Annotated in this window: 48 protein-coding genes and 4 tRNA genes; 13 read left to right on the top strand and 39 right to left on the bottom strand. The window is 49.1% G+C overall.

The genetic code is table 11. The features are described 5' to 3' along the window. From Q7S09_03430 to Q7S09_03415, 4 genes are all read right to left on the bottom strand, one after another. A partial coding sequence (locus tag Q7S09_03430; protein MDO8558212.1) for a hypothetical protein occupies positions 1-582 on the bottom strand: 582 nt, incomplete at its 3' end. Positions 583-596: 14 nt separating this feature from the next. Beyond that, positions 597-2,273, bottom strand: a complete 1,677-nt coding sequence (locus Q7S09_03425) for a hypothetical protein (GenBank protein ID MDO8558211.1) — start codon at positions 2,271-2,273, stop codon at positions 597-599. A gap of 70 nt (positions 2,274-2,343) precedes the next feature. Continuing rightward, on the bottom strand, positions 2,344-2,640 hold the full coding sequence (locus tag Q7S09_03420; protein MDO8558210.1) for a hypothetical protein: 297 nt from the start codon (positions 2,638-2,640) through the stop codon (positions 2,344-2,346). 153 nt (positions 2,641-2,793) lie between these two features. Then, positions 2,794-2,880, bottom strand: a tRNA-Ser gene (locus tag Q7S09_03415). Between the two features lie 140 nt (positions 2,881-3,020). On the opposite strand from Q7S09_03415, the gene Q7S09_03410 reads away from it, so the two are divergent. Continuing rightward, entirely contained in the window at positions 3,021-4,310 is a 1,290-nt protein-coding gene (locus Q7S09_03410; GenBank protein MDO8558209.1) for an HD domain-containing protein, read from the top strand. Between the two features lie 162 nt (positions 4,311-4,472). On the opposite strand, the gene Q7S09_03405 is transcribed toward Q7S09_03410, so the two are convergent. From Q7S09_03405 to Q7S09_03370, 8 genes are all read right to left on the bottom strand, one after another. Further along, positions 4,473-5,369, bottom strand: a complete 897-nt coding sequence (locus Q7S09_03405; protein ID MDO8558208.1) for a hypothetical protein — start codon at positions 5,367-5,369, stop codon at positions 4,473-4,475. Continuing rightward, on the bottom strand, positions 5,366-6,832 hold the full coding sequence (locus Q7S09_03400) for a PEP-utilizing enzyme (GenBank protein ID MDO8558207.1): 1,467 nt from the start codon (positions 6,830-6,832) through the stop codon (positions 5,366-5,368). Before Q7S09_03400 ends, Q7S09_03405 begins: the two co-directional genes overlap by 4 nt. Positions 6,833-6,944: 112 nt before the next feature. Continuing rightward, positions 6,945-7,190 (bottom strand): hypothetical protein, encoded by a 246-nt coding sequence (locus tag Q7S09_03395; GenBank protein ID MDO8558206.1) that lies wholly within the window; start codon positions 7,188-7,190, stop codon positions 6,945-6,947. Positions 7,191-7,213: 23 nt separating this feature from the next. Next, positions 7,214-7,287, bottom strand: a tRNA-Ala gene (locus Q7S09_03390). Further along, complete coding sequence (locus Q7S09_03385; protein MDO8558205.1) at positions 7,278-7,541, bottom strand: GIY-YIG nuclease family protein; 264 nt, start codon at positions 7,539-7,541, stop codon at positions 7,278-7,280. Before Q7S09_03385 ends, Q7S09_03390 begins: the two co-directional genes overlap by 10 nt. A gap of 64 nt (positions 7,542-7,605) precedes the next feature. After that, the gene (locus Q7S09_03380) at positions 7,606-7,875 is read right to left on the bottom strand and encodes a hypothetical protein (GenBank protein ID MDO8558204.1); all 270 of its coding nucleotides are present in this window, start codon (positions 7,873-7,875) and stop codon (positions 7,606-7,608) included. Between the two features lie 22 nt (positions 7,876-7,897). Beyond that, the gene (locus tag Q7S09_03375; protein MDO8558203.1) at positions 7,898-8,506 is read right to left on the bottom strand and encodes a hypothetical protein; all 609 of its coding nucleotides are present in this window, start codon (positions 8,504-8,506) and stop codon (positions 7,898-7,900) included. A 107-nt stretch (positions 8,507-8,613) separates the two neighbouring features. After that, positions 8,614-8,688, bottom strand: a tRNA-Arg gene (locus Q7S09_03370). A gap of 118 nt (positions 8,689-8,806) precedes the next feature. Here Q7S09_03370 and Q7S09_03365 point away from each other — a divergent pair. Next, positions 8,807-9,700: a class I SAM-dependent methyltransferase gene (locus Q7S09_03365; GenBank protein ID MDO8558202.1), complete on the top strand. Its 894-nt coding sequence runs from the start codon at positions 8,807-8,809 to the stop codon at positions 9,698-9,700. Positions 9,701-9,794: 94 nt separating this feature from the next. Here the strand turns inward: Q7S09_03365 and Q7S09_03360 are convergent, their stop codons facing one another. From Q7S09_03360 to Q7S09_03335, 6 genes are all read right to left on the bottom strand, one after another. Continuing rightward, positions 9,795-10,775, bottom strand: a complete 981-nt coding sequence (locus Q7S09_03360) for a DsbA family protein (protein MDO8558201.1) — start codon at positions 10,773-10,775, stop codon at positions 9,795-9,797. 344 nt (positions 10,776-11,119) lie between these two features. After that, the gene (gene ruvB, locus Q7S09_03355) at positions 11,120-12,139 is read right to left on the bottom strand and encodes a Holliday junction branch migration DNA helicase RuvB (GenBank protein MDO8558200.1); all 1,020 of its coding nucleotides are present in this window, start codon (positions 12,137-12,139) and stop codon (positions 11,120-11,122) included. Positions 12,140-12,760: 621 nt separating this feature from the next. Continuing rightward, positions 12,761-14,116, bottom strand: a complete 1,356-nt coding sequence (locus Q7S09_03350; protein MDO8558199.1) for an MBL fold metallo-hydrolase — start codon at positions 14,114-14,116, stop codon at positions 12,761-12,763. A 69-nt stretch (positions 14,117-14,185) separates the two neighbouring features. Next, a complete protein-coding gene (locus Q7S09_03345; protein MDO8558198.1) occupies positions 14,186-14,986 on the bottom strand; it encodes a hypothetical protein in 801 nt (266 codons plus the stop codon). Between the two features lie 80 nt (positions 14,987-15,066). Continuing rightward, positions 15,067-16,041, bottom strand: a complete 975-nt coding sequence (locus tag Q7S09_03340) for a YvcK family protein (GenBank protein MDO8558197.1) — start codon at positions 16,039-16,041, stop codon at positions 15,067-15,069. Beyond that, positions 16,016-16,690 carry an HAD hydrolase-like protein gene (locus tag Q7S09_03335; protein MDO8558196.1) on the bottom strand — a complete coding sequence of 225 codons (675 nt, stop codon included), beginning with the start codon at positions 16,688-16,690 and terminating at the stop codon, positions 16,016-16,018. Before Q7S09_03335 ends, Q7S09_03340 begins: the two co-directional genes overlap by 26 nt. 94 nt (positions 16,691-16,784) lie before the next feature. On the opposite strand from Q7S09_03335, the gene Q7S09_03330 reads away from it, so the two are divergent. Then, positions 16,785-18,095 (top strand): sugar phosphate nucleotidyltransferase, encoded by a 1,311-nt coding sequence (locus Q7S09_03330; protein MDO8558195.1) that lies wholly within the window; start codon positions 16,785-16,787, stop codon positions 18,093-18,095. 90 nt (positions 18,096-18,185) lie between these two features. On the opposite strand, the gene Q7S09_03325 is transcribed toward Q7S09_03330, so the two are convergent. The 4 genes from Q7S09_03325 to dprA all read right to left on the bottom strand — a co-directional run bounded on the left by Q7S09_03325 (position 18,186) and on the right by dprA (position 22,849). Then, on the bottom strand, positions 18,186-18,815 hold the full coding sequence (locus tag Q7S09_03325; protein MDO8558194.1) for a hypothetical protein: 630 nt from the start codon (positions 18,813-18,815) through the stop codon (positions 18,186-18,188). A gap of 330 nt (positions 18,816-19,145) precedes the next feature. Beyond that, positions 19,146-20,975, bottom strand: coding sequence for a glutamine--fructose-6-phosphate transaminase (isomerizing) (gene glmS, locus Q7S09_03320; protein MDO8558193.1), 1,830 nt, complete (start codon positions 20,973-20,975; stop codon positions 19,146-19,148). 118 nt (positions 20,976-21,093) lie between these two features. Further along, positions 21,094-21,876, bottom strand: coding sequence for a hypothetical protein (locus tag Q7S09_03315; protein MDO8558192.1), 783 nt, complete (start codon positions 21,874-21,876; stop codon positions 21,094-21,096). A 109-nt stretch (positions 21,877-21,985) separates the two neighbouring features. Further along, positions 21,986-22,849 carry a DNA-processing protein DprA gene (gene dprA / locus Q7S09_03310; GenBank protein ID MDO8558191.1) on the bottom strand — a complete coding sequence of 288 codons (864 nt, stop codon included), beginning with the start codon at positions 22,847-22,849 and terminating at the stop codon, positions 21,986-21,988. Between the two features lie 191 nt (positions 22,850-23,040). Here dprA and Q7S09_03305 point away from each other — a divergent pair, with 191 nt between their 5' ends. After that, positions 23,041-23,970 (top strand): M48 family metalloprotease, encoded by a 930-nt coding sequence (locus Q7S09_03305; GenBank protein ID MDO8558190.1) that lies wholly within the window; start codon positions 23,041-23,043, stop codon positions 23,968-23,970. 179 nt (positions 23,971-24,149) lie between these two features. Here the strand turns inward: Q7S09_03305 and Q7S09_03300 are convergent. The 5 genes from Q7S09_03300 to Q7S09_03280 all read right to left on the bottom strand — a co-directional run bounded on the left by Q7S09_03300 (position 24,150) and on the right by Q7S09_03280 (position 28,617). Next, positions 24,150-24,225 (bottom strand) — tRNA-Thr (locus tag Q7S09_03300). A 145-nt stretch (positions 24,226-24,370) separates the two neighbouring features. Then, entirely contained in the window at positions 24,371-26,023 is a 1,653-nt protein-coding gene (locus tag Q7S09_03295; GenBank protein MDO8558189.1) for a hypothetical protein, read from the bottom strand. A gap of 126 nt (positions 26,024-26,149) precedes the next feature. Next, positions 26,150-26,938, bottom strand: coding sequence for an ABC transporter ATP-binding protein (locus tag Q7S09_03290; protein ID MDO8558188.1), 789 nt, complete (start codon positions 26,936-26,938; stop codon positions 26,150-26,152). A gap of 6 nt (positions 26,939-26,944) precedes the next feature. Next, a complete protein-coding gene (locus Q7S09_03285) occupies positions 26,945-27,316 on the bottom strand; it encodes a response regulator (protein MDO8558187.1) in 372 nt (123 codons plus the stop codon). A 74-nt stretch (positions 27,317-27,390) separates the two neighbouring features. Next, entirely contained in the window at positions 27,391-28,617 is a 1,227-nt protein-coding gene (locus Q7S09_03280; GenBank protein ID MDO8558186.1) for a HAMP domain-containing sensor histidine kinase, read from the bottom strand. 28 nt (positions 28,618-28,645) lie between these two features. Between Q7S09_03280 and Q7S09_03275 the strand changes: the two genes are divergently transcribed. From Q7S09_03275 to Q7S09_03260, 4 genes are all read left to right on the top strand, one after another. Then, positions 28,646-29,791 (top strand): aromatic amino acid transport family protein, encoded by a 1,146-nt coding sequence (locus Q7S09_03275; protein MDO8558185.1) that lies wholly within the window; start codon positions 28,646-28,648, stop codon positions 29,789-29,791. 6 nt (positions 29,792-29,797) lie between these two features. Continuing rightward, positions 29,798-30,316, top strand: coding sequence for a BCAM0308 family protein (locus Q7S09_03270; protein MDO8558184.1), 519 nt, complete (start codon positions 29,798-29,800; stop codon positions 30,314-30,316). A 116-nt stretch (positions 30,317-30,432) separates the two neighbouring features. Next, a complete protein-coding gene (locus tag Q7S09_03265; protein MDO8558183.1) occupies positions 30,433-31,854 on the top strand; it encodes an O-antigen ligase family protein in 1,422 nt (473 codons plus the stop codon). After that, on the top strand, positions 31,823-32,491 hold the full coding sequence (locus Q7S09_03260) for a DedA family protein (protein MDO8558182.1): 669 nt from the start codon (positions 31,823-31,825) through the stop codon (positions 32,489-32,491). The genes Q7S09_03265 and Q7S09_03260 overlap by 32 nt, the downstream gene beginning before the upstream one ends. Positions 32,492-32,671: 180 nt before the next feature. Here the strand turns inward: Q7S09_03260 and Q7S09_03255 are convergent, their stop codons facing one another. The 9 genes from Q7S09_03255 to Q7S09_03215 form a co-directional block, all read right to left on the bottom strand. Beyond that, the gene (locus Q7S09_03255) at positions 32,672-33,043 is read right to left on the bottom strand and encodes a hypothetical protein (GenBank protein MDO8558181.1); all 372 of its coding nucleotides are present in this window, start codon (positions 33,041-33,043) and stop codon (positions 32,672-32,674) included. Between the two features lie 101 nt (positions 33,044-33,144). Beyond that, the gene (locus Q7S09_03250) at positions 33,145-33,471 is read right to left on the bottom strand and encodes a hypothetical protein (GenBank protein MDO8558180.1); all 327 of its coding nucleotides are present in this window, start codon (positions 33,469-33,471) and stop codon (positions 33,145-33,147) included. Positions 33,472-33,579: 108 nt separating this feature from the next. Then, positions 33,580-34,143, bottom strand: a complete 564-nt coding sequence (locus Q7S09_03245) for a hypothetical protein (GenBank protein MDO8558179.1) — start codon at positions 34,141-34,143, stop codon at positions 33,580-33,582. A gap of 52 nt (positions 34,144-34,195) precedes the next feature. Further along, complete coding sequence (locus Q7S09_03240) at positions 34,196-35,506, bottom strand: hypothetical protein (protein ID MDO8558178.1); 1,311 nt, start codon at positions 35,504-35,506, stop codon at positions 34,196-34,198. Positions 35,507-35,656: 150 nt separating this feature from the next. Beyond that, entirely contained in the window at positions 35,657-36,046 is a 390-nt protein-coding gene (locus Q7S09_03235) for an adenylyltransferase/cytidyltransferase family protein (protein MDO8558177.1), read from the bottom strand. Between the two features lie 120 nt (positions 36,047-36,166). Further along, on the bottom strand, positions 36,167-37,204 hold the full coding sequence (locus Q7S09_03230; GenBank protein MDO8558176.1) for a sigma factor-like helix-turn-helix DNA-binding protein: 1,038 nt from the start codon (positions 37,202-37,204) through the stop codon (positions 36,167-36,169). Positions 37,205-37,373: 169 nt separating this feature from the next. Continuing rightward, positions 37,374-38,267, bottom strand: a complete 894-nt coding sequence (gene secF, locus Q7S09_03225) for a protein translocase subunit SecF (GenBank protein MDO8558175.1) — start codon at positions 38,265-38,267, stop codon at positions 37,374-37,376. Between the two features lie 51 nt (positions 38,268-38,318). Continuing rightward, the gene (gene secD, locus Q7S09_03220; protein MDO8558174.1) at positions 38,319-39,794 is read right to left on the bottom strand and encodes a protein translocase subunit SecD; all 1,476 of its coding nucleotides are present in this window, start codon (positions 39,792-39,794) and stop codon (positions 38,319-38,321) included. Positions 39,795-39,868: 74 nt separating this feature from the next. Then, entirely contained in the window at positions 39,869-42,367 is a 2,499-nt protein-coding gene (locus Q7S09_03215; GenBank protein ID MDO8558173.1) for a PBP1A family penicillin-binding protein, read from the bottom strand. 96 nt (positions 42,368-42,463) lie between these two features. Here Q7S09_03215 and gpmI point away from each other — a divergent pair, with 96 nt between their 5' ends. After that, positions 42,464-44,131, top strand: a complete 1,668-nt coding sequence (gene gpmI / locus Q7S09_03210) for a 2,3-bisphosphoglycerate-independent phosphoglycerate mutase (protein ID MDO8558172.1) — start codon at positions 42,464-42,466, stop codon at positions 44,129-44,131. A 140-nt stretch (positions 44,132-44,271) separates the two neighbouring features. On the opposite strand, the gene Q7S09_03205 is transcribed toward gpmI, so the two are convergent. Next, positions 44,272-44,856 (bottom strand): ATP-dependent Clp protease proteolytic subunit, encoded by a 585-nt coding sequence (locus tag Q7S09_03205; protein MDO8558171.1) that lies wholly within the window; start codon positions 44,854-44,856, stop codon positions 44,272-44,274. A 93-nt stretch (positions 44,857-44,949) separates the two neighbouring features. Further along, positions 44,950-46,257 carry a trigger factor gene (gene tig / locus Q7S09_03200; protein MDO8558170.1) on the bottom strand — a complete coding sequence of 436 codons (1,308 nt, stop codon included), beginning with the start codon at positions 46,255-46,257 and terminating at the stop codon, positions 44,950-44,952. A gap of 85 nt (positions 46,258-46,342) precedes the next feature. On the opposite strand from tig, the gene Q7S09_03195 reads away from it, so the two are divergent. After that, a complete protein-coding gene (locus tag Q7S09_03195) occupies positions 46,343-46,699 on the top strand; it encodes a TraR/DksA C4-type zinc finger protein (GenBank protein MDO8558169.1) in 357 nt (118 codons plus the stop codon). 57 nt (positions 46,700-46,756) lie between these two features. Here the strand turns inward: Q7S09_03195 and Q7S09_03190 are convergent, their stop codons facing one another. Further along, positions 46,757-47,743 (bottom strand): hypothetical protein, encoded by a 987-nt coding sequence (locus Q7S09_03190; GenBank protein ID MDO8558168.1) that lies wholly within the window; start codon positions 47,741-47,743, stop codon positions 46,757-46,759. 156 nt (positions 47,744-47,899) lie between these two features. Between Q7S09_03190 and Q7S09_03185 the strand changes: the two genes are divergently transcribed. The 3 genes from Q7S09_03185 (at position 47,900) to rny (ending at position 51,754) form a co-directional block, all read left to right on the top strand. After that, a complete protein-coding gene (locus tag Q7S09_03185; protein MDO8558167.1) occupies positions 47,900-49,438 on the top strand; it encodes a YifB family Mg chelatase-like AAA ATPase in 1,539 nt (512 codons plus the stop codon). 64 nt (positions 49,439-49,502) lie between these two features. Beyond that, positions 49,503-49,874, top strand: coding sequence for a hypothetical protein (locus Q7S09_03180; protein MDO8558166.1), 372 nt, complete (start codon positions 49,503-49,505; stop codon positions 49,872-49,874). 347 nt (positions 49,875-50,221) lie between these two features. After that, the gene (gene rny / locus Q7S09_03175; GenBank protein ID MDO8558165.1) at positions 50,222-51,754 is read left to right on the top strand and encodes a ribonuclease Y; all 1,533 of its coding nucleotides are present in this window, start codon (positions 50,222-50,224) and stop codon (positions 51,752-51,754) included. Positions 51,755-51,863 lie beyond the last annotated feature (109 nt).

Genomic DNA, 51,863 nt, shown 5'->3' with positions numbered 1-51,863 from the left:
CGGCAACGGGTCGGGCTTTGGCTTTCCGCGGCCGATGCGGACCAAAAGCTTCCGGAATAAAGCGCGGACCCCGGCAAACCCCATGGCCAGCAACATGATAGTACCCGCGATACCGCCCCATATGCCGGCGTTGTACATAATCTGCACCCAGATGGGAACCGTTTCACGCAGACCATTCACCGCCAGAATAAGTATCTCGTCGTCTTTCTCAACAGTCCCTTTTACCGCAACAAAAGATTCGCCGTTTTGAAATCCCTCCAGACCCTGACAGTCGGAAGTATCCAGAGGAACGGAAAAGATGCCGTCGCGCAGATAGAAGATCCCCTGGCTTGGGGCATACGAAAGTTCCGCCGAGAGTTCTACCGGCCCGGAATTCAAGTCCGCGGCATCCAGAACGATGCGCTGAAGGTCCGAGCGTATCCCATCCTTGCTCTCTCCGCCGCACACCGCCTGCCGACCACTCCAAGGAGCAGAAGAATTCAGCCAATAAAGGTTCGGGCCGATGATAAGTAGGCTAACAACGGCAATGTATACAAGCCACCCAGCGATCCTTTTTAGAATTTGTTTTATTTTTTCCGACATAGCATCAACATGCGTTATGGACAGTTTTTTTCATATCTAACCTTTTTTGATACGTAATCCGGGGGAGCATAAATGCCTACCGTCTGATTGTCTCCACTGACCTGTCCTTTGTAAAAGCGCTGGGTCCACTGCGTTGCTTCGGGCTGGCCCGCCTCCCTTCTGCATTCTCCGCTATCGGTTGAGGACCAAACTCCGCAAATTGCGTCATCGCCATAACTGAAATCAAGACTCGCGCCGACCGGCCCGCTTGCCGTTCCCGAGACATCAATATGAAGGCCGTCGCCGACACAAACCGTTCCTGTTATGGCGATACTGGTATCAATTACTGGCTCCGGCGCGGGCACGGGTTCTGGTGCTGGTGCCAGTGGCGCGCCACTTACAACCATGACCACGATTTTGCAATCGCTTTTGCCGGCCGTATCAACCACGCACACGCCGAATCGTGAGGTGCCCGCAGTCTGCGGCGTGCCGGTAAGATGACCTTCCAAGTCAAGAATCATGCCCATAGGGGGGAAGCCAACCCCCGAATCAAGCTGAAAATGATATGGAGGCAATCCCCCATATCCACCGTAGTAAACGGCGCGATATTTACCCACCTCGGCATTCAGATTCGGATCGGCGTTGATGAGTTGGAGCGGCTTGGTTTTTACGGTCTCCGTGATGATGGGTTTTAATGTAGGTTTAGGCTCAACCGGCTTAGGCGCAAGCAATACGGGGGGCGGCAGTTGTTTCTTTGCCCTCTCGGCCATGCGGGCTTTATGCGCTACGCGCGTTGCCTCGGCTATGGCTTTTTGCAATTTTAGCGCCGCCTCATCAACCTTCTTGTTCAGTTCATTGTTGGCGCGGGCTTGCTCATCCTTCTGGGCCTTCTCCCAGTTTTCTATCGCTTCGTCGGCGCCTTTAAGAAGCTCGTCATCAATAATGGCTTTTATATCTTTCACCAGCTGTTCTTTTCGGGCTTTTTCCGAGATAGCAATAACCTCGTCTACTCCTTTCAGCATCTCATCGTCTATATAGTCTTTAAGAAATTCTCTTGCCCGCTCCAAAGCGATCTTGGCCCTGTCTTTTCCCTGCAAGTAGTTCTCAAAGCGCTCCGCTTCAAAAAGCCCCCCCGGAGCGAATAATTCGGACAATTCGTCGTACCATTCATTTTCATTCATCTTCTCCAGTTTTTCCAATTCCACCTGGTCAAAAAGAATGGCGAGATCATCTCCTTTGTCTTCGTCGATCTGTTTGCGCCAAGCGGCAATTTTTACCATTCTTGCCGCGCGGGCATAATCCATTCTTTCGTTCCGGATAGCATCACCGTGAGGATATATCGCTTCGCCGGCTTTTGCCTTGAGGTCGCCAAGCTCCAACTCAAAGTCGTACTTGTGATCCGCTACGCCGATATATTCGCCGCCCCAGTCCTTCTTCTTTTTTATTTCTTCCATTTCCGCCCTGCGTTCCTCGATGCGCTCTTCAAGATAGTTTCTTTCCTCTTTGCTCCCCCTGCCGTACCAAAGCTGGATAAATCCCTGCTGAAAATCTTCGGCAAATATCTTAAAATTATAAAAAAACGGACGGCTGTCCGGGGTAGCTATGCTATTGGCCGGGGAATTGTTTTCCGAGGCATAGAGAGATCCGCCCATAAAGAGCACAACCGCCAGGATGGCGGCCATGAACAGCCCTTTTATCGGTCCGTGCTTCATAAGCTAATTATAGCTCAATCCTTGGGAGGCGCCACGTATAGCCGGGCGGGAAAGAAAACGGCGGCAAAAGCTAGAGGTGGAGAAGAAACACGGGGGCACATGCCGCAAGCGCGGCGACAATTTGGATCGCGAGAACAAAAAGCGCTTCCTTTGGTCTCTGCGGCAACCATGTGATGGCGAAAAACCCAACCATAAACGGCTCAAGTACCAGCCACAGCTGGAAGAGATGCGCAAGCGTTCCCTCATCCGCATTCGGGTCGGGAGTGGGGATGCCGCGTATCGCAATGTATAAAAGAATATACGAAAAAAAGATGAGCGGAATTACTATGGGAATCCACGCGCTGGGTTTTTTTAGCAGTGAGTCCATATTGTCGGATGCGAGAGGATTCGATCCAAAGCGGAGACGGGAGTCCCGCCGAATCGGGATTGCTGTTTGTGGCTAATCGCTTCGCTCTTAGACAAACAGGGAAGATTCCTCCGATTCCTGGGCGAACACTATTTCAAAATTTTCTTTCCACGGCGGAGACGGGAGGATTCGAACCTCCGATACCCGTAAAGGTATACCGCATTTCGAGTGCGGCGCATTCGACCTCTCTGCCACGTCTCCGCCCTAGAAAGAAATTAATTTGGCATTATCCCGCCAAAGCAAAGACTTTTGCTTTGGCCCACTCAGCCAATCCTCCGCCATGTGCGGGACAGTTCTTAGGGAATCTAGCATAATTTCTTGAAAAATGCTATGGTGCAAATGTGGCGCACGCAATAAAAAATACGAAAATAATCTTTGACCCGTTGTGGGGGATCGTGAACATCACCGACTATTTACCTATGCTCGACGTTCCCCAATTCCAGGCTTTGGGTTTTAAGTACCAGCTGGGGGTTACCAATTTCCTTTTCCCCGCGGCAACCCATACGCGAAAACAGCATTCTCTGGGAGCCTTCCGACGCACACAGGATCTTGCCGATCGATGGTTGCACCGCGGCTTCATCAACAAAGATGAGGCACGACTCATCATTGCATTTGCTTTATGGCACGACATTGGCCACGGGCCGTTCTCGCACGTTGTTGAAGACGTGACCCGTGATCGTTTCGGCAGAGACCATGATCAGAATGGCGCCATCATTATTAATCAGCTGAAAGACGCAGTTGAGAAAACGGGTATAGACTTTTCGGAGTTCAAAAAAATGTTCACGCACGTAAATCCCTTGTATCGCGCGGTACACGACAAGAACCTGGGCACCGAGAAGCTCGACTACCTGACGCGCGACGCCTACTACACGCTTGGCGAAATACCGGGCGTGGAATATCTCGCGCACCATACATACTTTATTAATGGGAAGCTGATGATAGACGAAAAAGCTATAGATCAGGCAAAGGCCATTCAGGAATTCTACGTAAAAATGTACAAAAACGTGTACCTGCGCAAAAACTCCGCCATCGCCCAGCGCATGGTGCAGAAGATGACCGCGGAACTCATGAAGCATAAGCTTTTTACCGAAGAAGAATTCTGGGCGCTCACCGATTTTGGACTTCTGGGACATTTTGAGACATCGCAGAACACTGTTGTTCAAGAATATTACCGGCGCTTCATGTCTCGCGAGCTTCCCAAAACGGCAATCGCTTTGCGCCCGGATGAATTTGTCGCCATAGATAAGCGTGAGGATAAGGCGCAAACGTCGCTTGGCACTTCGGAAGAGGCCATGCAGGGTATTATTGCCTCTCAAAACTTTTCCACTCCGGCAAAACTGGACACGCTTGAAAAAGGCATTGAGGAGCTGACAGGCCTCCCCTCGCATTCCGTACTGGTGGTGCCGCCTTCGTCGCTTGAACGCTTCGTATCGCAAGACATCCTGATAAGCCTTCCCGGAGACAAGACCGCAAACCTTAGCGACTATTTTGCCGACCACTTCCGGGCGCTTGAAGAAGAGGGCAGGTCGTATCTGGTCATGCGCGTCTGCACTTTCGACGAGCACCGAGAAACCCTAAGCAGCCCCGGGACCGCCGAGGCTGTGAGAAGCTACATTCTGTCGCTTGTCTAAGTAATCCATTATTGATTCGGGAATAAGAAAGATGCCCGCCTTTTTATGGCGGGTTTTTAGAAAAATGCGCACAATCCTTATTAGTGTCTGCTGGAAAAGTCGTCCTGATTCACTATTTGAAAAGCGAAAGAAGAATCTTGAATGCAGATTCTTCCTTTATGTTCAGGCGATGGTATCAATTTTGGCCTCTTTGTTTCGAAATTTTCCAACAATGTCGTCTCCTTTAAGTTCAATATGAATTTTCTCGCAATTTTTTATTCCCTCCTCTTGAAAAGTCTTTTCCAGCATGTCCATTAGATAGTTCTCGTGACCAAAGGCAAGAATTTTTATCTGTTTCCCTATACCCGCAGACTCTGCTTTATTGATACCAAATTTCGCCAATCTAAGAAGATTCTGAAATTGTGTCCTGTGCAATTCTTCGGCCGTTGAAATTTCAGGCAACACTTTCTTGACCTCATCGCTATGCGCGACAAGATTGGCGCCAAACGACCCTTTATCATCAGCTTCGATTATCTTAGACGCTTCCTCAAATCTTGCCTTCGTCTCAAGTGGAACATTTGCCCAATTGATTGGAGACCGCTTCTTAGGAGAATTGAATACGCTGTCTAAAACCACATTGCTGGTTTTGTCTGGATATATGGAAAGATTCTGAAGCACCCGAATTTCACCTTCACCGATTTCTTCCGCATGCTTGTTCCGGACGTGTTCCGGCTTTATCACCCGGAATCCTTTCGCGTGCGCGGTCTGTCGGTAGATATTGGCGGTTTCAATGGCTCTAGCTTCGTTGCTTGAAGCGAAGAAAAGCACTATTTTATTCGGATCTAAATCACAAAAAAACTTTTCTGCTTCCTGTTTTGCGAGTTCAATCCCTTTTTCTGGCAGGTCGGGCAATGCTTGTTCGTCGGGGTTAAGTTGCTGCAAGGGATTTTCAGAAGCTGCAATTTTCCCATATGTTTTGTAAGACGAGACGCTGTGGCGGATAAAATCAATGTCGGCCGCTTTTTTCTTATCCGGAGTTTTTTCAAAGTTATCACCCTCTATATTTTCAAATTTATTCATATTATTTTTTTAATTAGTATTTTTACTATACCATTGTCCGCATCTACTTCAACCAAATCACCATCCTTAATAACGTGCGTGGCAATCCTGGTTCCTATTACGCACGGGATTCCTAATTCCCTGCTTACAATAGCCGCGTGAGAAGTAATGCCGCCTTCGTCCGTTACAATAGCCCTGCTTTTGCTAATAAGGGGCATGAGTTGCGGTCTGGTTTGGCCGGCGATAAGAATGGAATCTTCTCTCATTAATTTCATTTTCTCGGTCAAATCATCCGTCCATTTGAATACAACCGCTGTACCAATAACCTTGCCCTTCATTGCCACTTTTCCCCCAAACTCCTTAATTGCTGAATGATCCACTTGATCGACAAGTTCGTGGAATTTATTCTTGGCTTCATTGCCTCCGTACAAGTAAGTTTTTCTGTCCTTAATTAAATACAGAAACTGGCCGCTTCTCTCTTTTAGAACTTCTTTATCAAGTGGTTCTCCCCTGAATAGGCCCAAAACGTCTGACACTTGGGCGAACTTAATATGTTCAGGATTATATGAAAATCTTCGGGCCGCTTCTTTGGCCAAAAGTTCCAAATGGTACTGGATTGGCATCCAGCCGATCACTCTCATTTCGAAACGACAATGGCCGATTTCTGCCAGAACACCACAAATATAAACTATTTCTTTTGAAATTTTATTCTTGCGAATGGCTTTATTTTGGTCGGTCTTTATCTTTCCTAAGAAATTCTTAATAGTTTTCAAACTGGATAATAGCTCGTCTTTTGGTGTTTTTATATCTTCTTTAAACTTTGACAACAAATATTCAAAATCCCATAATTTCCATTGCTCCTCAACCCTTACGGCGTAATATTTTTTAAGATGCGACCTAATTTTATTTTCCGTATCGGCGTCTGCTTTGGGAGTTTTGACCTTGGCAGATAGTAACAACTCTAGCCAGTCAATTTCTTCTTTTTTTATACTAGTTGGAATTGTGGGGGTCGATAGTAGTGTAAAGGTCTCAACAACTTTATCAGTTGGCATAGTTTTTGAGAGCAGCCTTTGGACGTGATCTTCTATGCCGGCCACATATTGTGGTTGGCAAGCCAAATAATAGCCAAAAATGTCCGTATTTATTTTTGCTCCTCTCTCAATCAGGTTCGCCAAATCTTTGTCTTGTGACTTAGTTTTATCAGTACTTGCTAATTTTTTGAGAAAATCCGATGCGGTTTTTAGAACCTCCCTAATGCCGGAAAAATATTTTTTTTCGAAATTTGTATCTAGGAAATCTTTCAATCCTGACGCTTTGGCTTTTTCTATGCCTTCTTCTGTGTAATATGCGGCAGAATTACCGTTTTCAAAATAATATAGCCAATCTTTGTCGGCAAAAGAGGCAATCTTCGGTACGGTGTGCAAAATAGACTGGACGGATCCGGGATCAATATCAAAGACGTAGGTATTCTGACTTTCCCACATTCTGTGAAAATTGAGCCTCGTGGGCATAATTATGATGATTTCAGGTTAAACACCGACTCCGTAATTTTGTGGACTTCATTGGCGTAGATTGGAATCGGGCCTTAGCAGGGATTCAAAAATCTTCCTTAACCAATTCTCTTTCAAGTATTTCTTTAATATCTTGATAGCTCTTTATTTTATCACTTTCATTCAAACAAACCGCCCTTGCGCTATCAATGTCTCCTCTTCGTAAGTACACAATCAGTGTTCGTATGCAAGAAACTCCACGCCCTTCGTTCTTTTTAGCTTGTAATACATCGAGTCTATCGGCGAGCATTTCCATTGGGTTTTTCTCTGGTTTTGATTCTGGACTTTTCATAATGGTTCTAATGCGAACAACTTTGGTGGACCTACGGGGAATCGAACCCCGCCCTCCTCCATGCCATGGAGGCGTAATACCGATTTACTATAGGCCCAATATCAGCTTCTGTGTTTTAACAATGACTTCAAGAGCACTTCTGCTCTTTAACTGCTTCAGCGCCCGTTCCTTGCGTCTGGCCATAAGCAAAGAGGGGTATTCCAGTTTGAAAACTATTTCGAGAGGACGCAGATTCCGTAAAGATTTCGTTTTCCCCGAATTGTGCTCAGCGATTCTTCTGTCTAAATCATTCGTACTGCCTATGTAATACTTCCCACTTTTTTTACTTCGCAAGATATATAGAATTCCCATAAAAGCCGCCCTTCCCGTGCACGGGACGCAACACTTATTTACTATAGGCCCGCTTGAGAAGAGATCACACAAAACCTTGCCAGGAAAACTCACCGCGCGAAAACTCCGCCGCGTGCTTCTTTAAAATATCTACTGCCTTCTCCCCTCTTATAAATCCCAGGTGCTTGCCTGTCGCGGGATTCACAACTTCAAATCCCCTCACAGGAAAATGAGATTCGCTCTCAAGGCCATCTTTCCAGCGCACACTCACTATATAGTGATTGTCTTCTTCGCGGCTTCCTAAAACACCGATCTTGCTTTCTGTCTCACGACTTGTGTCTTCTTGTTCACTCATAAGTTTGATTTTATATTTCGACTTATTTTTTATCTATAACCTCGACTTCACCGGTTTTTCTTGAAATAACAACGGCAAGCATTGTAATGGCGCTCACCAGAAGCGGAAACCATACTTGCGAGAACCACGGAACCGGAATAAGGAATAGAACGTCGGGAGTAAGCAAGGAAGATGGCCATCGGACCGTTGCCCATAGACCAATATAGTAGAAGATGTCCCAAATAGCAAAGGCCCAAAGGAATATAGCCGAACGCTCACGCAGAGTTCTTGAGGCAAGTAGAGCCACACTTGCGAGCATTACCATCGTGGCCGCTTCCCGAAAAAGCTCTACAATCATAAGACTCCTTGGCAACTCACCCAGAATCTTAGTCTGCTGGTAGATGTCGGCAGAAAGCTTTGCGACGTCCGCGAGCGTTCCGCCGTATCCCGGCAAAAGCCCCACTGCGGCGCGCAAATATACCACTACCGAGGATTCAACAAATCCGAATGCTATGGCAAAAAGAGCGGTAAAGAGAAGCGTCTGTTTTGAGATGGGAATTCCCTTCTTGCGCCATATACCATATACAACGAATGGAATAGCGATAAGAAAATTCACCCACCACGGTTGTGCAAAAAGCTGGAATTCATTCATAAACTATATGGAACTTGCCCCTCGTAAATACGCCTTGGTGTTCCTGGGTGGTTTATTCATTTTTCAGAAACATTGTAACCGCCCGCACAAATCAAAGATCTTTGTTTTGGTGCCCTCGGAGGGAATCGGACCCCCATTTTGTCCTTAGGACGGACCTGTTCTATCCATTGAACTACGAGGGCAAAACGTCATTCCCAGTATAATCGGCAAACAGTGATTGGTAAACACTTGATTGACATTGAACTGGCGCCCTTATAGCATAAGGGGCAGCACTTTAATTCTGACAAAAAAGGAGCGCGTATGACATCTTTGGAACGCGTCGCATTGCAGTATCTGAGGCTCGATTCTCTTGAAGATATGAAGTGCATCCCCCGAAAAGAGCTTGAGTCCCGGCTGGATGAGGCTACGCCGAGCATTTTGGAGCGCCTTTCCGCCTCCGAAATCCTGCAACACAGCCGAGATGTGTACACCGAAACCGCCGACGAATACGCCGCAAACCCCCACACGCAATATGTGGTTGATGAGCTGATCGAGTTCATGGCGTTACTGCCGGAGGGAGCGTGCGTACTGGATGTCGGCTGTGGAACAGGCCGGGACGCTCTATTCATGTCCTGTCCCAACACACTATTCCGGGCTTCTCTCATGCAGAGAGAAAAGAACGGAAAAAAAACCATCGAAAAGTTTTCTCCGCCGCAGACCTCGCTTCGCATCATTGCGCTCGATGGATCGGACGGAATGTTAGAGAAAGCCCTAGAGTATCTTGCCCTGCACGAAGATCTCGTATTCGCCTATACGCCGCTTTTTATACTCGGCGACATGCACGATTTGCACGCGCAGGCGGAGATTCTCGGCGTGGGGTCGCTGGAAGGCATCTGGTCTTGCACGGCTCTTTTCACCCATACGCCACAGAAGCTGGCAAACGAGAGCTTGCGAGCTGTTGCCGAATTCCTCAAATCCGGCGGCGTGTTCTTTGCCAGTTACACCAATGGCAACGTTGCTGGCGCGCATGACAAACTTCTCGCATCCTCGACCGGACGCATCAAATACTTTTCTCAGCCGAATCCGGAAGTTGTAGCCGACCTTGCGCGACACCATGGCCTTCACCTCATACAAGAATCGGTTAGCGACTTTGAAATTGGCGGCAAGGTGGTGCAACGCGGCCTCTTTTGCTCCCAATTTTTCCGGAAACAGTAAGCGCTCTCGGCCAGCGCTTTTTCTTTTTCTTAACCCATCAAAAAAACGCCCCGCCGTAGCAGGACGTTTTTTATTTTACAGCTTTAGAAAGTGATCACTTTGCAGCAAGCGCCGCCTCTATTTTCTGCTCGAATGTAGCATAGGGCTGGGCACCGACCACGAGCTCTCCATCCACAAAGAATGATGGCGTACCGCTGACCCCATAACCGCTTCCTGCGTCATAATCTTTCTTTACCGCGGCCGCGTATTTTCCGGAATCAAGGCATTGGTCAAACTTGGAAGCATTCAAACCCATGGTTTTGGCCTGGCTTTTCAGGCTAGCAACGGCAAGGTTGGTCTGGTTCTGGTACATCCAGTCATGCATGGTCCAGTACTGCTTCTCGGACTGTTCCAGGGCGCAACGGGCCGCTTCGGCAGCCTTCTGGGCATTGGGGTGGAACGGCAATGGATAGTCGCGGTGCTGAAATGCTATTTTTCCGGTATCCACATATTTCTTTTTTATTTGCACCATGGAATCGGTGAAAAATCTTCCGCAGAAAGGACATTCGAAATCACCGAATTCAATGAATTGTACTTTTGCGTTCTTGTTCAGGATCGGCGTCTCGCCCCAAGTTACCGCCACTTTTTGTCCGGGCGCGGGAGCCTGCGGAGCTGCGGGAGCAATCGGTGCCTGTGACGGCAAACCTTGCCCCGCTTTTTGAGCACCCTCTCGCGGGCCGGATATTAAAACGCCTGCAACGATGAGTGCTGCACCGACAATAAGCGCGGAGACAATGTAGGGATTTTTCCAAACGGGCTGGCCTGCACTAACCCCCATGGACATATCCGCCGAAGAAGACTCCTCGGTTATGGAGACAATCTCCTCTTCAACCACTTCCCGCTCGCGCGCTATAAAGTGGCTCTCCAGCAGTAAGTAGACAGCTATAAGGAAAAATAAAAGCGCCGTATCTTTGAAATGCGCCGGTTCAAACCCCATGAATTCCCCGCTGCGTTCCGCGGCCCAGAAGAAAAAGAGGTGGAGAATCAGCAATGCGGCAGAAATTCTTGCAAAAAGACGAACGATCTTATTGTTCATAAAAAATAATAATTAGACAATAAAAAAAGCTTCTCCTGAAGTATAGCTTGTTATTTCTAAACGTCAATCCCGACCCTAGGGTAAGAATATTCTCGCACCCACAAACAGGATAAGAAGTCCCACCGTTGCCCCCAAGAGTATCGCCCAGATACCTGCCCTTGTTTCTCTATAAAGACTTTGCATGCCTATACTATACATGTATAAGGGGATCTTCTCAAAACAAGTTATCAACATGCCCGCCTAAATTTTTGCCCTGCGCACAAGATGCACATAAGCAAAGAGATAAGCTCTCGTTAATAATAACCCGTCATGTACCCGCAGGAGCATTGGGCGGGCATGGACATTCACAACAACACATTCCCCTTAGGAGCTTTCAACCCCAGATGCGCATAGGCAGCCGGAGTGGCAACGCGGCCTCTCGGAGTGCGGGCCATGAATCCAAGCTGCATAAGATACGGTTCGTAAATATCTTCAAGCGTATCCTCTTCTTCTCCCAAGGCAATCGCAAGAGTCTTGAGCCCTACGGGTCCCCCGCCGAATTTCTCGATAAGACCCCTCAACATCATGCGGTCCGTTTCTTCAAGTCCGTGCGTATCAACCTCCATCATGGAAAGAGATTCCTTAGCAACTTCTCCGGAAACATTCCCATCGGCCTTCACGTCCGCATAGTCGCGTATGCGCTTTAACAGGCGATTGGCTACCCGGGGAGTAAAACGCGAACAGGTTGCAATCTGCTCCAGCGCATCTTCGTCAATGTGCACCTGAAGGATCTGGGCGGACCTACGCAATATCTTCTTGATGTCTTCTTTATTATAATAATCCAGGCGAAACGTCATGCCGAAACGGCTTCGGAGAGGAGAGGAAAGAAGTCCGATGCGCGTGGTTGCCGCAATCAGCGTGAAACGGGGAATTTCAAGTGCCAGGGTGCGCGCGGAAGGGCCTTTGCCGATCAAAATATCAATGCGATAATCTTCCATCGCCGGATACAGCACTTCTTCAATGGTTTTATTCAGCCGGTGCGCTTCGTCAATGAACAGTACATCGCCTTCCTCCAGATTTGTAAGAATGGAAGCGAGGTCCCCCACTTTTTCTATGGCGGGGCCGGACGTCGCTTTCAGGTTTGAATGGGTTTCGTGAGCAATAAGATAGGCAAGGGTCGTCTTACCAAGTCCGGCGGGCCCATAGAGCAGCACGTGTTCAATGGGCTGTTTCCGTTTTTTTGCGGCATGAATGGAAATTTCGAGATTCTGCTTCACCTTTTCCTGCCCGACATATTGATCGAATGTTTTTGGGCGCAAACTTGGATCAAGCGCTCGGTCAAGCTCCTGGGGATATGGATTTGTGGGAGCATTGACACTTTTCATAGTTTCTGCTAAACTCTACTGTTCTCTCCGCGTCCCACTCTGATCTAGGGCCTCTGGCAAACATTGCTTTCACAAATGCCAAACTTGACACTTTAATATGTTTTCTGTCGTCATCTGTAGGCAATTAGCTCCTTTTAACACTTGGATGCCCGGGACTTTTTCATGATGGGTACGTTGGTCCCTCCACGAGCGTACGCCTCGGAGATATCCTGGAGCCGATTTCTTTACATCGGCACCAATTGCCTACAGATTACGCCAGAAAATTTATTTTCACAATAGCAATTGTCCGCATCCTAGCGTCGTGTGTTTTCCCACGCAAGGGATAAAATAAAAAAACGACCCCGCCATAGCGGGGTTGTTTTTTTGTTTACCTATATTCTTCCTCCCTTTTCAGAAATTTTGCTGTCAGCGAGCCATGTTGCCCAGCGAGTCAATTTTTCGGAACTCAAGGGAGGGATCGATTCTTTAACTTTGGGAGGGCTGAAACGTGCGCCTCCCTTGGGCAAAATGCTCCAGTGGAGCATTTCGCGGGTAGCTTCCGTGTTTCTGAAAAATGATGGCTACCCAGGAGGAGAAAAATGACGAGGTGGGAAATATACGCGAGCCGTCCACGGCAAAACTTCAAATCCCATACACATCTTGCCACATCGGCGCCTTCGCATCGATGCCCAGATGGTCGCGAATAAGCTGTACCAGGGAAAGTGCGGCCTGCTCCTCCCCTTGTACCGCAAACACGCGTTCAACGGGCTTTTCGAGACTTGCGACAAAATCGAACAACTGCTTCTGATCGGCATGTGCGGAATACCCCTGAATTTGCCGAACTTCGCACCGAACATCGAGCATTTCACCGAACATCTTCACCTGCTTCTCTCCGTCCAGCAGTCTCCTTCCCAGAGACCCCGCAACCTGATAGCCGATAATGAGCAGGATGCTGTTGGGATCGGAGAGATAGCGTCGCTCGTGATGCAAAATTCTCCCGGCGTTGGACATGCCCGAACCCGCAATAACGACTTTCGGCGAAGGAACATCGTTGATGGCCCTCGACTCCACAACGCTCTGGGTGAAACGCAGACCGGGGAACGAAAACACATCGTCTCCGGAATCATGTCCGTTTCCGTCATAGAACGCGCGGTATTTTTTGAATACTTTCGTGATGTTGGTTGCCAGAGGACTATCCACAAAGACGGGAAGCACGGGAACGCGCTTGTGTTCCACCAGCTCGTTCAGCTCAAAAATAAGTTCCTGCGTCCGTTCCATGGCAAACGCAGGTATCATAAGAACTCCCTTGCGCGACACCACATCCTCGACCGCGCGCTCAAGCAATATTGTGCGTTCGGCGCTATCGTGATGCAGACGATTGCCGTACGCGGACTCGATAACCAGGATATCCGTATGCGTGATTTTCTCCGGATCGGGCACAAAAGCGGATGGCGGATTTCCAAGATCTCCCGTAAAAAGAATGGTTTTGCCTCCTTTGCGCGTCTCATGGATCTCTACCATTGCCGAACCAAGAATGTGCCCGGCATTATAGAGCTGAACGGAAACTCCTCCCCCCATATCTACAGCGGTCTTATAGGGCATCACTTCCCATTGCGATAGCGCCTGTTGGAGATCGCCTTCGTCAAACAGCATTGAACGATCGCGCTTCTTGTTCTCTTCCTCGATGATATGCATGCTGTCCCGCAGAAGCACTTCGGAAAAGTCTTTCGTCGGAGCCGTGGAAAAAATCTTCCCGCGAAAACCATTTTTGACAAGTTTAGGAATACGACCCGAGTGGTCAATGTGCGCATGAGTTATAAAGAGCGCGTCAATACTTGAGGGAATATAGGGAAAGTTGTTGAAATTCCGGCCTTCGCAGTCATGGCATCCCTGGAACATCCCGCAATCCACCAGAATTTTTTTTCCTTCAATGGTAACAAGATAATTGGCACCCGTCACATGGCGCGCTCCTCCGCAAAATTGTATGGTGTTTGGCATACCATTATATACTATATCATTCTCCCCGTTGCGACAATTAAAAAACCCCTCTGAAGGGGTAGTTGGCTCTTAAGCCGTTTTTGTGAGAAGAATGCGCGCTTCTTTCACGACAGCATCTTTTCCGAACGCCGTCACACGGTCTTTCTCGGTACCATGCGCAACCTGAATGAACAAAAGATGGCCTTCCTTGGGGCTTTCCCCTACCGAAAGTTCATGAACATCTTTTTTGTCAACGCTGTTTCGCGTACAAAATTCTGCAACGCGCCCAGACTCAATTACGACCGAAACGATGCCATTAAGAATGCATCCAGAGACATCCAGGGCGTTTTCCAATCCTGTGAGATTCTGCGACCGGTACTTCTGAAGCGTCGCGCCGCCGCTCATGTCGTGAAATTTAATTTCTGTGATGCCGACGTATTTCAAGAACGCCACACATTCCTCGCAGGCCCAATAATGCCCCAGAAGATACAAAATCGCTTTACCCCTGAAAAAATCCCGGTAACCGGCGAGCTTATTGGTAAATCCCGGGAAATGCCACAACGTCTTTCGATCAACGTGTCCGATGCCAAACGCGTTGATGACCGCAACGATCTCGGCATGGATTGGCTTGCATAGCTCATAAGCCGCACCGGTCTGCGTCTGCATTCGGGGGCATTCAACAACCGGAAGGCCATAGAGCTGGTCCTGCGGACAGCACATGTTGTAGCCATAGGAAACGATCTTACCGTCCTGCACAATCAGCGCGGCGGTTTGGGTCTTTAGACATGTAGAGCGGGAAAGCAACACATGTCCGATGGCAAAAAAATCTTCATCGATCTTGGGATGTACGATGAGACTTACACACTCGCGGACCTTCTCATCTTCGGGCATGATGCGCCTCCAATATTTTCAAAGAATGAAGATGGCATCATAGAACAGAGATTTCCAAAAGTCAACTCGCCGGCGAAGTCCTAGACAATCGAAAGCAGCGCCCTTGCCAGCTTATCCGGGTCATGGCGAATAAGAGAACCTTCGGCAAGAACATCATGGGGAGCGCAGTGGTAGGCATCGCGCGGCAGGCAAGATACGTCACACCGGACAAATGCCGCTCCTTCCTTTTCATACGGATCGAGATGCTCTTTATGCGGTTCGGCAGTGTTGTAGAGCACATGCGTCAGAACCCCCTTCCCAAGATACTGCTCAATGGCCTCCACAAAATGATGCGCTAAAAATCCGTGAGTTTCTCCGCGCTTGGTCATCACATTCACGATATATACTTTCCGGGCTTTCGTGTCCCGCAAAGCTTCCCGCATCCCCTCTACCAGAAGATTCGGCACGATGCTCGTGTACAGATCTCCGGGCCCTATCACAACAAGATGCGCCCGGGTGATGGCGTCGCGGGCCTTGGCATTAAGCCGGCCGGCCGGATCAAGCCATACCTTTTCAATATGCAGGCTCGCATCATGTTTGGGAATATCGATATTTGTCTCGCCATGGACCTCCAGGCCGTCCTTGTAGCGGGCGTGCAGCCGCACGTTATCCAGCGTTACCGGAATAACCGAGCCTCGCACGCGCAAAATTTTCGATGCCTCATCAACGGCATCATCGAATCCTCCGTAGATTTTTTCGAGCGCAGCAAGAAATAAATTACCGAAGCTATGCTCTTCGACCGCGCCGGAAGGAAAGCGATAGTTAAAAAGCTTAAGCAAAGATTCTTCCGCTTCGGCTTCGGAAAGCGCTACCAAGGCTCTTCGGATATCGCCCCCCGGCAGGACTCCCATGCTGGTGCGTAGCGCGCCGGTAGATCCGCCATCATCGGCCATGGTCACGATGGCAGTTGGCCATACGTTGGGATATTTTTTAAGACCCGAAAGCACCGTATATGTTCCGGTTCCTCCGCCGATGACCACAATGTTTTTTTTAGTTTCGATGTTTTTTGTCTGCATATTCCGGCAAGCTCATGGAGATAACCAAGCTCTTAAGCTGTTTGAGATTTTGTACCATAAAACACCGCCTATGCGCAACTCGCTTTCTGTCGCGTCCCCTCCGTATCATGTGCGCGCTTGTAAGTTGCGGCATGACTTTAAGCGCCGCTTTATGCTCTTCGTGCCAGTCATCAATAAATATGATGCGCTCTCCTGGAGGAAACGTTGCGACAATGCGCTTGAGACGGCCTGCTTTGACATGCGGGGTTACCTGTATTCGATCGAAAAGCGACCGAACGGATGCGTGTTGTAATTTGGAGGCCTGGATAACGCGGTTTCCCTTTGTAAGCAGAATTTTTTTTCCGTGAAGCGTCGGCAGAATTCGAAAAACATCCGGATAAAAAAAATTATGCGCATGGATTCGGAAATACTTCAGCAACTGCCTTTGCAATGAAATAGGATATGTTCTTTTTGTGATACTGGAGAGCGAAGAGAAGATAGTTCTGGGCGTTGCGCAACCGCGGCGAGAGCGAAGCCTTTTGTCCTTTGAAAGCGCTTTTTTGAAAATCTGCCACGATACGCCATAAGGACGCAATGCATCCCGCACATAAGAGCGCAGAAGTTTTTCTGTGTCGAGCAAAGTATGGTCAAGATCGAATACGAACACCATAGTTGACTGGCAAATAGAATGATGCTTCAGTGTCTAAAACAGGCTATTTGACAGTATAACACAAAGAGAGCATGGCTCTTTAAGGAGGCGCCGAATGTGTACTAATACGGTGGTTGTACTCGCATCGGGAGACAGTTCCCGTTTCTGGCCGCTGGCGCAAGACCGCCACAAAACGCTCTATCCCATATACCAGGGCTCTACCATTTTCCGGATGACTCTGGGGGGACTTTTGCAAAATGGTTTTCGGAAAGTTATTATCACCGCAAAGCCCCGGGATGTCGAGCGAATGCGGCAAGAAGTCCCGGTCGATCTGGAAGTAGTCTTTGTCGCGCAGGAGCGGGCAGACGGCCAGGGAGACGCGTTGCTCAAAGCGGCCGCGCATGTTGCGGAAGAGGCGTTCTATGTCATTGCCGCGGATAAAATATACGCTAATGTTTTAATCGGCTCCCTGAAAGACCAAGCAAGGGTCGTCGGGGGTTGTAAATGCAGCCAAGAAAGCGTTCTCATCGCCACAACGCCAACAGACACACCTTCTCTGTACGGTATCGTTGAAACGATGGAAGTCGGCTGTGTGATCTCGAAAGCCAAGAGCATCATTGAAAAACCTATGGTCTGGCCGGAACCGCATCCGAGAAGAATCGTGAGCGCTTACCGGCTTACGAAAGAATTCATTGAAACACTCGCGGCACTGCCTTCAGGTCCGCAAAGTTTTGAAAAAGCCCTGGATGCTTACGCGAAAACGTGCGCCGTTTGGAGCGTCCCCGTCGACAATATTCCCGAGACTACGCTCAAATACCCATGGCATCTTTTAGGACTCAATCGCCTGCTTATGCAGAATCTTCAGCAAAAGATGCGGGATTCCTTTGATGTTGAAGAGGGCGCAACGCTTAAGGGGCCCGTTCATATTGAGAAATCCGTCTACATCGCGCGAAGCGCCGTGGTACGCGGGCCATGCGTCATACGCGAGGGTGCTCGCATCGGAGACTTTGCTCTCGTAAGAGACTCTTCCTACATCGGCAGAAATGTTGTTATTGGCGCTCACTCGGAAGTGAAGAACAGCATCATCTGCGACGGCACCAAACTGCACAACGCCTGCGTGCTTGATTCCATTATTGACGAGGGTTGCAACCTTGGCGCCGGAACGCACATCTCCAACTCGCGCTTTGATGGGAAGGCTATTACAAGCTTTGTGAGGGGAGAAAAAATCTCAACCGGTCTGAAACACTTTGGCATTGTGATGGGAAAGGGATCGCGCACCGCAACGCTCGCCAACTTCATGCCAGGAGTGAAGATCGGCAGAGGCTGTCTCATTGGTGGAAGTTTCGACGTAACTAAAGATTTATACAACTTTCATACTGAATACAGAGACGGTCGAGGGATGATCCGGACGGAATTCACGCTGTAGGTCTGCCATGAGAAGTGCTTGCATAAATATTAAAAAAACCGCTCCGCAATACTGCGGAGCTTTTTGATATTTTGCAAAAAATTCAGAGAGCTAGGCGAGCACGACGGACGGACTGCTGGCACCCCGGTTATTGCCGAGCCAGTCGTAGACCCGACCCCACTGGCTAGCGCCGCAGTAGAGATGCAATGCGTAGCGGTTGCCGAGCGGGTCGCGAAGAATGGTGCCGTCAAAGAAGATGTAGCGGATATTGCCATTGATCTTCTCCTCCCAGCTCTTTGGAATGCGATTCCTGTTCTCCCAAAGGAACTGGAAGATTCCGGCATCCAGGCGCACATGCCCCGCTTTCTTAAGACGTTTGACGCGCTCCTCGCCGGTGATGAACATTTCCTTGCCCTTGAGTGCATCCGCGAAGAGAATCTTGGAGAGATCCGCTTCGGTGAGTGCGCAAGAACGCTCGTCTTCATCGTTTGCACCAGACAAACCATCGCCATCTGCCGGTCCTTTCCAAATGGTCCAGCCTGCGCCGAGTAGAGCGGCCGGATCGAAAGCCTTGGAACGGTCGATGGAAATGATCTGGGGACCGGCAAGATCGGCGACCGAGACGCCGCGCAGTGCAAGCTCGAAAAGATGCCGGTTCACTCTCGAAGGGTGGACTTTCAGTAGAGCAGGAAGAAGCCCTGCTCCGTAATGATCTTGCAGTGCGCCTCTGTCTTTCGACAAATGCAACTGGTCGAAGAGGTTGAGCGCGTTTATGGCCTGCTTAAAGGTTGCCTCATCCACGGCAATCCTCTTTCTTTCCCTTTCGGGAAGATGGAATCTGCTGCCGAAGTTATGGCAGGAGCTACGCGAACAGTGAGTATTCGACGCAGCGGGAAAAAGCCATTTTAAAAGCCGCTTTCCGCTGTGCCGAAACCCTATTTTCTATAGTACATTAGCTTTAATTTCAAAGGTCTCTCTTTGTACTTAATTGATGCACCTATTTATTGTATTTATCAAGTACCCCGTTTAGGAGCGGGGGAAGGTTTATTGAAATTACGGGGTTTGTCCGCCTCACTCAACAGTGACACTCTTGGCCAAGTTGCGGGGCTTATCCACGTCACATCCGCGCAGTACCGCCACATGATACGCAAAAAGCTGCAGAGGAACGACCGCAAGAATGGGCATTAACATCTCAAGCGTTTTTGGAATGTAAATAACATCTTGCGTTATATTTTTTATGTTTTCATTTCCTTCATTGGCAATGGCGATGATCGGCCCTTTGCGAGCTTTTATTTCCTGAATATTGGAAATCATTTTCTCATACATGCTGTCGGTAAGCGCCATGGCCACCGTAGGAAATTTCTTGGAGATAAGCGCGATGGGGCCGTGCTTCATCTCCCCCGCCGCGTATCCCTCCGAATGGATATAGGATATCTCCTTAAGCTTAAGCGCCCCTTCAAGCGCCGTTGGATATTGATATCTCCGCCCGATGAAGAAAAAATTTTCGAACCCTGTGTAAATTTCCGCCAGCGCCTTAATCGCATTTTCTTTTTTAAGAATACGTTCGAGGCACGCGGGAAGCCCCTTAAGCTCCCGGAGAATTTCTTGTCCCGTTTCAAAAGACATTCCGCGCATGCGGCCCAGGTATACGGCAAGAAGCGCAAGCACGGTGAGTTGAGAGATGAACGCCTTGGTGCTTGCCACGCCTATTTCCGGTCCTGCGTGGTTATAGATGCCCGCATCCGTCTCGCGCGCGATGGAGGAGCCTACAACATTGACGATACCGAGCGATAAAAGCCCTTTTTTCTTTGCTTCGCGGATCGCCGCAAGAGTGTCGGCCGTCTCGCCCGACTGGGAAATTGCAAGCACCACTGTTCCTTCGTTAAAAGGTATCGCCCGGTAACGGAACTCCGACGCGTTATAAACCTCAACGGGAATGCCCGCATATTCCTCGATCATCATGGCCCCCGAAAGACCGGCATAGTAACTTGTGCCGCAGGATACGATGATAAGACGCTTTACTGCTCGGAGCGTATCGGCAATATCTTCCAAGCCTCCAAGCTTTGCGTTGCCTTCTTCAAAAACAATACGCCCGCGCAGAGCATTTTCAACGGCAAGCGGCGCTTCATGGATCTCTTTTGCCATGAAAAAAGGATATCCGCCCCTTTCCGCTTCCTCGTGCGACCACTCAAGAATTTCCGAGGAGCGCGTGAGCGCGCGTCTGTCGAGCGTTCGTAGCTTCCAGGCGTCCGGCGTAAGTACGGCAATTTCATCATCATTCAAATACACCACTTCCTTGGTGTGCGCAATAACGGCAGAGGCGTCGGAGGCAACCAGATATTCACCCTCCCCGATGCCAATAAGCAGGGGGCTGGACCTTCGTGCAACGACGATTTTCTGTGGCTCGCTTAACGATACAACCGCAAGGCCGAAGGTTCCCGAAATCAGTTCCAGTGCCTGCGACACCGCATCTTCCAGCACCATGGTGAGGTCATATCGTTCAATGAGATGGGCCAGCGTCTCGGTATCGGTTTCTGAAGAAAAAACATGCCCTTCTTTTTCCAGCATATCGCGCAGTTCCCGATAATTTTCTATGATGCCGTTATGCGCCACAAAAATAGTTCCCGTACAGTCGGCGTGCGGATGGGCGTTGGCCTCATTCGGCTGGCCATGCGTTGCCCAGCGTGTATGGGCGATGCCGACGCTTCCCGACACGGCGACATCTCCTATTTTTTCCTCCAATTTTAAAATGCGCCCGGGAGAGCGCACGCAAAAAGCCGTGTCGTTTTCCAACACGCAAACTCCTGCCGAATCATATCCGCGGTATTCAAGGCGCTTCAAACCGTCGATCAGTATAGGAAAGGCCTGTTTTTTTCCGATGTATCCTACAATGCCGCACATGCCGATGTTGTCTAAAATTTATAGCACTTTCCATTTCCAGCGTATCACGCGCAACACAAAGTGAAAAGTTGATATTAAAAAGGAGCGCTTTTGGCGCTCGTGGGTATTTGATGAATTTTCAAGGTTTCTGGTGCATGAGTTCGAGAGACTGACCCGGATCGGCATTAAGGAGATTGAGAAGAAACTGGGCTTCGGTTCGGTAGGGTTCGGTCGCACTGTCTGCGATGTATCTAATATTGCCCCTCATCGAAGAAAAAATGTGACGGGTATGCTCCTTGACAATAACTTCAGGAAGAAGCTCGATAAATTTCTTCCACGCCCTTGATTTTTGATCTTCTCTTGGCGCTCTTACCACAATCCATGCCAGGGAACTCTCGCTACCTTCAGCTATAAGCCTCTCCGCAGCAAGTTCCCGATCTCCGTCTCTGGGCGCAGCTACCATTATGCTATAAAGATCATCTCTACTAGAAGATCTTTTCAGAAGTTCTTCAGCCGCAGCATTTTTATACCTTTCTGGGACCGATCCCCTATCGCTCACGAGAAGTATAACGATTTCCACGTCATCTTCTGAGAGCTTCAACTGCTCCCAGGCCTTTTGCTTGTAGGGTTCCGGCGAAAAATAGATGATGGACCGAAGCGTATATTCTCCATATGGACCTCGAAGAAAATCGTCATGACTCAATAGCCACTCCGCAGCCAGCGCCTTATACGCTTCACCAATCTTTAAATCATCCAGCAAATTACTCACATCTTCCGCCTTCGGATTCTTCAGAAGATAAATCTGCCACACAAGCTCCGGAGAAAACGACGTGTCTGCGGCAGGGGTCTCCTGCGCTTTCAGACTATACGGAACAAAAATCAGAATCGCCAAAACGAAAACAAATCCGAAAATACGTTTCATTGTAAAACCTCCTTTTGGGCATTCGAGGCTCCCTCGAGAGCCGTCAAGATTTATGCGCGAGAATTGTAAAGGAACCGAGAAAAAAGTTTAGCAAGTTGTCCCTTAAATGTCAATTTCTTCGGAGCCCGTATATATTGCCGCCGAGATGCTGAATAGCATCTTTTATTTCAAGCATGGTGATGGCGCCATGGACCTGGGCGGCAGAAAGACCGGTCTCGCCGACAATAGCATCAAGATGCCTGGATTCTCCTTCAAGTATGGCAAGGATGCGCTGTTCCTCTGCCGATATATTTGCGGAGAGCCTGGTTCGCAAGCCCTCGGCTTCAAACCCGAATTCACCAAGAATATCATTGATGGTCTCTGTAAGTTTCGCGCCTTCCTTAATAAGCGCGTGCGGACCTTTTGAGGTCGCGGAGAAAATGGAGCCGGGTACGGCAAACACCTCGCGGTTATACTCGAGTGCTAGCCTTCCGGTGATGAGCGCCCCGCTTCGCTCTTTTGCTTCAATCACCAGCGTTCCTAATGTCATACCCGCGATAATGCGGTTGCGTTGGGGAAAGCGATACGGAAGAGGCTGGGTCCCCGGCTCATATTCGGAAATGATCGCGCCTTGACGCGCAATCCGTTCGGAAAGTGCTTTGTGCTCCTGCGGATATACCACATCAACGCCACAGCCAAGCACCGCGTAGGTGCGCGCGCCTTCAAGCAAAGCCGTCTCATGCGCAATGCCGTCAATGCCAAGCGCCATGCCGCTTACAATGCTAAACCCTGCGCGGCATAGCTCGCGGGTAAGATACATCGCGGCCTCCTTCCCATAGGCAGTCGGTTTTCTGGTCCCCACAACCGCAAACAGTTTCTCATCTTTTCCGGGAAGAGAACCATTTATATAAAGCAGTGGCGGGGAATCTGAAATCTTACTAAGGAGAGCCGGGTAGGCTTTGTTTGTTTGAGCAGTAACTTGAATATCGGGCATGATAGACAGTATATAAACAGAGAGAGAAAAATAGCAATATCCCGCCAAAGCGGGATCCCGCCCTCTTTTAGAAATTTTAAATGTGGGGCTGGATACATTGTACGCCTGCTCTGCCGGTGATACCCTATCTATAGGTCTTTACCAATACCTATATACACCAATGGAGGTGTCCGTTGAAACCCTACCGAAAAATGCCTATTCGCTATATTTTGGCGCTTACTTTGCTTTATGAGATCGCGTTTTGCATCATCCTGTTTCCTCCGCAGATATCTTCAGAAAATGCTGTCAAGCCGGCAGATATCCCGCAGGTTGTCGAATTACCAATGCCTGGAGGACAAAACCTTGAGGCGGATATCGAGAGCACCATACTCCGGATCCGTTCGGGCGTTCTGCCACCTATCGAAGAAGATGCGACACTTGATGCATCGGAAGACCTTCTGCAGCAGGATGTCCACCTTGTCTTTAACCACGCAGAGAGCGCTTTGTACATGAAGCGCATCGATGAACATCTTGGACGAGGCGCAATGGCCCGCAACGACCCCCATCATCATCGCATCCGCCTTTATGACGATCGTTTTATCCCCGTGAAAAACCAGGTGGTCCTTCAGCACAAATATCCATTTTCATTGCCGGGCGGAACCGTGTTTTTTGGCGCCCGGCTCTTTCTGAAGAGTGAGAGTGAGGCTGAAATTGCCGGAGTTCTGGCCCACGAGGCAGCTCATGGCATCTTGCGTCACACCGCCACGTCTCGCCTCTACCAAAAAAATATCGCCCGCCTTCAGGAAAGGGCAGAAAAAAATTCTTCTTCTTACGACCTGATGGTCCTTGCCTTCGCGACCGCATTTGTTTTTGCGGATTTCGATCGGAGCATAGAGAAAGAAGCGGATATGCTCGCCCAGGTCATCTTACGAGAAGCCGGATACGACGACCTTGCATTTACGACGGTGCTGAAAGAGAACCTTAGCCCCACCGAAAAATCCCGCATAAAACGGGCGGAAGAAGACAGTTTTGTAAACCGTTCTAAGGGGGCGCCGAGAAGGAAATTCATTATCGCAAGCCCCGAAAAATTCAGCGCCCTCCAATTATCGCTCAAGTATTATCTTGAGAAATATGAAAAGTGAAATTTTGTCCCCGCCTTGGCGGGGCTACAAAAGGAAACCCCGTACTTATCGAAATAAGTGCGTGGGTAAAATCGCTCCAAATGCTATTGAGGGGCGATTTTTTGTTTACCTTTTGTTCAAGCTTGGGCCAGCGGTCGGATTTGAACCGACGACCTGACGCTTATTTACCCCGTACCTTTTGGAGCCAGCGGTCGGATTTGAACCGACGACCTGACGCTTACGAAGCGCCTGCTCTACCAACTGAGCTACGCTGGCATCAAAAGGTACGGGGCGAAAACATTGCTCTTCCGGGACAACTCCCATTCATTTGGAAACAATGTAGTTGCCCGCAAAAAGCAAAGACATTTGCTTTTCGCCCACTGAGCTACTCCGGCATGAACGTTGTTTATGCTACTCGGTATTATGCTGAAACGTCAAGCGTCTTGATGCGGTGCGTACCGAGCCAAAGCAAAAAAATAAGCGTGAAAAGATTTAATGCGGCGAGCGGAATAATAACGGGTAGAAGAGCCTCGCTCTGAAAAAAATACGCCTGGATGGAACGAAAACCTGTAAATGCGGCAAGAGCAACGTAGCCAAGAGAGAGGGCGGTTACAAAAAGTCCAGGCATGGTGGTTGAGAGCTTATCCGGATCCCGGTCGTGAAAATTCGGCCATAAAACTCCCGCAACGAAGGAAAGGGTTACAAGAACCGTGCTCATGCCAAAAACAATCCACAAAAACACGAAAAGCTCCGGCCCCTCTAAACCAAGTACGCGAACCGAACCAAGCGCCAAAAAAATAATTGCGAGCGTTATCGGCACAAGACCAAAAAACAGTTTCTCCCAAAATACGCCGATACGTCTCAGGGGGCTTGCGAAAACCGCCCACGCACTTTTTCCTTCAAGAGATATGAGCGGAAACACAAATCGCAAAGAGAGCGTGGTAATAAAATAGCCGATAACGGCAAAGTTAAACAGAAGAACTCTTGAGAGTATTTCCTGGGTAAGTTCAATGCCGCGCGCCTTAAGCCTCCAAAAAAGAAAAAGGTACAAAAACAGCATGAAAAGAAGAAAAAACGCGCGCGTCGTCTCTCTCGGCGAGCGGAAAAATACAAGCATATCCTTCTCCAAAAGCGCCCCGATGGCTCCTTTGCAAAGAAGAGGAAACTTTTTGAAACCGGCGCGAATATATGCACTGTCTTCGGGACGGGCTAAGAACATACCTTCAAACGAACGAGAAAGCACTTTAAAATATGACCATCGGACAAGCGCAAAAAGCCCTCCGAGGAAAAGAAGCGTTTCAAAAACAACTGCTAGCGCTTTTTTGCCAAGTGCCGCCCCGGAATCTTTAAATAAAAATGCTACGGCGGCGTGCGTGGGAGTATTTTCGAAATGAGAAAAAATAAGGCCGACCGGAGCAGAGAGAACGTCAAAACGCTCTGCAGAAAACAACGCCTTAAGATCGATGGGAAGAAGCACGCGTCCTATAACATAAGCTCCCCCGATAAACAACGCCCCGATAAGCAAAGACATTCTTTTGCCCGATACCATGCGAAAGAAATGAATGAGGGCAAAATCGGCGATACCGGCAAGCGCTACAACTCCCACAAACACAACGCCAAATATTAAAGAAAACGATAGCGCGGAAAGAAGCGAGGTCGCATATACTCGGGAAAATGCGGCAATGGCGGGTATGCCAATGAGCAGTATGGGCCATGCGGATGCAAACAAGTTTTCCAGGAATTTCAAAAAGAAAATTTTGTAGCGCGAAAGCGGGGTAGAAAGCAAAAACTGATTTTCAGCAGAACCAAAAAGCATCCATAATCCCGATACCGTAGCACTCGCAAACACAAGAATCAGTATAATAAAAAAAGTTGCCTCAAGCGCATAAGCGGAGAGCGCAGCCCCAAAATAGAGATCTTCTGTAAAAAAACGAAAGCCTCGGAGAAATCCGAGATAGGCCCCGGCCGCAACACCAAACGAGACTGCGCAGAATGCCAAAAACACCATTATGCGCGCCCAATCGCGCGTTTTGAATATGCGAGCGATATAAAAAGGTTTTTGAAGAAAAAACATATTCTGCACGCAAATTTAAAATGCAAAACTCAAAATGAAAAATTTTGGAATATCGTGAAAGTTTTTCTTGCAGGAAAAACTTTCACTCCTTAATTTTGATTTTTGATATTTAATTTTTTATTTTATCTAGCTCGTGAGCGCAAGGTATACCTCTTCAAGATCGGCAGAGGGCTTGCCAGTCTTCGTGCGAAGTTCTTCAAGCGTGCCTATGGCGATCAATTTCCCTTTCTCCAAAATCCCGATGCGCGTGGCAAGTTCTTCGGCAACCGGAAGCGTATGCGTGCACAAAAACACTGCGCCTCCTGGGCGGATGCCATTTTCAGAAGCAAGGAGGCCGCCCGCAACATTCTCCACCGGAGAATGTTGCCCCTTTTGCGAAAAATCTTTTAGAAGCTTTTTTACCGTAAGAACGCTCTGCGGGTCAAGCCCCACCATAGGCTCGTCAATGAGCAGAATCTTCGGCCTATGAAGCAATGCCGCGATAATAGCCAGCTTCTGTTTGTTGCCGCGCGAATAATTTTCTACGTAGCCGTCAATGACTTCCGAAAGGCCCGGAAAAATCGATATCCACTCATGCGTGCTCCGGACCATCTCTTGGGAAGGCATGCGGTAAAGTGCGGCTACGAAACCGAGAAATTCCCTTCCGGACATCTTTTCGTAGATGAATGGCACGTCTGGAATGTAGCCGAGCAGAGCTTTTGCCTTCTCCGGCTCATTCGCCAAAGATATACCGCCAATCTCTATATTTCCCGCGGTCGGCATATAAAGACCGGCAAGCATTTTTACTGTCGTGGTCTTGCCCGAGCCGTTCGGCCCGATGCACGCAAAAATCTCTCCTGCGCCTATTTCAAGCGAAAGATCCGTAACCGCATTTTGCGCATCAAACTTTTTTGTGAGGTTTTTGATTTTAATCATGCAGGATCACCGTTTTCTTAAATATTCCTCTACTTTCTTAACCACGTCGGAAATAGAAAGATCTGACTTTACAATGTAATCGAGCGCCCCGAGCTTCAAGCCGGTCTCAATATCCGGGTCTTGCGAGAGGTTGGAGAGTATAAGCACGGGAATATCGGCAAGCTGCGCGTCTTGCTTCATTTCGGTAAGAACCTGAAAACCATCCTTTTTGGGCATACGGATATCCAAAAGCAGCATATCCGGCCTCTCGGAGTGCATTTTTAGGAGCGCCTCCTCACCGTCTCCGGCGATGGTCACCCGATAACCGGCATTTTCAAATTTTGTCTGAAATACTTTTTGCAGAAGTCCATCGTCTTCAGCTATAAGAAGTGATATCATAGTATATTTTTAACGTTAATGTTATGCGCGTTTATCCCGTCAGAAGCAAAATACTGATGCGAGCATCCCAGCTTCTAACGGGGCTTGTGAAACGTCGGGATAAGCTTTGGGTACTCCGAAAGCTGTTTCTCTCCATGATACGGCTTGGTTCCTTCAAGCGGTATGGTAAAAAAGAATGACGACCCTACGTGCTCTTTAGAGGTGAACCACAACGTTCCGCCGCAAAGTTCCACAAGCGAACGCGCGAGATACAGTCCAAGGCCCGTTCCTTCCGTATCATATTTTAGAACATTCGAAGCTCGAAAAAATTTTTCGAACATCCGGATTTTTTCCCTTTCGGGGATACCGTAACCGGAATCCCGAACCTCCCAGACCGCAAAAGCGCCTTTCCGAAATATGCGGACCCATACATTCCCACCGGCTGGCGTATATTTTGCGGCGTTTGAAAGAAGGTTCAAAAGCACTTCCCGAATGATTTTCTCGTCAAGCGCTATCGCGGGAAGACGCACATCAACGGAGAAGCTGCAGGTTTGCGCCCGCGCATTGAAAAGCGCTTCCGATTCCCGAATCACGCTCTTCGTGAACTCAACGCTATCGGTCTTCTGCGGCCTAACACTAAGCTTACCGGTCTCGATCCGTGAAACATTCAGAAGAAAATTCATCAATTCCACAAGACGCAATACCGCTTTATTTGCATCTTGCAGATATTCTTTCTGCTTCGCATTGATAGGACCGGCGTCCCCTTCCCTGACAAGCTCCATGAACCATCGGATGGCCGTAAGAGGAGTTTTTAGCTGGTGCGACGCAAGCGAAACAAATTCCGTCTTTGCCCGATCGAGGTCCTTTAAATGCTCGTTTGCTATTTCCAGCTTCACTGTTCGGATGTAGAGATCCTCTTCAAGTTTTCTTCTTAGGGTCACATCTTCAAAGGTGACAACGGCCGCAGAAAGTTCCTTTCCTTCCCGTATGGGCATGGAAAATGCCTGTAATAAGACCTCCGGTTTTTTTCCTCCCTGCATGACAAGATCGTCTTTCTGGGCTCCAATGCCTTTTTCAAGCGCGATATTCCAGGGAAGTTCTTGGGCAGGATACCGGCGAAGCTTTCCTCCCACGGCATAAAAAAGAAGATTTTTCCTAAGCGGAGAGAGCTGGACACCGAATAGTTTTCTGGCCCACACATTTGCCAAAGGTTTTTGATTCTTCGATTTTTTGAAAAATATAACGGCCGGAACGGGCAGTTCGTTGAATATCCTGGAAAATATGGATAATCCTGCCTGCGGAATACTCATGGTTCGCATCATACCATAGTATGGTATACTACGCATACTTATGCGTTCCGAAACAGTAAAATTTTTACAGGCACTGGCCGTGCTCATCGGCACCATTGTGGGCGTTGGAACTTTCGGCATTCCGTATGCGTTCTCTCGCGCCGGATTTTTTATCGGTCTGGGATATCTGGGGGTTTTAAGCCTTGTGGTACTGACGCTCCACCTTATCTATGGGGAGATTGTTCTGCGCACCCATGAAAAACACCGGCTTATCGGTTATGCCGAGATATATCTTGGGACGTGGGGAAAGCGCGTCGCGTCGCTTCTTATGATATTTGGCATATTCGGGACATTGCTTGCCTACACGATTGTGGGCGGAACGTTCAGTAAACTGCTCTTTGACCATTTCTTCGTCCTCGGAATCGGAACATGGAGCATTCTTTTCTTTGCAGTCATGGCCTTTTTCGTCATTACCGATTTTAAGACCGGCGCACCGGCGGAAGTCGCAATGAGCGCAGTACTTCTTACGATATTTGTCGCGATTATCGGCCGCGCACTTCCGGACATCTCTTTCTCAAATCTTTCGATGCCGAGCACGTTCCATGATATATTTTTGCCTTATGGTGTCATACTTTTTTCATTGGCCGGGGGCGCTGCGGTCCCGGAGCTTAGGGATATTCTTGCCGGAGACGGTAAAATGAAAAGAATCATTACGATCGGCACTTTGATTCCTGCCCTGCTTTATGCGCTTTTTGCCCTTAGCGTCGTCGGCGCTTTCGGCAATACGACCGCAACAGACTCCATAAGTTCTCTTGCTTCACGCTATGGATCATGGATGTCGATTGCCGGAGGACTTGTCGGTATTCTCACCGTCGCAACATCATTTATCGTTATGGGACTCGTGCTTAAACATGCTTTTATCTACGACCTTAAGATGCGCCGCAGTGTGGCCATACTCACCGTACTTACCGTTCCTCTCGTTCTTTTTGCCGTCTCAACACATGATTTTGTCAAAGTCATTAGTTTCGTCGGGGGAGTTCTGGGAGGAGTAGAGGGGGTCCTTCTCCTGAAGCTCCACCGCGCAGCCCGCGCAAAGGGCCAACGACAACCGGAATATTCCCTCCGCATGCCTCTTGGGGTATACTATGTATTGGGTACGGTATTCGCCGCCGGCATCGTATATGAAATAGTATTCACGATAGGATAAAAATGTATGCCAAAATCTATAAAAACAAAAATGGGTTCATGGGGATCCAAATCGACCTGGGGCGGCAGAAGTGATGCGTTCGGGAAAGCCGACGATAAGACCCGTGTGTGCAAAACATGCGGCGCCCGCTTCATGAAAAAACACTGGGTCCATTCTGCAGACACCAAAAAAACATCCGGAAAAGATGCGAAGATAGCATTCACAGAATGTCCCGCCTGCCGCATGAAACACGACCACACCTTTGAGGGCGAGATACTCATGCGCTCATTCGAAAAGACGCAGAAAAAAGAAATTTTGAGACTTATAAAAAATATAGGGGAGCGGGCGTACCTGCGAGATCCTATGGACAGAATTTTGGAGACGGAGGACTTGGGCGAGCGCATGCGTATAACCACATCGGAGAATCAACTTGCATTGCGCATGGGCAAAAAAATAAAAAGCGTCTTTAAGGGAGACCTTGTTATTCATTGGTCAAAAGAAGACGAGGTCGTACGCATCACGTGGGAGGGGCCTGCGACAAAGTAAATGCAAAATGCAAATCTCAAAATGCAAAATAATGGAGGCGCGAAGGTTTTGTGCGCAAAACCTTCGCAAGATTCCAAAATTTTGATTTTTGATTTTTGAATTTTGAATTTTCATCAGTGTTCATTCGCAGAGTATTTCGCACAATAGAGCTGACAGCAAAGAATCCTCTTTCCGTGGCACAGATCGAGAAACTGCTTATTGCGGTTTTTTGTTTTACCGTTCCAATCGGAACACGAACGGCCTTATGGCAGGGAAGCTTGGCATATTTTCCTTACAACACGGTGTTCCTCTACGCAACGGATATCTCCATGATGGTTCTGGTGGCGTTTTGGATGGTACGGACGGCATACCGCAACATGCCACGACCAAAAAGTCTTACCGGACTCAGCGCGATGCTCCTCCTTGGCATCGGCCTTGTATCTGCGCTCATAAGTGAATCCCCCGCACTTGGCATTGCGTTTGTCGCAAGATTTGCGCTTTTTGTCATTTTTATAGCCCTTCTTTCAAAAAGATTCTCAACTCTTCCATATGCCGCGTTCTTCATTCCCATTTTTTTAAGCGGCGCGCTGCAGGCCGGGCTTTCGTGGTTCCAATTTTTTTCCGGACATAGCGCGGGCCTGTGGTTTTTAGGCGAGCAGACGATTGGTGCAAACATTGCCGGTGTTGCAAAATTTGAGGCGTTGGGGACAACGTTCGTTCGCGCCTACGGAACGCTCCCGCATCCGAATGTGCTTGCGGCGTTTTTGATATTCGCAATCTTCATGTCCGCATACGCGTACACGCAAAAAAGCGCAAGTGGCGCAGTATCGAGCAGTCTGTGGTTGGGAGGTATTGCGCTTATGCTCACGTCGCTCCTTTTCACGTTTTCACGAAGCGGATGGATAGCACTGGGCATCGGGCTTGCCATACTGGGCGCGTGGATCATCGTAAAGAAAAACGTCTTATCTCCCGGAGAAAAAAATCGGATCTACGCGCTGTGCATAATATTTTTGAGCGCAGCTCTCTTCGCATGGCTATTCTTTTCCAACGAAATACAAAGCCGCAAGAATCTCGCACTCGAAGACCAGGCGGTTCAAATACGCCTTGAGGGAATCTATTGGGCCGCCAAAATGATCGATGCGGATAAATTCTTTGGCGTAGGGCCCGGTCAGTTCGTGCAGAACATCGAACGCCACACGGGTGCGCTTCCGGAGCCGTGGATGTATCAGCCCGTACATAACGCTTACCTGCTTATTGCTTCGGAATTCGGACTTTTTGGGCTTTTGGTTTTTCTATTTTTTATCGGCTCCGTGCTACGCACATGGTCGCAACATCGTAAAGGCAGAGATGCGGATACACTATGGCACACCGTCACGCTTGCCCTCTTTGCCTCCTTTCTGGCCTTGGGGATTTCTGATCACTATTTTTTCACACTGGAGCAGGGTTTTTCACTATTTTGCATAAGCGTTTTATTAACGTTCACCCGCCTAAATTTTACCACGCAAAATTTAGATGGACTCGCTCGCCATGGATCATTTTCTCAACATCCTGCAGCATAATGATGAGGTAATCCGCCGATGGGGGTATATCATATTCTTCGGCGCTTCGTGGATCGAGGGATTCAATAGCATGATTTTTGCGGGATTCATCGCTTCACTGGGAAAGCTTAATATTTTTTTGGTGATCCCTCTGATCACTGTCGGGCATTCTTTCTCCGGATTTTCATGGTATGCGGTCGGATTTTTCGGCGGAGCCAGCTCTGTCGTGCGCTGGGGAAAGTATCTGCGGATCAGCAACGAACATCTTGAGGAGGCGCGAACATACTTTGAAAGGCATGGCGGAAAAGCCATTGTTATCACCAAGTTCACCGTCGGTTTTACCATAGCCACCCTTATCCTCGCAGGAACCCTCAAGATGCGTTTGAAAAAATTTGCCGTGTATAATCTCCTTGGATCGGCGATATGGGCGTGCCTCACGGGACTTTTCGGCTATACCTTTGGCCTCTCTTTCAAATTGCTTACGCATTATATAGAAAGCCTCACATACCTTGTTGTCTTTTTCTTTATATTTCTGGCAGGAGCTATAGGGCTTTGGTACGTTTTGCGAGCCATCTTTCGCACTTCTTTGCTACGCGCCATATCAGAAGGTTTAACGTCTCTCGTCAAGCTCGGGAGTAGCCGTTCGAAGAAGCCCTGAAGGCTCTCGAATCCGAAGAAGAGGCCCTGCGCTTATGCAAACATCAGGGCAAGAAAATTCTTGAGCTCTCTCTGCGAGATCTTCGAGACCCGGAAAATCGGAAAGATGAAAGTGGATTACCATAACAAAAAACTACCACGGCCTTGCGGTCGTGGTAGTAAACTTAAAGGGTTCTGGCGGTCATGGATGAACGAGGCCGGCGTATTGGCCAGCTTTTACGTAAATACACTCTTCCCCTATCAGTGATGCGATCTTTGCAAGCTTTCTTAAAAGAAGCGGAATGCGGTCCTTGCCGAGAAATGACACCTCATATTCACGGCACTCATCGGAAATGGCCGCTTTTTCGATATCCCGCCAAAAGCCAAAGCTGGGAATGGTCAGACATGTGTAGGCGCCGAAATTCTCTATAAGAAATCTATGCAAGTCTTCTTCTACCGTTGTGTTGCCGATGGGTTGCTTCAGTTTTTTTGCAGGAATAAGAAAAACTGCTGGGCGACCCAGATCTTCTACCACATAGCCCTCGCCATGCAAAGAAGTCCATTTGCTTTCCATAAAATAAAACTTTCTTTGAAATGAAGCTCAGCGGATCTACAGCCGAGAAGTTCGTCTCAGTTTTAATTAAAGTTTAGTCCCCACAACAAAATTCAACGTTTTTACTCTTCGTGTTTCCCGCCACTCCCTTCGTCGGGCTTTTGGATCGATTCCCAAAGCTCAAGCCCTTCGGCGACCTCTTCATTATCCTCGGTGTGGTAGTGATGTTCTTTTTCTTCAACATCCGTATCGTCGAGCAGTGCGTCTTCCACGTCCTGCTCGGCACCCAAGATGTGCCACCCTTCGTCTTTCATGCAGGAGAGGCACTCACTGAACGACTCACCCGTTTTGAGAAGTTTTTTGAACCCGCAGGGCACGCACACATATTCGCCTTCATGAGGAGCCAAATCGCCAACATGGTACGGCTCGGGGTGAGGTTTATGGGTCATAGAATGCTTACTCCGATGCCAATATACGAATTGATGCGAATGCAACGAATAAGAAAGTTATTTTATTCGTATCATTCGAATGCATTCGTTGATTTGCATCGCATGTCTTTAGATGATTTTAAGCTCTTTGAGAGCCTGTTCATACGCCGCGAAGGCGGTCTGGGCATCTATCAGATCAAATGTAGCCCCGGTTTCATGCACCAATTCGTTCCTGAACTTGTGTGCAAACAGCACGTCATTCATGTTGGATAACAGCGGCATCTCCGGACTGGCCACGCGTTCAATGAACGTCTCGCCCGGGATTCTCCGATCGCGAAGCACGTTATCAAAAAGTGCGTCCGCATCGATCAAGGCAAGGCGCTTCTCCGCAAGCGAATGAGAAGACCATAGTTTTACCACATTTCTCCATTCCTCGTGTTCGTAATATTCGACCTGGGGATCTATCTCCGGCTCTGCTGCCTTGGTATTAATGACTTTTTGATATGCGGCAGCGAATATTCCGTGATGCTTTTTTAGCACCCACACGATACCAACAAGCATTACCGCTGAAATAATAAAAGAAATTATTTTTATCCAAAAGATGGCGCGAGTCCAGTCCGTTGTGACAAAAAAATCAATGATCGCGTTGCCAACGGTGAAAATTTGGGCAAGATAGAGTTGGTGTGATTCCATATTCCGTCTTTATTGCAAGAGCGCGGCAGAAGTATTGCGGATTATCTTATTCTTATTTTTTCTTTTTTGTCCAGGGCGTTTCCTCTTCTCCGCCGAAGATAGGAAGTCCTGCCGGCGGGCCTATTTTCCGCGACTCAACCCTCTGCACAAAGGGAGCAGTCAGCACTAGATGCGATGGCAGGTGCCAAATGGTCGCAAGCTCTTCGGTATTGAGCACGAAGGTCTTCGATTTCACATTCCAGTCGAATACCTCCGATGTGGCGATCTTTGAAAAAAATGATTCCTCGGGCATCCGCCGTTCTCTGAAGTTCCGTAGCATGCGGCGCTTCCGCCCGCGAAGGCGTATCTCGGGAAAAATATAGGGAGATTTTACCCACCATGTTTCCGTGCGAGCTCCCGAATTCTGTCTGAAGAAATTCATTCGAAAATCCGCATACTGGTTGAAGCAGGAAAACACGCCGCGGCGCGCAAGGTTCGTGCTGAAAATATCCTTGGGTGCCAAGTACATATAGCGGATAATCGTCTCAAATCCGGGCTTTGAGATATTCAGATTAATGGCCTTGAGGAGGTCTACTTCCCCGGGTGTGCGGGCAATCATTTTTTCCACTTCTTCAACATCTCCGCCCGGCATCACTTTTGTCTTTTTGTGTATGTTCGAAGTCTTGAGTTTATCGAGAAGCTTCTTCCCTTGTAACTGCCAAGTATCGTCTGCGGGACGAACGAGTATCTGTAAAAGAATTTTCTCTCCCCGTTTCGCCTTACCCAAAATCTCCACGAGCGCCGAGACCGGATCGATCTGTTCCTCTTCGACCGTTGAACTGAACTCCGCATAAGTGCGGATGGGATATGCGTCTTCTCGGGCAAGCCTCAGTTCGCTTCCCCAGAGACTATATCCGCTTTCATCCATTTCCTGCATGGACTTGGGTACCGTAGCCATGTAATCCGAAACTTCCAAAATTTCCAGATCCGGGTAGTGTGCGTAAAAAACAGCCTCTATGATGTGCCGGTGTTTTGTCGGCGTTCGAACATAAAAATGAATGTCGCCGGAAAAACTTGCGATCTCAAAACTGAACCAGAGCGTCACTTCGCCATCCACATATGTTTCGATGATATTATCCGCCTTGTTGCGAAGCCCGTATAACCCCGCAAAGATCTGCTCCATGGCCTTCGGGGTTTTTTTAAGCTCGCGGGGAACACGGATCTCAAGCAGCGACCAGCGGATAGATGCTTTGAATTTCGCGCGTACATATGTAAGCCACGATTGCACCAAAATAAAGCCTAAAAGAATAGGCAGCCAGATCCACCAATAGCCGGCAATGGCGATAAACTGCGGAGCAAGTTCGGATAGCGTTGGAGGAGACATATACTACCTTCCAGTATAAGACAAAATGAATAGGTGCACTAGAGACGGATCAATGCGCGCCCGATGCTGCAACAGAAAGAGGTTTTTTGAAAAGACCCGAGATCGCCTGCGCCAATTAACTTGCTACTACGATTTGGACCACCTCTCTGGTTATAGCAACCGGGTATGATATTTCTCCGGCCGATACGCGCGTATGCGGATAAGTCTGATTCTCGGGAGCATGCCGAATTTTATTTTTTCTCGGATATCTCTCCCAAGAGCCCGCTGGTCGTAACCAAGACAAATAACAGCCGGTTTATATTTTCTAACAACCGTGTATGTTCCTTGTTCCCGGTCACCGAGTATCGCACGCCACACAGCGTCGAGCCTTCGAAGCCCCTTAAGACGCGTTTTTTCGGGGTCGCTTGGAATTTTTTTCTTAAGCATGGACACCGCACTCGCACGGGCAACGATCGCAATGAGCCTATCGCCGTATGAAGATGCCCGACGCAAAAAGAAAAGATGTCCGGGATGCAGACGATCAAAAACGCCAAACACCATAACAGTGCGCGCGCTACTACGAGATCTTCGTGCCGAAATTTTTACCATATGCGCCGGCAAAGACACTAAAACATCGCGGGGAAAACCCGCGATGTTCTCAAAATCTGTGTTACTGCGTACTTAGCTGTTTGCGAGGGCATATTTCCCGCCTTCAACCCTGATGAAAAATTTCGGATTCTGGAGATTGAGCACGATGGTATTAGGACGGACCATGCGGCGCTTCAGCGTTTCCTCCACTACTTCTTCTTTGGTAAGCGGCCCCTTTTCTTTTAGAACTTCCGCCAATACGTCACGGACCGTACCGGGGGTATAGCCCCACTCGGAAAGCGCGTACAATCCTCTGCCAACCAGCACGAAACGCTTGTCTTTAATAAGTTCGTTGTGCACGGTCTGCACATATGCCTTACGATCAGAAAACTTTGCCTGGTTGATGCGTTCGGTAATTCCGGAAAAGTGCAGGGGTTTGCCTTCTCTCCGCATCACGAGATACGCCTTATCACGAACGCCTGCGGGTGTTATCTCCGGCCACTGGGTAAGTCCGAACTGACCGAATACGTTGCTACCGATCTCTTTTGAGATCTCGAGGTACGAGCGCGCCGTCCGATCGTCCATGCCAACATAAGCTTTCGCCGCATTAAGCAATTCTTCTTCTTCCCAGGTGCGATATTGCGTCTCTTGAAGTTTTGCGATCAGGTGCGTAACCATGTCCGTCATCTTTCGGCGCGAGGCCTCGTCGGTAACCCAGTGCGCATGATAGGCATCCGATTCGGACTCGTGGACGAACTTGTCGCCGAGAGTAAGAACAAACAAGATTGCCTGCCTTCGCGGATGCGGATGCGCCTCACCCGAGAGATGTTCAAGTATCTTTTCCTCCGCCCGCACATTGCCATATTCCTTAAAATGATCTTCCAGATATGTAAAGGCCGGGGAAAGCTGCGAGAGCACTTCTTCGCGCGAAAGCTGACGCAACGCATCGTTCTCTATCTGGCGGACGCGTTCACGCGTAATATCATAATCTCTACCGATAGCTTCAAGGGTTTCCCGCTTGCCGTTCTTCAAACCAAAACGACGCGCTACAACGATTTTCGTGCGCTTAGGAAGCGTATCCACGGCTTCATTTACAAGGGTATCGAATTTTATCGGAGAAATAATGCTCATAAAAAGGGCTTAAATTAGCTATTATTTATTCTTAAAAGCCCTCCACAATTTAGTTTAGCATGAAGTATATAATACGTCAAGTTCCTCATGCCAACTTCGTGCCAACTTACTTCTCAAGAACATCCAGACCATACCACCAACACGAAATCCTGTCCAGTCCCAGAAAAAACTAGCTCTTCTTCCGGCGTTCTTGCCAGGTGACCAAAATAGGAGATGCGAGAAAGATCGAGGAGTACGTGCCGATGGAAATACCGATGATGAGCGTGAGGGCGAAGTATTTGATTGACTCGCCGCCAAAGAAGAAGATGGCTGCAAGCGACAGCAGGATGGTGAGCGATGTATTGATGGAGCGGTGCATCGTCTGGTTTACGGATGCATTAACCACGTCGGAAAATTGGACATTCCGCATTTTGAAAAGATTTTCCCGGATACGATCGAATACCACGATGGTGTCGCTAACGGAATATGCGAGGACTGTGAGAATTGCGGCGATGAAAGAAGCTCCGACTTCAATGTGCAAATAGTGGCCGAGCGCGGAGAATGCTCCGAGAGTGATGATCACATCATGGAAAAGAGTGATGACTGCGCTTATTCCGTATTGCCAGCTTGGCACGGGACGCGACACCTTGCGGAACGACCAGGCGATAAATAACAGAACGAACAGCAATACCGCTCCAAGCGCCCAAAGCGAGCGCGTTTTAAGCTCTTTGCCGATAACGCTCCCGATGGTTTCAAACCGCCGCTCTTCGGCACCGGGAAATTTTTCTTTCAGAACTCGAATGACTTCTTTGTGCTTTACATCGTCAATTTCGCGAAATCTCATATTTATGCCTTTCTCGCCGGCGTTTTGGAGAATCGCTTCTCCGAAATCAAGAGATTTCAAAGTCTCAAGAACATTTTGCGCTTCCGGCCGTCCTTGGGAGAATTCAATCGCAAGAAAGCTCCCGCCCGTAAAATCGATGCTAAAATTCAGCCTCCACAAAAAGAGCACGATAATACACACAACAACACTCGTTCCGGAAATCGCATACCATATTTTCGATTTTTGGATGATGGGGAGCATAATTGCAGAAAATCCAAATATCAAATTTCAAATGCCAAATAGAAATCGTTTTCAAATACCTCTGACATTTGGACTTTGGGTTTGATTTGACATTTGAGTTTGGACATTTGGGCTTTGGAGAAACAGCCATCGCCATCCCTCCGCGCGCGTTCCCGCGAATATCAACAGAAGCGAGCGGGTGATGAATATTGCCGAAAAAAGGCTCACGATGATACCGATAATGAGCGTAAGCGCGAATCCCTTCACCACGCCCGAACCGACCCAAAAAAGTATGAATGCGGTAATCAGCGAGGAAACATTGGAGTCGCGAATGGAGGGCCATGCTCTTCCGAATCCCTCGGTAATACCCTGGGAAAATCCGAATCCTTTTTTGAATTCTTCCTTCATGCGCTCAAAAATAAGGACGTTGGCATCAACCGCAATACCCATGGAAAGAATGAACCCCGCAATACCCGAAAGGGTTAGCGTTACCGGCACAAGCTTGAATACAAAAAGAACCAATACGACATAGCAGACAAGGGCAAGAGCGGCAAAAAGTCCGGGCAGGCGGTACCAGACGATCATAAAAAGCGCGACGAGCAAGAAACCTACCATGCCCGCTTTAAGGCTCTTTGCAACAGACTCCGAGCCGAGAGCCGCGCCCACCGTCTCCTGCGAGACAATCTTGATGGGAACGGGCAAGGCTCCGGCATTCATGCGGTCGGCAAGCTGCCGGGCCTCGCGTACCGTGAAGTTCCCGGAAATAATCGCTTGCCCCCCGGTGATTACACTTTGTACCGTAGGAACAGAAATTGCTGCGCCGTCGAGATACACTGCTATGGGTTTTTGCAGAAATTCTTTCGTGAGATTCTCAAAAAGACGCGCCCCTTCGTCATCGAACTGCAGGGATACGGTTGGCGCGGATGTATTGGGATCGAACGTTACCTCGGTGCGCTCTAAAAATCTTCCGTTAAGTTCCGTGGGGACGAAATAGGGATCGGTACGCGCAATGCTTGCGGCAGAAGTCGGGCTTTTCAGTTCCTCAAGCAGTGTTGTCGTTTCCTCCTCCGGACGCGGTTTGCGGAATTCCAAAAATGGCGTCTCTCCGATCTGTTTGATGGCCTCTTCCACATCCTGTACACCGGCAAGCTCCACGATAAGTCTCCAGCGATCACCCACTCGGTTCACTTCAACTACCGGCTCTGCCACGCCGAAAAGGTTCACCCGCCGCTCTATGACATCCCGCACGCCCTCAAGGGCATCTCCCGCGCTTCCGACGATACTTGAAACATCGGCTTCGTACACCAGATGCGTTCCTCCCTGTAGGTCAAGACCCAGCCGGAAAGGAGTTTTTTTAAAATGCGGGAGCTCCCAGGAAATTTTTTTGAACACTCTGGCGTTCAAAAAATCAGCCGGCCTATCCCAAAGCTTGGGATGGGCGTAGCAGGCCGCCAAGAAAACAAGAACGGCCGTAAGAGGCAGTGTGAGACGGGACGAGATGGGTGAGACTCTTTTTATGGGTTTTCGATGGGGTAATGGGATTGGCATCGATTCTAAAAATCGTGAATTACAAAACGACAATATCCTACCAAAGAACCGGAGTTTGCACAAGACTGCACGTATTAGATATCCGGAGATAGCTCTTGGAATACCGACGGAAGCGGTGTCTCTGCCGAGATATCCGACGGTTCCGGATTTTCGATAGTTACGCCCGAAGAAGGGTCAATAGTTACCTCGCGCGTATCCTTAGCCATGTTTTCTACGTCATCATACACGCGCACGCTGAATGTGTGCAGAGCGCCTGTAATACGCTGGGGAAGTATATAGGTATAGGTGTAAGGCGACGTGAAGTCGCTTGAAATAAAGAGCGAATCAAAATAGAACTCCACGCGCGTAACGGGCCGAAAAGATGCCACATCGGCTGCAATATGTACGGCTCTTGACCGGATAATTTCTCCCGCGTACGGTGCACGGAGCATGACACGCGGAATAGAACTTTCCGTGTGGATATCGTCGTATGATTCCGGCGGCAGTTCGTTATAGTGGCCGCCTTGCGCATTTTCAGTGAGTACCCACTGCTCGATCGTATGCTCCCAATTCCAATATTGAGAATCTTCTTCTGGGTTTTGCGGAATCGGCCCTCGCGGATCATTTTTATCGACAAACGCGAGAATAGTGTGCACTTGGGGATAGGCGCGCTGTTCGATTAAGTGCTTTGGGGTAAATTCGGTTGCGCGCTTTCCGCTTAGCTTATCAATGGGGACAATGGCCTCGCCGCCAAGTTTTCCGTCAAGCACCGCCTTTCCGGCGGGCGCAGTGTCGGGAGCGGGAAAATCCTCAGCGGCATACGTACGCGCGGCAAATTTCATAAATTCGTTCCATAGAGGCCCTGCGGCGGAAATTCCGGCGCCCTTTTCACTCATGCTGCTATTATCATTGTTGCCCACCCAAACACCGGCCGCAAGACCCGTAGTATAGCCCAGTACCCACGCATCCCTGTTGTCTTGCGTGGTTCCTGTCTTTGCCGCAGCCTTAATATCAGGACCAAGATACAAAGCGCTCTCTGCTCCAAAAACGGGAGCTCGCGCTTCATTATCGGAAAGAATATCCGTAACCTGGCGAGAGGATTGTTCTGTTATTACGCGCCTTTCTTCGGACGTATATGCGCGAAGAATGTCTCCCGATATATCTACTATGGAAAGAATGGGGCGAATCTCATGAAAAATACCATCGGCGGCAAATGTCGCATAGGCCCCGGTCTCTTGCAGGAGCGTCAACTCTCCTCCTCCAAGCACCAATGAGAGTCCAAAACGCCCACGATCGGATAAGGTCGTGATGCCCATCGATTCTGCCATCTGAATAGTTTGTTCCACTCCGGCAAGATATAACGTTTTCACCGACGGTATGTTGAGAGACTGCGCAAGAGCCTGCCGCATCGTGACCGGTCCTCGGAACTTGTTGTCATAATTCCTCGGAACGTACTCCTTCGCTCCATCCGAACCGAAGTTCGTCTCAAGGTCAAAAAGTACGGTGTTTGGAGTAAAGCCTTTAGCGAAAGCCGTGGCGTAGGCAAACGGTTTGAAAGAGGAGCCCGGTTGCCGAAGGCGCGTTGCGACATTCACATTGCCGTCGATCTCCGGATCGAAGTAATCGCGAGAACCGACCATGGCAAGCACGTCTCCCGTTCCCGGGTCAATGGCAACCAAGGCCGCGTTTTCAGCTTTATATTGTTTTTCATTTTTGAGCGCATGTTTTTTCACCAATTCCTCGGCTTTTTGCTGGAGGTCCCAATCGAGCGACGTGACGATGTGAAGCCCCCCTTCTTCAAGATACCTGTCTCCGTATAAACTCTCCAGAATTTCTCGAACATGGAATACGAAATGGGGAGCGAGAATATTCTGGCGATTGGGAGCAAAAACAAGTTCCTCGTTCTTTGCGGCTTCTTCCTGTTCTTTTGTGATATATCCCAATGTTTGCATGCGCTTTAGCACAAAATCTTTCCTCTGCAGCAATTCGTCGAGGTGAGAGCCGTACGGCGAGTAGCGCGTAGGGGCTTTGGGAAGCGCTACAAGTGATGCGGTTTGCGCAAGCGACATGGTACGAGCCGAGGTGCCAAAATAGGTTTGCGCAGCCGCTTCAATTCCATAAGCGTTCGCGCCGTAAGGAATTTGATTCAGGTAAAACGTAAGAATCTCGTCTTTGGAATATTTGCGTTCGAGCTCGATCGCAAGAATTATGTCTTTGACCTTACGGAAGATGGTTCGCTCACGGCGATTGGTAAGCGTGTTGCCGATAAGCTGTTGGGTGATGGTGCTCCCTCCCTGGCGAATGCTGTACCGGCGCACATTCGCCCAAGCTGCGCGCAACATGGCCTTTGGCTCTATGCCGATATGGTGGTAAAAATTGTCATCCTCCACGGCCACAGTTGCTTTTTTCACCGTGTCGGGGATATCCTGCGAGGCTATCACCGTGCGTTTTTCCTCACCGTGAATATCATACAAAAGCACCGTGCCGGTACGATCGAATATTTTCGTGGATTCGGCTACCTGCCGCTCGGCGAATTTTCCTGGGCTCGGAAGATCCTTCGCGGCATAAATGAAAAAACCGCCGAGAAAAAGCATCCCGAAAACAAAGAGCCCCAAACCAAAGAACGTTAAAAACCTAAAGAAGCGTAGGGCGCGAGACGATCTCCTTCCGATAAATCTGTTGCGGCGCATGTGTCCTTTAGTGTAGTCTCGGATAAGACAAAATTCAAGTTTAAAAAAAAATACGTTGTCGCGATAGACCACGAAGGGTATACTGAGATCATGATTATCAGTCCCGTTGTGCTGTTGGTTTTGGACGGGTGGGGAATAACGCGCAATCTTCGGGGTAACGCGATCAGGGAGGCGTATACTCCGGCACTAGACTACATTGCCGCGTTTCATCCCTCGCTGGCCCTGCGGGCTTCCGGTTTTTCCGTAGGCTTGCTGTGGGGGGAGCCGGGTAATTCTGAAGCCGGGCACACTGCAATTGGTACCGGCAGGATCGTATACCATCATTTGCCTCGTATTTTGCAAGAGATCCGTAATGGGATTTTTTTTGAAAACCCGGTCCTGGTTGGCGCTATAGCGCATACCAAAAAATATCATTCTCGGCTCCATATTGTGGGGCTTGTCTCCGGAGCGGCCGTCCACAGTTATCTCGAACATCTCTACGCGCTTTTTGAACTTGCACAAAGAACCAAAACGCCAACCTTGCTGCATGTCTTCACCGACGGCAAGGATAGCCCGCCGGGACAAGCGCTTAGCATACTTGAAAGCGTCCGTTACCGTATTTCGGAAAATTCCTACCCGGTGCAATACGCAACGATCATGGGACGATACTATGCGATGGATCACTCGGGAGCATGGGATAGAGTAGAGTCTGCCTACAAAACCCTTACGGGAGAGGCGGGCATGAAAGTCGGAGACCTTCTGGAGCACGTGAGCGGAGAATACGTGAGGGGCGTCACGGATGAATTTATCACGCCCGCCGCAAGCATCCTTGGCGGAGCGAACGGGGAAGGATACATCCGGCCCAACGATGCCGTTATCTTTTTTAACTTTCGCAAAGACGGCATGCGGGAGCTGGTCTCCGCGTTTGCCCTGCCTGATTTCGACGGTTTCTCGCGTCCTTTCCTGCAAAACCTGTACATTGCAACTTTTACGCAATATGAAAAAAATCTTCCGGTCGGTGTTGCTTTCTCGGAACCGGACATCTTAAATCCTCTTTCCGAAGTTATCTCAAGACACGGCATAAAACAATTGAAGATTGCCGAATCCCAAAAGATTGCCCATCTTACATACTTTTTCAGCGGTGGGAGAGAGGAGCCGTTCGCTTTTGAAAGCCGCTCTGTCCTTCCGTCAGACCCTGCGGAAAATCTTGCGCTACATCCGGAAATGCGCGCAGACGATATCAGCCAAGAGATCGTACGGGCAGTGGAGCGTACGGGATACGAATGCATCATCGCAAATCTGGCAAATGCAGACGCGGCCGCGCACACCGGAAACTACCAGACGACGATGAGGGCGGCAGAGGCCGTTGACCGCGCCGTGGAACGTATTTATAAATCTATCGCGCACCGGCGCGGCGCGCTTATCATCACGAGCGACCATGGAAGCGCCGAGGAACTTTTTAACACCAGAACAGGGAACGTAAAAACAGGACACAGCGAAAATCTTGTCCCCCTCTATTTTATAACGAGCCGAAACCGCTTCCGGGCCCTAAGAGAGGAAAAAGAACTTGAACGCCGATTCGGCCAGCCGATGGGAGTGCTCGCGGACATTGCGCCTACGATCCTGGAACTTCTCGGCGTGAAAAAGCCTCCCGAAATCACCGGGAGAAGCCTAATGGGACTGCTTTGATCTAAGAAAAACCGCCGGTTTTAACCGGCGGTTTTTTGATACAAAGCGAATGATTCCTTCTTCTGCTGTTCGACAATCCCATCCTCGCGCCACGTCTTGCCGAACAAGCGGGGGTGGAATGCCGTTCTGTTCAGAAAATTTTATGAAATTTTGGACAAAACTTTATCCACAATACCATAAACCTTCGCTTCCTGGGCGGTCATGAAGAAGTCACGATCGGTATCCTGATTGATCTTCTCTATTTTTTGGCCCGTGTGCATAGCCAGGATGGCATTCAGCCGCTCTCTCACCTTCAAAATATGCCGGGCAGAAATTTCGATTTCCGTTGCCTGTCCTTCTGCGCCCCCCATAACTTGATGAATAAGCACTTCGGCATTCGGCAACGCGTATCGCTTCCCGTCGGCTCCTGCGGCAAGCAATATGGCCGCAGCAGAAGCTGCCAGCCCAATGCAGATGGTTGAAACGGGCGCTTTCACGTACTGCATGGTGTCGTAGATGGCAAGCGCCGAAGTTACCGAGCCTCCGGGACTGTTGATGTAAAGTTTGATATCTTTTTTACCGTCTTGGTTGTCCAAAAAGAGCAATTGCGCGATGATGCTGTTTGCCACCACGTCATGCACGGGACTGCCAAGAAAAATGATGCGGTCCTTAAGCAATCGAGAATAAATATCATACGCCCGCTCTCCGGTGGGGCTTTTTTCGATGACCATGGGGATGAGTTCCATACAAAGAATCTCCAATTTCTAATTTCTAATATCCAATAAAAGAAAGGGTGAGTAGAACAGTCGAAGATTTTATTGAAAATTAGGCATTAGATATTAGACATTAGTTTCTATAATGCATTCTTTCTCCAAAAGATTGAACACTTCTTCGTTCATCAACACGCTTTCGGCATACTCCCGCAACACCTCTTTGTCATACCGCTTTTTCGCCTCTTTCTCCGATGAGCGATTTTTCATGATTTCCTGTACGCGTTCTTCCACTTTTTCTGCAGGGATGACAAGGCGCTCGCTTTTTGCGATGGCGCGGAGCGCCAACGCAATGCGTACGCGCTTTTGGGCCTCCGGCCGCCAGTCAGCTTCGAGCTCCTTGCGTGATTTTTTGAGATGATCGAGATACGCTTCGAAAGAAAGGCTCATTCCTCCGACCCGTTCTTCAAGATCCTGGAACATCTTTTCAATTTCACGCTCTATCAGTACATCGGGAATTTCCATTTTCGCGTTACGCGCTATCTCGCTTATTGCCTCTAGGCGAACGCGGGATGTTTCATGCTCCTCTTTCTCTCTCCGAATACCGCCTTCAACGCTTTTTTTAAGTTCTTCAAAAGTTTTAAAATCTCCGAGGCTCTGGGCAAAAGCATCGTCTCTCTGGGGAATAATGCGGTCAAGAAGGCTTATAAGCTTCACCGTACAGGCCACTTCGCGTCCCGCGTATGCTTTCTCGTGATAGCTGTCGGGGAATGTCAGCAAGAACGTCTTTTCTTCACTCACATTCATCCCCTCTATCTGCTCCTCAAATCCCGGAATAAATCTCCCCTCTCCAAGCACAAAAGGATGTTTTTGGGCGCTTCCACCTTCTATAATAACACCCCCGAGTCGTATGGTAAAATCAATCTCCGCAAAATCTCCTTTTCGGGCAGGATGAGTGCTGGCAACATAGCGAACCCGTGATTTTTGCAAATATTCCAGTGCTTTTTCAAGCTCCGGTTCGGTCATAGCAATCTCTTTGCGATGCATGCGTGTCTTTTTCCAGTCGGGCAGTTTAACGTCGCCAAGTGCCGCAACGCGCACTTTGTATTGCAAGGAATCTCCCCGGGCGATCTTTACCACCTCAATTTCGGGTTTGCCGATTGCTTCAATCTGGTGGTGCTTCACCACATCCGGATATGTGTTCTCTATAGCAATATGCGCTGCTTCGTTAAATAGAGCATCGGTGCGGATATATTTCTCGGCCATAGCAGGAGGTATCTTGCCCTTACGAAACCCCTCGATCTCCAATGTCTGGGCGAGACGGCGCAGAGCTTTCTGAAAACACGTCTCAACATCCGGAGGGGCAACTTCCACCGTTATCTCATGCATCCCCGGCCCAGAAAGCTTTTTTATCGCTGTAGTATATTTTTCTATCATAACGCAAGGTGCAGTATATCACTATCGCTTGACGCCTGTCTACAATCCCTTGTAAGTAAAAGGAATTGTAGTATACTGTTTCTATATGGATGCGGTACTCATTCAAGAACTTCAACAAAAACTTAAACGGGAACAGGCTCGTTTGCGTGCGGTCATTGGGACGGTTGCAAAAAAAGAGGGAAAGTCCTACGCGCCCACATTCGTTGAAATGGGCGAGGATGAAGAAGCGGGGCAGGATGAAGCCGAGCAATATATTATCAATGCCTCAACGGAAGAAGCACTTGAGCCGATGCTTGCGCGCATTGAACACGCGCTCAATAAGATGGAGAAGGGTGTATACGGCGTATGCGAGAAATGCGGGCAGGACATCGCGCCCGAGAGACTTCGCGCAGTTCCCGAAGCGGAATATTGTCTGGAGCATGCAAAGGAAGCCGAGGAATGAGTAGTATAAAAACTTTGTAAAAGAAAAACTTGCTCCGTGCACGGAGCAAGTTTTGTTTTAAATTGCAATTGCAGGAACCTTGCCGCTCCGCACCATGACCGCTCCGTAAAGATAGGAGAACGGAAGCGAAAGGTCTCCGTCCCGGTCGTTCCTAATAACGTCATCAAAGACCGGAACACCCTTGTCGGTTTGTGAAGAGATTTCAGTATCCCACTGACAAGAGTCTTTGATGCCCTTGGCAATGTTCTCGGCGCTATCGCCGCGTTTTTGAAGACGCGCCCGGCGTATGTCCTCCGGCACCAGAAGGTAGAACGCCATCGTATTCTCTGGATACAACGTCTTGAGTATTTTCGCCGTTTTGGGAGTAAGAATCGCAAGCATGAAAGCCTGTGGAGATGATATCGCCTGCTCCACATAGAGCCTTTTGGTACCATATCGCTTGCCGCGTTGCCCCTCGGTCCACAAGAAAGCTCCTTGTGCAAATAAAGCGTCAAATTCTTCCTCGGTCACATACTCATATTCCCGGTCGGTCGCCCGGGGAGAGCGCGTGGTCGTGCTCACGAGCCACCGGGCATTCGGCACCGATTCTTTCAGACGCGTAGCAAGTTCCGTCTTGCCCGCTCCGGTAGGCCCGGTGAGCACCAAAATACGCTTTGAAGAACCTGGCGTTTTTGTTTCCGTCTTTGTGCCGGATTTCAAAAGACCGGCAATATCCTCGCCATCCTGGAAAAGTCTTCGACGCTCAACGGGACGTTTTTCTTTCTCTGCCCGCTCGATACCCTGTTGCATGCCGCCTGAAATTCCAAGGTCCGTGTAGACCACGGACGCCTCTGCAAGATTTCCCCACGTAAGTCCGGCCTCAATGCCGAGCGCGCGTTCTTCCGGAATAGTGTCGTCCAGCACGCCGGACTGGGTATATAACAGATGGCTTGCGAGAGGAGCCTCTCTCCTCCGCAGAAGGCTGTCTCGCATACACGCTCGGGCATAAGCCACATTAAGCTCAACATCTCCCGCATAGGGACTTTCTACGACAACGCGTTTCATGTCTGTATCCTCCATTGGTAATGAACTGTTATTACTCCGTAAAGATAGCAAATCTTCAAGAAAGAGCAATGAGAACACGTAGTTGACACAACCTTTCACCAATTGTTACACTTTGCTGTCACGCACATACATTGATTATCCGCGTTAAACGAATTCATGCCTTCAAAAATATCAAGCGGCGCAACCTGGGGACTTGATGCCATCCCCATTCAAGTTGAGGTGGACACTTCGCCTGGACTTCACCTCTTCCATATCGTTGGCCTTCCCGACAAAGCCGTGGAAGAAGCGCGCGAACGCGTGGGGACGGCGCTTCGAAACTCCGGCTTCGATCCGCCGCACCGCCAGGCGCACCGTGTTATCGTGAACCTCGCGCCCGCGGACATCAAAAAAGAGGGTCCCGCGTATGACCTTCCTATTGCGATGGGGTTTTTGCACGCAACCCGGCAAATTGTTTTTGATCCCCTTGAAAAACTTTTTATCGGTGAGTTGGCGCTCGACGGCGCCCTGCGCCCCGTTGCAGGCATTCTTCCCATTATTGAAATGGCTGCGAAGAACGATCTTTATGAAGTATTCGTGCCGTATGAAAATAGGCGCGAGGCAAGCCTCATTAAAGACGCCATCGTCTATCCCGTCCGCACGCTCGGAGAGCTCGTGAACCATCTTTTGGGAAAGGTTGTGCTTGAGCGATATGAAGCAGACAAAGATCGTATTGAACAGGAAAACATGCCGGGGGAAAGGCAAATTCTCGACATGGCCTACATTCAGGGACAGGAACACGCAAAGCGGGCGCTGGAGATTGCGGCCTCCGGAGGACATAACGTGCTTTTTCAGGGACCACCCGGCTCGGGCAAAACGCTTCTTGCACAGGCAATGGTGGGTATTATGCCGCGGATGTCTCAAGAGGAAATTCTTGAGGTTACCAAGATATTTTCCATAGCAGGGCTTCTCGACGCGCGTACATCGGTCGTTTCTGACCGTCCCTTCCGCAGTCCGCACCACACGGCCTCCGGCATCTCGCTCGTTGGCGGAGGAACATATCCTAGACCGGGCGAGATCACGCTCGCGCACCGCGGTATTTTGTTTCTCGACGAATTTCCAGAATTCGGGCGCTCGGTGCTCGAAAATTTGCGTCAACCGCTTGAGGAAGGACGAGTCACGATAAGCCGGGCGCAGGGCGCGATAAGTTTTCCGGCCCGTTTCACCTTGGTTGCGGCAATGAATCCGTGTCCCTGCGGAAATGCGTCGGACCCCGAAAAAGAATGCGCCTGCCCCGCAACGAGCATCCTAAAATACCAGCGGAAAATTTCTGGGCCCTTGCTTGACCGCATTGACCTGCACGTTGAAGTCCCACGCCTTAAATATGAAAAGCTAGCAAGCGAAAAAGTTGCGGAGGAATCTTCGGCCATTCGCGCCCGCGTAGAATCAGCGCGCGCAATGCAAAAAGAGCGCTTCAAAGATAAATCCATCCTCACCAATGCCGAGATGGGCGTGAAGGACCTCAAAGAATTCTGCAAAGTAGACGAGAAGGGCGAGGCGCTTTTGAAAGATGCAGTAACGCGCATGAAGCTTTCGGCGCGAAGCTATCATCACATTCTTAAAGTCGCGCGTACCATTGCCGATCTTGCGCAAAGCCCAACTATCCGCGTCGAGCACATTGCCGAAGCGATACAATACCGGAAAAGGAGTGAAATCTGAGCATCTTCAGATTTCACGAGCAGCTTCCCTATTTCTGAAAAATGTTAGCTGCCCAGGAGGAAGCATGAAATCGATTGTAATGACGGTTGAAGGATATCAGTGTTCCTACTGTTCTTTTCAAGACGTAAGCAGTGGTACCGTTGAGACCCATGAGCAATTCGGACATTGCGCCAAGAACAACTTTAACATCCACTGCTGGAAATACTTGAACATCGACAAGCGCATGCCCATCCAATGCGACCTTTGCGGCCTGAAGATTTGCGACGAAGATGCCACCATAACGGGTCTCGCCCTCTGGGTTACAGCGCTCCTAAACAGCGGAACTGACCCGACCAAAGAAAAACGGTTCCGGGAATGGATGCGGAGCTGTAACTACAAAGACCCAAAAAAATTTATGGCGTATATACAAACGATAGACATGCGACGGATCCGCTAGTTTCTCTATCCCGCGATATTTATATCTCGGGATTTTTCTTTACTTTAAAATATTAGAGCTCCCGTGTCCAATCGTAAAAAATGATGGGGTTGACAGATGTATGGCGTATTTGCTAATGTTCAGATAAAGAATTATAAGAGTGCTTACCTCGTTAATTATGCAGGAATTATCCGTAGATCACCCTTACCGTCGTCCGAGTTTTCTTTCGGTCTTTTTTCGCAAAGACACTGTATTTGGATTTTGGGGAGCTTTTGGAAAAAACAATTCCGAGGTTCTTCGGCAGTCGCACGAAAAAAAGAACTTGAATGCTCGTACGCGCGAAGGTTTTGGGGCGATCTTACTACCTTATGATCATCAGCATTTACTTTGTGCTGGCGGGCGCAGGATTTCTGTGCGTCGGAGCGGTGTTGGGGTATCTGGCCCGCCAATCCATAGCCAAGCGTCAAATAGATACCGCGGAAGCGCGTATAGGAAAACTGCTTAGCGATGCGCATGTAAAAGAGCAGGATATACTGCTGAAAGCGAAGAACGATGCGCAAAAACTCCTCGAAGAAGCAAAGCGGGAAGAGCGTGAAGGAAGGCAGGAGTTAAAACGTCTTGAAGACCGCCTGCTCCGCCGCGAGGACCAGCTGGATCGGAAAAGCGGAGAACTCGAACAGGCCGATGAGGCTCTGAAGGCGCGTATTGTAAAGGTCAAGCAGGTGAAGGATGAGCTTGAGGCGCTGAAAGAAAAGGAATTCAAAGAATTGGAACGCGTCAGCGGGATGAGCCAGGAACAAGCACGATCCGAGCTTGTGGCAAAAGCAGAAAAAGAAGCGGCGGATAACATCTCGGAACGCCTAAGACGTCTTGAGCGCGAAGGAAGCGAAGCCATTGAGCGCAAAGCCAAAGACATCATGGCTACGGTGATCCAGCGCTACGCCTCAAGCCATGTGGCTGACGCCACTACAACCGTTGTCAATCTTCCCTCCGACGACCTGAAGGGACGGATCATTGGGAAAGAAGGCCGCAACATTAAAGCTCTGGAGCGCCTGACGGGCGTGGATATTATTATTGACGATACGCCCGAAGCCGTCATTCTCTCGTCGTTTGATCCGGTTCGCCGCGCCATCGCCAAGGCGGCTATCGAAAAACTTATTGCCGACGGACGGATTCAACCGGCACGCATTGAGGATACCGTAGAATGGGCAAAGACTGCCATAAATCAAAAAATGCGTGAAGCCGCGGAGCAGGCCGTGTATGACGCGGGCATCACCGGCCTTGATCCGCGCCTCCTGCCAATCATAGGGAGGCTCCATTATCGCACAAGTTATGGGCAGAACGTGCTCGCACACTCGGTGGAAATGGCGCATATCGCCGGAATGCTCGCAAGTGAGCTTAGCGCGGACGTGCAAGTATCCAAAAAAGGTGCACTGCTCCATGATATCGGCAAAGCCGTTGATCATGAAGTGCCGGGCACCCATGTGGAGATCGGCAGGAAAATTTTGCAGAAATTCGGCGTTGAGGAAACGGTGGTCAAGGCCATGCAGGCCCATCATGAAGAATATCCCTACGAGACCATTGAATCGATCATTGTGCAGATCGCCGATGCGCTCTCGGGTGCCCGGCCCGGCGCAAGACGAGACACGGTAGAAATCTATCTGAAACGCCTGGAAGAGCTTGAGAAAATCGCAACTTCATTCGAAGGCGTGGAGAAAGCATATGCCATACAGGCGGGCAGAGAAGTGAGGGTTTTTGTAACACCTGATCGGATCAGTGATGCGGAAGCACACATTCTGGCAAAAAATATTGCCCATCGTATTCAAGAAGATCTCAAGTATCCCGGAGAGATCAAGGTGAACGTCATACGAGAACTTCGGGCGATAGAATACGCAAGATAAAATCAAAAATCAGAGATCAGAAATCAAAATTAAGGAGTGAAAGTTTTTCTTCAAAAAACTTTCACGATACTCCAAAATTTTGCATTTTGAGATTTGCATTTTGAATTTT

The organism is bacterium (assembly GCA_030649025.1).
GTDB lineage: Bacteria > Patescibacteriota > Minisyncoccia > JAUYLV01 > JAUYLV01 > JAUSGO01.
The sequence above is the reverse complement of the archived record's forward strand: the minus strand, read 5'-3'. Positions and strand labels throughout refer to the sequence as shown.

Excerpts from the sequence above, each read along its gene's own strand:
- Q7S09_03425 (MDO8558211.1), bottom strand. The coding sequence starts at position 2,273 with ATGAAGCACGGACCGATAAAAGGGCTGTTCATGGCCGCCATCCTGGCG.
- Q7S09_03420 (MDO8558210.1), bottom strand. The coding sequence starts at position 2,640 with ATGGACTCACTGCTAAAAAAACCCAGCGCGTGGATTCCCATAGTAATT.
- Q7S09_03405 (MDO8558208.1), bottom strand. The coding sequence starts at position 5,369 with ATGAATAAATTTGAAAATATAGAGGGTGATAACTTTGAAAAAACTCCG.
- Q7S09_03400 (MDO8558207.1), bottom strand. The coding sequence starts at position 6,832 with ATGTGGGAAAGTCAGAATACCTACGTCTTTGATATTGATCCCGGATCC.
- Q7S09_03395 (MDO8558206.1), bottom strand. The coding sequence starts at position 7,190 with ATGAAAAGTCCAGAATCAAAACCAGAGAAAAACCCAATGGAAATGCTC.
- Q7S09_03385 (MDO8558205.1), bottom strand. The coding sequence starts at position 7,541 with ATGGGAATTCTATATATCTTGCGAAGTAAAAAAAGTGGGAAGTATTAC.
- Q7S09_03380 (MDO8558204.1), bottom strand. The coding sequence starts at position 7,875 with ATGAGTGAACAAGAAGACACAAGTCGTGAGACAGAAAGCAAGATCGGT.
- Q7S09_03375 (MDO8558203.1), bottom strand. The coding sequence starts at position 8,506 with ATGAATGAATTCCAGCTTTTTGCACAACCGTGGTGGGTGAATTTTCTT.
- Q7S09_03365 (MDO8558202.1), top strand. The coding sequence starts at position 8,807 with ATGACATCTTTGGAACGCGTCGCATTGCAGTATCTGAGGCTCGATTCT.
- Q7S09_03360 (MDO8558201.1), bottom strand. The coding sequence starts at position 10,775 with ATGAACAATAAGATCGTTCGTCTTTTTGCAAGAATTTCTGCCGCATTG.
- ruvB (MDO8558200.1), bottom strand. The coding sequence starts at position 12,139 with ATGAAAAGTGTCAATGCTCCCACAAATCCATATCCCCAGGAGCTTGAC.
- Q7S09_03350 (MDO8558199.1), bottom strand. The coding sequence starts at position 14,116 with ATGCCAAACACCATACAATTTTGCGGAGGAGCGCGCCATGTGACGGGT.
- Q7S09_03345 (MDO8558198.1), bottom strand. The coding sequence starts at position 14,986 with ATGCCCGAAGATGAGAAGGTCCGCGAGTGTGTAAGTCTCATCGTACAT.
- Q7S09_03340 (MDO8558197.1), bottom strand. The coding sequence starts at position 16,041 with ATGCAGACAAAAAACATCGAAACTAAAAAAAACATTGTGGTCATCGGC.
- Q7S09_03335 (MDO8558196.1), bottom strand. The coding sequence starts at position 16,690 with ATGGTGTTCGTATTCGATCTTGACCATACTTTGCTCGACACAGAAAAA.
- Q7S09_03330 (MDO8558195.1), top strand. The coding sequence starts at position 16,785 with ATGTGTACTAATACGGTGGTTGTACTCGCATCGGGAGACAGTTCCCGT.
- glmS (MDO8558193.1), bottom strand. The coding sequence starts at position 20,975 with ATGTGCGGCATTGTAGGATACATCGGAAAAAAACAGGCCTTTCCTATA.
- Q7S09_03315 (MDO8558192.1), bottom strand. The coding sequence starts at position 21,876 with ATGAAACGTATTTTCGGATTTGTTTTCGTTTTGGCGATTCTGATTTTT.
- dprA (MDO8558191.1), bottom strand. The coding sequence starts at position 22,849 with ATGCCCGATATTCAAGTTACTGCTCAAACAAACAAAGCCTACCCGGCT.
- Q7S09_03305 (MDO8558190.1), top strand. The coding sequence starts at position 23,041 with ATGCCTATTCGCTATATTTTGGCGCTTACTTTGCTTTATGAGATCGCG.
- Q7S09_03295 (MDO8558189.1), bottom strand. The coding sequence starts at position 26,023 with ATGTTTTTTCTTCAAAAACCTTTTTATATCGCTCGCATATTCAAAACG.
- Q7S09_03290 (MDO8558188.1), bottom strand. The coding sequence starts at position 26,938 with ATGATTAAAATCAAAAACCTCACAAAAAAGTTTGATGCGCAAAATGCG.
- Q7S09_03285 (MDO8558187.1), bottom strand. The coding sequence starts at position 27,316 with ATGATATCACTTCTTATAGCTGAAGACGATGGACTTCTGCAAAAAGTA.
- Q7S09_03280 (MDO8558186.1), bottom strand. The coding sequence starts at position 28,617 with ATGATGCGAACCATGAGTATTCCGCAGGCAGGATTATCCATATTTTCC.
- Q7S09_03275 (MDO8558185.1), top strand. The coding sequence starts at position 28,646 with ATGCGTTCCGAAACAGTAAAATTTTTACAGGCACTGGCCGTGCTCATC.
- Q7S09_03270 (MDO8558184.1), top strand. The coding sequence starts at position 29,798 with ATGCCAAAATCTATAAAAACAAAAATGGGTTCATGGGGATCCAAATCG.
- Q7S09_03260 (MDO8558182.1), top strand. The coding sequence starts at position 31,823 with ATGGATCATTTTCTCAACATCCTGCAGCATAATGATGAGGTAATCCGC.
- Q7S09_03255 (MDO8558181.1), bottom strand. The coding sequence starts at position 33,043 with ATGGAAAGCAAATGGACTTCTTTGCATGGCGAGGGCTATGTGGTAGAA.
- Q7S09_03250 (MDO8558180.1), bottom strand. The coding sequence starts at position 33,471 with ATGACCCATAAACCTCACCCCGAGCCGTACCATGTTGGCGATTTGGCT.
- Q7S09_03245 (MDO8558179.1), bottom strand. The coding sequence starts at position 34,143 with ATGGAATCACACCAACTCTATCTTGCCCAAATTTTCACCGTTGGCAAC.
- Q7S09_03240 (MDO8558178.1), bottom strand. The coding sequence starts at position 35,506 with ATGTCTCCTCCAACGCTATCCGAACTTGCTCCGCAGTTTATCGCCATT.
- Q7S09_03235 (MDO8558177.1), bottom strand. The coding sequence starts at position 36,046 with ATGGTGTTTGGCGTTTTTGATCGTCTGCATCCCGGACATCTTTTCTTT.
- Q7S09_03230 (MDO8558176.1), bottom strand. The coding sequence starts at position 37,204 with ATGAGCATTATTTCTCCGATAAAATTCGATACCCTTGTAAATGAAGCC.
- secF (MDO8558175.1), bottom strand. The coding sequence starts at position 38,267 with ATGCTCCCCATCATCCAAAAATCGAAAATATGGTATGCGATTTCCGGA.
- secD (MDO8558174.1), bottom strand. The coding sequence starts at position 39,794 with ATGCCAATCCCATTACCCCATCGAAAACCCATAAAAAGAGTCTCACCC.
- Q7S09_03215 (MDO8558173.1), bottom strand. The coding sequence starts at position 42,367 with ATGCTTTTTCTCGGCGGTTTTTTCATTTATGCCGCGAAGGATCTTCCG.
- Q7S09_03205 (MDO8558171.1), bottom strand. The coding sequence starts at position 44,856 with ATGGAACTCATCCCCATGGTCATCGAAAAAAGCCCCACCGGAGAGCGG.
- tig (MDO8558170.1), bottom strand. The coding sequence starts at position 46,257 with ATGATAGAAAAATATACTACAGCGATAAAAAAGCTTTCTGGGCCGGGG.
- Q7S09_03195 (MDO8558169.1), top strand. The coding sequence starts at position 46,343 with ATGGATGCGGTACTCATTCAAGAACTTCAACAAAAACTTAAACGGGAA.
- Q7S09_03190 (MDO8558168.1), bottom strand. The coding sequence starts at position 47,743 with ATGAAACGCGTTGTCGTAGAAAGTCCCTATGCGGGAGATGTTGAGCTT.
- Q7S09_03185 (MDO8558167.1), top strand. The coding sequence starts at position 47,900 with ATGCCTTCAAAAATATCAAGCGGCGCAACCTGGGGACTTGATGCCATC.
- Q7S09_03180 (MDO8558166.1), top strand. The coding sequence starts at position 49,503 with ATGAAATCGATTGTAATGACGGTTGAAGGATATCAGTGTTCCTACTGT.
- rny (MDO8558165.1), top strand. The coding sequence starts at position 50,222 with ATGATCATCAGCATTTACTTTGTGCTGGCGGGCGCAGGATTTCTGTGC.